The organism is Sporosarcina highlanderae, from assembly GCF_030433715.1.
GTDB lineage: Bacteria > Bacillota > Bacilli > Bacillales_A > Planococcaceae > Sporosarcina > Sporosarcina highlanderae.
In genome coordinates, this window is the sequence record NZ_JAROCC010000009.1 from 57,672 (window position 1) to 115,342 (window position 57,671).

54 protein-coding genes and 1 pseudogene (2 of these 55 cut by a window edge) are annotated in these 57,671 nt (G+C 38.1%); 42 read left to right on the forward strand and 13 right to left on the reverse strand.

Annotated elements, in window-relative coordinates; genetic code table 11:
• Positions 1 to 895: the 3' portion of a TIR domain-containing protein gene (locus P5G49_RS12005; protein WP_301244111.1), read on the forward strand. Its footprint begins 134 nt before the window's first position; only the last 895 of its 1,029 coding nucleotides appear in the window; its start codon lies beyond the left edge, outside the window; its stop codon occupies positions 893 to 895.
• Entirely contained in the window at positions 888 to 1,070 is a 183-nt protein-coding gene (locus tag P5G49_RS12010; RefSeq protein ID WP_301244113.1) for a hypothetical protein, read from the forward strand. Before P5G49_RS12005 ends, P5G49_RS12010 begins: the two co-directional genes overlap by 8 nt.
• A 210-nt stretch (positions 1,071 to 1,280) precedes the next feature.
• Here the strand turns inward: P5G49_RS12010 and P5G49_RS12015 are convergent, their stop codons facing one another.
• Positions 1,281 to 1,496: a hypothetical protein gene (locus P5G49_RS12015; RefSeq protein ID WP_301244115.1), complete on the reverse strand. Its 216-nt coding sequence runs from the start codon at positions 1,494 to 1,496 to the stop codon at positions 1,281 to 1,283.
• 138 nt (positions 1,497 to 1,634) lie between these two features.
• On the opposite strand from P5G49_RS12015, the pseudogene P5G49_RS12020 reads away from it, so the two are divergent.
• Positions 1,635 to 1,775, forward strand: a pseudogene (locus P5G49_RS12020) (DUF3267 domain-containing protein); the annotation flags it as partial.
• Positions 1,776 to 1,779: 4 nt separating this feature from the next.
• On the opposite strand, the gene P5G49_RS17510 reads toward P5G49_RS12020, so the two are convergent.
• Positions 1,780 to 2,025, reverse strand: a complete 246-nt coding sequence (locus P5G49_RS17510) for an HAD hydrolase-like protein (protein ID WP_363322182.1) — start codon at positions 2,023 to 2,025, stop codon at positions 1,780 to 1,782.
• 374 nt (positions 2,026 to 2,399) lie between these two features.
• On the opposite strand from P5G49_RS17510, the gene P5G49_RS12030 reads away from it, so the two are divergent.
• The 19 genes from P5G49_RS12030 (at position 2,400) to P5G49_RS12120 (ending at position 30,487) form a co-directional block, all read left to right on the forward strand.
• Positions 2,400 to 3,083: a DNA methyltransferase gene (locus tag P5G49_RS12030; protein WP_301244117.1), complete on the forward strand. Its 684-nt coding sequence runs from the start codon at positions 2,400 to 2,402 to the stop codon at positions 3,081 to 3,083.
• 12 nt (positions 3,084 to 3,095) lie between these two features.
• The gene (locus P5G49_RS12035) at positions 3,096 to 3,794 is read left to right on the forward strand and encodes a DNA methyltransferase (protein WP_301244119.1); all 699 of its coding nucleotides are present in this window, start codon (positions 3,096 to 3,098) and stop codon (positions 3,792 to 3,794) included.
• Between the two features lie 342 nt (positions 3,795 to 4,136).
• The gene (locus tag P5G49_RS12040; protein ID WP_301244121.1) at positions 4,137 to 9,008 is read left to right on the forward strand and encodes an AAA domain-containing protein; all 4,872 of its coding nucleotides are present in this window, start codon (positions 4,137 to 4,139) and stop codon (positions 9,006 to 9,008) included.
• Between the two features lie 13 nt (positions 9,009 to 9,021).
• Positions 9,022 to 9,258, forward strand: coding sequence for a hypothetical protein (locus tag P5G49_RS12045; protein ID WP_301244123.1), 237 nt, complete (start codon positions 9,022 to 9,024; stop codon positions 9,256 to 9,258).
• A gap of 466 nt (positions 9,259 to 9,724) precedes the next feature.
• Complete coding sequence (gene brxF / locus P5G49_RS12050; protein WP_301244124.1) at positions 9,725 to 10,177, forward strand: BREX-3 system P-loop-containing protein BrxF; 453 nt, start codon at positions 9,725 to 9,727, stop codon at positions 10,175 to 10,177.
• 15 nt (positions 10,178 to 10,192) lie between these two features.
• Positions 10,193 to 13,894, forward strand: a complete 3,702-nt coding sequence (locus P5G49_RS12055; protein WP_301244125.1) for a DUF6079 family protein — start codon at positions 10,193 to 10,195, stop codon at positions 13,892 to 13,894.
• Between the two features lie 10 nt (positions 13,895 to 13,904).
• A complete protein-coding gene (locus tag P5G49_RS12060) occupies positions 13,905 to 16,679 on the forward strand; it encodes a DNA methyltransferase (RefSeq protein ID WP_301244127.1) in 2,775 nt (924 codons plus the stop codon).
• A 9-nt stretch (positions 16,680 to 16,688) separates the two neighbouring features.
• Complete coding sequence (gene pglZ, locus P5G49_RS12065; protein WP_301244129.1) at positions 16,689 to 18,593, forward strand: BREX-3 system phosphatase PglZ; 1,905 nt, start codon at positions 16,689 to 16,691, stop codon at positions 18,591 to 18,593.
• 16 nt (positions 18,594 to 18,609) lie between these two features.
• Positions 18,610 to 19,341 carry a hypothetical protein gene (locus tag P5G49_RS12070; protein WP_301244131.1) on the forward strand — a complete coding sequence of 244 codons (732 nt, stop codon included), beginning with the start codon at positions 18,610 to 18,612 and terminating at the stop codon, positions 19,339 to 19,341.
• Positions 19,342 to 19,363: 22 nt separating this feature from the next.
• Entirely contained in the window at positions 19,364 to 22,549 is a 3,186-nt protein-coding gene (locus P5G49_RS12075; protein WP_301244133.1) for a DEAD/DEAH box helicase, read from the forward strand.
• Positions 22,550 to 22,603: 54 nt separating this feature from the next.
• Positions 22,604 to 23,182: a hypothetical protein gene (locus P5G49_RS12080; protein ID WP_301244135.1), complete on the forward strand. Its 579-nt coding sequence runs from the start codon at positions 22,604 to 22,606 to the stop codon at positions 23,180 to 23,182.
• A gap of 165 nt (positions 23,183 to 23,347) precedes the next feature.
• Entirely contained in the window at positions 23,348 to 24,463 is a 1,116-nt protein-coding gene (locus tag P5G49_RS12085; protein WP_301244137.1) for a DUF4145 domain-containing protein, read from the forward strand.
• A 42-nt stretch (positions 24,464 to 24,505) separates the two neighbouring features.
• Positions 24,506 to 26,023 (forward strand): hypothetical protein, encoded by a 1,518-nt coding sequence (locus tag P5G49_RS12090; protein ID WP_301244139.1) that lies wholly within the window; start codon positions 24,506 to 24,508, stop codon positions 26,021 to 26,023.
• Positions 26,024 to 26,205: 182 nt separating this feature from the next.
• Positions 26,206 to 26,586, forward strand: coding sequence for a hypothetical protein (locus P5G49_RS12095; RefSeq protein WP_301244140.1), 381 nt, complete (start codon positions 26,206 to 26,208; stop codon positions 26,584 to 26,586).
• Between the two features lie 454 nt (positions 26,587 to 27,040).
• A complete protein-coding gene (locus P5G49_RS12100; protein ID WP_301244141.1) occupies positions 27,041 to 27,745 on the forward strand; it encodes a hypothetical protein in 705 nt (234 codons plus the stop codon).
• Positions 27,746 to 27,915: 170 nt separating this feature from the next.
• Positions 27,916 to 28,107 (forward strand): hypothetical protein, encoded by a 192-nt coding sequence (locus P5G49_RS12105; RefSeq protein ID WP_301244142.1) that lies wholly within the window; start codon positions 27,916 to 27,918, stop codon positions 28,105 to 28,107.
• Between the two features lie 114 nt (positions 28,108 to 28,221).
• Positions 28,222 to 28,518, forward strand: coding sequence for a hypothetical protein (locus tag P5G49_RS12110; RefSeq protein ID WP_301244143.1), 297 nt, complete (start codon positions 28,222 to 28,224; stop codon positions 28,516 to 28,518).
• Positions 28,519 to 28,839: 321 nt separating this feature from the next.
• Positions 28,840 to 30,168 carry a group II intron reverse transcriptase/maturase gene (gene ltrA / locus P5G49_RS12115; RefSeq protein WP_301244144.1) on the forward strand — a complete coding sequence of 443 codons (1,329 nt, stop codon included), beginning with the start codon at positions 28,840 to 28,842 and terminating at the stop codon, positions 30,166 to 30,168.
• Positions 30,169 to 30,403: 235 nt separating this feature from the next.
• Complete coding sequence (locus tag P5G49_RS12120; RefSeq protein WP_301244213.1) at positions 30,404 to 30,487, forward strand: putative holin-like toxin; 84 nt, start codon at positions 30,404 to 30,406, stop codon at positions 30,485 to 30,487.
• A gap of 170 nt (positions 30,488 to 30,657) precedes the next feature.
• On the opposite strand, the gene P5G49_RS12125 is transcribed toward P5G49_RS12120, so the two are convergent.
• Both P5G49_RS12125 and P5G49_RS12130 read right to left on the reverse strand, forming a co-directional pair.
• Positions 30,658 to 31,758: a threonine aldolase family protein gene (locus P5G49_RS12125; RefSeq protein ID WP_301244145.1), complete on the reverse strand. Its 1,101-nt coding sequence runs from the start codon at positions 31,756 to 31,758 to the stop codon at positions 30,658 to 30,660.
• A complete protein-coding gene (locus P5G49_RS12130; RefSeq protein ID WP_301244146.1) occupies positions 31,755 to 32,960 on the reverse strand; it encodes a cation:dicarboxylate symporter family transporter in 1,206 nt (401 codons plus the stop codon). Before P5G49_RS12130 ends, P5G49_RS12125 begins: the two co-directional genes overlap by 4 nt.
• 154 nt (positions 32,961 to 33,114) lie before the next feature.
• Here P5G49_RS12130 and dinD point away from each other — a divergent pair, with 154 nt between their 5' ends.
• Complete coding sequence (dinD, locus tag P5G49_RS12135) at positions 33,115 to 33,942, forward strand: DNA damage-inducible protein D (RefSeq protein WP_301244147.1); 828 nt, start codon at positions 33,115 to 33,117, stop codon at positions 33,940 to 33,942.
• A gap of 328 nt (positions 33,943 to 34,270) precedes the next feature.
• The gene (locus tag P5G49_RS12140) at positions 34,271 to 35,038 is read left to right on the forward strand and encodes a DUF6710 family protein (RefSeq protein WP_301244148.1); all 768 of its coding nucleotides are present in this window, start codon (positions 34,271 to 34,273) and stop codon (positions 35,036 to 35,038) included.
• Between the two features lie 169 nt (positions 35,039 to 35,207).
• On the opposite strand, the gene P5G49_RS12145 is transcribed toward P5G49_RS12140, so the two are convergent.
• Both P5G49_RS12145 and P5G49_RS12150 read right to left on the reverse strand, forming a co-directional pair.
• On the reverse strand, positions 35,208 to 35,387 hold the full coding sequence (locus P5G49_RS12145; RefSeq protein WP_301244149.1) for a hypothetical protein: 180 nt from the start codon (positions 35,385 to 35,387) through the stop codon (positions 35,208 to 35,210).
• A 240-nt stretch (positions 35,388 to 35,627) separates the two neighbouring features.
• On the reverse strand, positions 35,628 to 35,807 hold the full coding sequence (locus tag P5G49_RS12150; protein ID WP_301244150.1) for a hypothetical protein: 180 nt from the start codon (positions 35,805 to 35,807) through the stop codon (positions 35,628 to 35,630).
• A gap of 452 nt (positions 35,808 to 36,259) precedes the next feature.
• On the opposite strand from P5G49_RS12150, the gene P5G49_RS12155 reads away from it, so the two are divergent.
• The 5 genes from P5G49_RS12155 to P5G49_RS12170 all read left to right on the forward strand — a co-directional run bounded on the left by P5G49_RS12155 (position 36,260) and on the right by P5G49_RS12170 (position 39,573).
• Complete coding sequence (locus P5G49_RS12155; protein WP_301244215.1) at positions 36,260 to 36,337, forward strand: putative holin-like toxin; 78 nt, start codon at positions 36,260 to 36,262, stop codon at positions 36,335 to 36,337.
• Between the two features lie 284 nt (positions 36,338 to 36,621).
• On the forward strand, positions 36,622 to 36,879 hold the full coding sequence (locus tag P5G49_RS12160; protein WP_301244151.1) for a hypothetical protein: 258 nt from the start codon (positions 36,622 to 36,624) through the stop codon (positions 36,877 to 36,879).
• Positions 36,880 to 37,156: 277 nt separating this feature from the next.
• Positions 37,157 to 37,618 carry a hypothetical protein gene (locus P5G49_RS12165; RefSeq protein WP_301244152.1) on the forward strand — a complete coding sequence of 154 codons (462 nt, stop codon included), beginning with the start codon at positions 37,157 to 37,159 and terminating at the stop codon, positions 37,616 to 37,618.
• A 582-nt stretch (positions 37,619 to 38,200) separates the two neighbouring features.
• Entirely contained in the window at positions 38,201 to 38,284 is an 84-nt protein-coding gene (locus tag P5G49_RS17515; protein ID WP_363322183.1) for a putative holin-like toxin, read from the forward strand.
• Positions 38,285 to 38,652: 368 nt separating this feature from the next.
• A complete protein-coding gene (locus P5G49_RS12170; protein ID WP_301244153.1) occupies positions 38,653 to 39,573 on the forward strand; it encodes a tetratricopeptide repeat protein in 921 nt (306 codons plus the stop codon).
• An 88-nt stretch (positions 39,574 to 39,661) separates the two neighbouring features.
• Here the strand turns inward: P5G49_RS12170 and P5G49_RS12175 are convergent, their stop codons facing one another.
• Entirely contained in the window at positions 39,662 to 40,507 is an 846-nt protein-coding gene (locus P5G49_RS12175) for an STAS domain-containing protein (RefSeq protein WP_301244154.1), read from the reverse strand.
• Between the two features lie 218 nt (positions 40,508 to 40,725).
• On the opposite strand from P5G49_RS12175, the gene P5G49_RS12180 reads away from it, so the two are divergent.
• The 3 genes from P5G49_RS12180 (at position 40,726) to P5G49_RS12190 (ending at position 42,981) form a co-directional block, all read left to right on the forward strand.
• Positions 40,726 to 41,556: an STAS domain-containing protein gene (locus P5G49_RS12180; RefSeq protein WP_301244155.1), complete on the forward strand. Its 831-nt coding sequence runs from the start codon at positions 40,726 to 40,728 to the stop codon at positions 41,554 to 41,556.
• 124 nt (positions 41,557 to 41,680) lie between these two features.
• Positions 41,681 to 42,337, forward strand: a complete 657-nt coding sequence (locus tag P5G49_RS12185; RefSeq protein WP_301244156.1) for a reverse transcriptase-like protein — start codon at positions 41,681 to 41,683, stop codon at positions 42,335 to 42,337.
• A gap of 182 nt (positions 42,338 to 42,519) precedes the next feature.
• Positions 42,520 to 42,981: a hypothetical protein gene (locus P5G49_RS12190; RefSeq protein ID WP_301244157.1), complete on the forward strand. Its 462-nt coding sequence runs from the start codon at positions 42,520 to 42,522 to the stop codon at positions 42,979 to 42,981.
• A gap of 84 nt (positions 42,982 to 43,065) precedes the next feature.
• On the opposite strand, the gene P5G49_RS12195 is transcribed toward P5G49_RS12190, so the two are convergent.
• On the reverse strand, positions 43,066 to 43,647 hold the full coding sequence (locus P5G49_RS12195; RefSeq protein ID WP_301244158.1) for a protein-L-isoaspartate(D-aspartate) O-methyltransferase: 582 nt from the start codon (positions 43,645 to 43,647) through the stop codon (positions 43,066 to 43,068).
• A gap of 160 nt (positions 43,648 to 43,807) precedes the next feature.
• Between P5G49_RS12195 and P5G49_RS12200 the strand changes: the two genes are divergently transcribed.
• The gene (locus P5G49_RS12200) at positions 43,808 to 44,614 is read left to right on the forward strand and encodes an aldo/keto reductase (RefSeq protein WP_301244159.1); all 807 of its coding nucleotides are present in this window, start codon (positions 43,808 to 43,810) and stop codon (positions 44,612 to 44,614) included.
• A gap of 194 nt (positions 44,615 to 44,808) precedes the next feature.
• Positions 44,809 to 45,084, forward strand: a complete 276-nt coding sequence (locus tag P5G49_RS12205) for a hypothetical protein (RefSeq protein ID WP_301244160.1) — start codon at positions 44,809 to 44,811, stop codon at positions 45,082 to 45,084.
• Positions 45,085 to 45,195: 111 nt separating this feature from the next.
• On the opposite strand, the gene P5G49_RS12210 is transcribed toward P5G49_RS12205, so the two are convergent.
• Both P5G49_RS12210 and uvsE read right to left on the reverse strand, forming a co-directional pair.
• Complete coding sequence (locus P5G49_RS12210; RefSeq protein ID WP_301244161.1) at positions 45,196 to 45,690, reverse strand: YehS family protein; 495 nt, start codon at positions 45,688 to 45,690, stop codon at positions 45,196 to 45,198.
• A 219-nt stretch (positions 45,691 to 45,909) separates the two neighbouring features.
• Complete coding sequence (gene uvsE, locus P5G49_RS12215) at positions 45,910 to 46,875, reverse strand: UV DNA damage repair endonuclease UvsE (protein ID WP_301244162.1); 966 nt, start codon at positions 46,873 to 46,875, stop codon at positions 45,910 to 45,912.
• A 296-nt stretch (positions 46,876 to 47,171) separates the two neighbouring features.
• Between uvsE and P5G49_RS12220 the strand changes: the two genes are divergently transcribed.
• The gene (locus tag P5G49_RS12220; protein WP_301244163.1) at positions 47,172 to 48,344 is read left to right on the forward strand and encodes a CAP and S-layer homology domain-containing protein; all 1,173 of its coding nucleotides are present in this window, start codon (positions 47,172 to 47,174) and stop codon (positions 48,342 to 48,344) included.
• 150 nt (positions 48,345 to 48,494) lie between these two features.
• Here the strand turns inward: P5G49_RS12220 and P5G49_RS12225 are convergent, their stop codons facing one another.
• The 3 genes from P5G49_RS12225 to P5G49_RS12235 form a co-directional block, all read right to left on the reverse strand.
• The gene (locus tag P5G49_RS12225; RefSeq protein WP_283732055.1) at positions 48,495 to 48,623 is read right to left on the reverse strand and encodes a YvrJ family protein; all 129 of its coding nucleotides are present in this window, start codon (positions 48,621 to 48,623) and stop codon (positions 48,495 to 48,497) included.
• Between the two features lie 72 nt (positions 48,624 to 48,695).
• Positions 48,696 to 48,914, reverse strand: coding sequence for a DUF2922 domain-containing protein (locus tag P5G49_RS12230; protein WP_301244164.1), 219 nt, complete (start codon positions 48,912 to 48,914; stop codon positions 48,696 to 48,698).
• A 38-nt stretch (positions 48,915 to 48,952) separates the two neighbouring features.
• Positions 48,953 to 49,171, reverse strand: a complete 219-nt coding sequence (locus tag P5G49_RS12235; protein ID WP_301244165.1) for a DUF1659 domain-containing protein — start codon at positions 49,169 to 49,171, stop codon at positions 48,953 to 48,955.
• A 177-nt stretch (positions 49,172 to 49,348) separates the two neighbouring features.
• Between P5G49_RS12235 and P5G49_RS12240 the strand changes: the two genes are divergently transcribed.
• The 7 genes from P5G49_RS12240 to P5G49_RS12270 all read left to right on the forward strand — a co-directional run.
• The gene (locus tag P5G49_RS12240; RefSeq protein ID WP_301244166.1) at positions 49,349 to 50,419 is read left to right on the forward strand and encodes a Fe(3+) ABC transporter substrate-binding protein; all 1,071 of its coding nucleotides are present in this window, start codon (positions 49,349 to 49,351) and stop codon (positions 50,417 to 50,419) included.
• A 67-nt stretch (positions 50,420 to 50,486) separates the two neighbouring features.
• On the forward strand, positions 50,487 to 52,118 hold the full coding sequence (locus P5G49_RS12245; RefSeq protein WP_301244167.1) for an ABC transporter permease: 1,632 nt from the start codon (positions 50,487 to 50,489) through the stop codon (positions 52,116 to 52,118).
• Position 52,119: 1 nt separating this feature from the next.
• A complete protein-coding gene (locus tag P5G49_RS12250) occupies positions 52,120 to 52,857 on the forward strand; it encodes an ABC transporter ATP-binding protein (protein WP_301244168.1) in 738 nt (245 codons plus the stop codon).
• Between the two features lie 197 nt (positions 52,858 to 53,054).
• Positions 53,055 to 54,131, forward strand: a complete 1,077-nt coding sequence (locus P5G49_RS12255; RefSeq protein ID WP_301244169.1) for a helix-turn-helix domain-containing protein — start codon at positions 53,055 to 53,057, stop codon at positions 54,129 to 54,131.
• Positions 54,132 to 54,164: 33 nt separating this feature from the next.
• Complete coding sequence (locus tag P5G49_RS12260) at positions 54,165 to 54,722, forward strand: histidine phosphatase family protein (RefSeq protein WP_301244170.1); 558 nt, start codon at positions 54,165 to 54,167, stop codon at positions 54,720 to 54,722.
• Positions 54,723 to 54,935: 213 nt separating this feature from the next.
• Complete coding sequence (gene ltaS, locus P5G49_RS12265) at positions 54,936 to 56,885, forward strand: lipoteichoic acid synthase (protein ID WP_301244171.1); 1,950 nt, start codon at positions 54,936 to 54,938, stop codon at positions 56,883 to 56,885.
• Between the two features lie 295 nt (positions 56,886 to 57,180).
• Positions 57,181 to 57,671, forward strand: the 5' portion of a protein-coding gene (locus P5G49_RS12270; RefSeq protein WP_301244216.1) for a sigma-70 family RNA polymerase sigma factor. It continues 70 nt past the right edge of the window; only the first 491 of its 561 coding nucleotides appear in the window; the start codon lies at positions 57,181 to 57,183; its stop codon lies beyond the right edge, outside the window.

Genomic DNA, 57,671 nt, shown 5'->3' on the forward strand with positions numbered 1-57,671 from the left:
ATACACCATGGAAGACCTTGAAACACAATTGGATTATAATGATTTCGCTGTCTTTATATGCTCCCCAGATGATATTATTAACATCCGTGGGGCTACTTTTCTAATTACACGAGATAATACTTTATTTGAGATGGGTTTGTTCTGGGGGAAATTAAGAAGAGGACGCGTATTTTATTTAATTCCGGATTTAACTCCAAAGGAAATAAGTGGGATGAAAATTGAAGATTATCACCTTCTTTCAGATTTAGTTGGAATTAATCCTTTGTTATACGAAATACGTAGTACACCTAATCCTGCCGCTTCGGTAAGTATTGCGTGTGGTCGAATAAAAAGCATTATACAGGAACTTGGCTTTTATTTAGATCCTAAAATTGAGCTGGAAAAGGCACAATTAAGACAAAAAGAACGGGATGCAGTTTCACTTTTCCTGCTTAAATTGGCTAAAGAACTTATACAATCCGATAAACATAGGCTTTACGAATTTTTAACTGATGCTCTCCGAAGTGTATATGCCATTCATCCTGGTTTTAACATTGATGGGGTTGGTGTATGGAAGAAAGTAGGTACCGAAGGTCTAAAACATGTTGCGGGGAAAGTCGGTAATGTCAACTTTTACTCTTTCGGTGCTAATGATGGATTGGAAGAAAATCATCCTGATCGGGTTTTAGTTATAGATTGTTATATTAAAGGTGAAGAAATTATTTTCTTAACAAAAGAACATTTGTTTAAAACTTATTTAATATGTTACCCTATAGGAAAAGAATTAGTTTTAACCGTAACGATAACGGGTAATGAAGTATTGACTGATGAAGAAACAGTAAATCATATTTTTGCCAATGAAGAACTCATAAAAACCATAAATTATCTTTTTTGGGAGGTGCTTTTGAATGACTAGATATATCGATTTAGTTGCAGCAAAAAAACAAGTTGCTGAAACAAAGGTTTTCAATAAAGGAAAGCTAGTTGTTGGTGTAAAAGCGATTGCTCCGGTAAAAGGACTAGAACGAAAAGGTACCGTTGTTTATAGACGTAAAGTTGAATACGGTAATCCTTTCATGAGTGAAAATTAATCGAAAAGATGCCCTTAACACTTCAATCATTGGTTGAAGTGTTTTTATGGTTGTGGAGGATTTTCAGTAGGAGATTGTGCGATGTTGTGTGACAAACAATCGGAAAAATTCATTGGATATTCATGAAAAGGACAGGTAAATCGGCACTTCACATCACCATCAGCTCCTTTGATAATTGGGCAAAGAAAAAGCACCCAAAGCGTTGAGTGCTCAATAAAAATTAGTCTTTGACTCTTTATAATAGTTTAGAATAACCGCGTACTTGTTTTCACCGCACCACAGAACCTGATGAATTTCGACTTCTTGAGTCCCGTTTTCTCTTTTGCAATCCCCTACCACTCGATTTACACCAGACTTCACACTCGGAATGCCGGACCCTAAAGTGAATTCCCCGATATACTGCTCCTTTGTTAATGAAGATATCACTCATCTCACCCCCCCTGAAACCATTCGCCAAGAAAGGTGAAAATCCTTCAAACAAAAAACATACCGCAGGATGCATTATTAGTACCATAAGGCGTGAAAGTGTGGAATTAATAGAATAGGATGTTGGTAAGCAATCATCATCTGTCTGTCATACACAGGAAAGGCGACATAAGATTGACGTTTAAAGGAATCTATTTTTGGCTCAATACAAATGCAATTCTATCTAAAATGGGATTTTGGATCTTCATGAGCTTGCCTTTTATCGGATTATCAGTACTGGTAATTATGCGAACAACCAATTTACCGCATCATTCACATCCTCCGCGATCAAATCAGGTGTAACATCTTTCCACCGACCAAAAAACTCTCCATTTTTGTATTTGTTATACACAACCATCCCGCTTCCTGTTTTCACCAATATCTTCATACACCCAACCGCATCCGTAGCCATCAAATCAGTCCACCTGCCTCCAATTACTACACACTGCTCTAAATTTAAGTTATTCTCTTTAGCGGCTTTAAGCCGCATTTCAGGCGAAGGCTTTCTACAAGTCACCCATCCGTATGCTTGTGCGGACAAAGGTAAATCTTATCGAAGCCAAGACCGATGAGCTCATCTTCAAAAAATTGATAGGATGCATCACCCTTGGAAATACCGGGTTGGTTGGTGAATGAACAGATTAAGATCCCCGACTGTTTTAATTGCTGTATTGAATCTGTAACACCTGGGACCAGCGTAAACTCCCTTGGATAAATAACACTGTCACTTCCTCCGATGGTTCCATCCCTGTCTCTATTGCTTGAATGTGCAAGATTAAGTTCCTTTCTTTAACACCGCAGTATTCGTTATGGTACAAGCCAACCTTGGCATATCTTGTACCACTAATAGAAAAGGTGGTACAAATGAATAATAAATTATTTTTTGGTGATAATCTATCAGTTATGAAAAGAGAAATCGGAAGCGAGACAGTTGATTTAATATATTTGGATCCTCCTTTTAATAGTAATAGGGATTATAATCAAATATTTACTAATATGGAGGGTGAAAAGTCATCTGCTCAAATTAAAGTTTTTGAAGATACATGGTATTGGAATAATGATGCGGAGAAAATTTATTTAGAGACAATAAAATACTATAATAATCATCTGGTATCAAACTTCTTAATCTCCATGAGACAATTTTTAGGAACTAATCAAATGATGGCTTATCTAACTATGATGGCACCAAGATTATTAGAAATGTATAGGATACTTAAACCTAATGGGGTTTTGTTTTTACACTGCGATCCGTCTGCTTCGCATTATTTAAAACTTCTCTTAGACGCAATTTTTGGATTCAGAAACTTTGAAAACGAAATAATCTGGTGTTATAGACAAGGCGGCAGAGGAAAAAGAAGCTTTGCCAAAAAGCACGATACTATATACTTTTATGCTAAAAACAAAGATTATACTTTTAATGCAGATGCTATTCGGATACCTTACGTTGGTACAGGCGGTTATATCAATAATAAAAATAATGGGGGTAATTTGGTTAACGGAAAATTATATAAACCTAACCCTAAGGGGAAAATACCGGAAGACTGGTGAGATATCCCTGCATTGACACCGACATCAAAAGAAAGAGTAGGATATCCCACCCAAAAACCCCTAAAATTATTGGAAAGAATATTATTGGCAGCTACAAACCCAGGTGATACAATATTGGACCCTTTTTGCGGTTGCGGCACTGCAGTTGTCGCAGCAGAGAGATTAGGTAGGAAGTGGATTGGTATTGATATAACTCACATAGCAATAACTACAATAAAGGATAGATTAAATGACGAGTTTGGTATGCTGGCAAATTTTAATATCCAGGGGGAACCTGTTGATTTGGAAGGGGCAGAAGAGTTAGCCAAAAACAATAGATTCCAATTTCAGATATGGGCACTGTCGCTATTAGGGATGAATTATAAAAAAGATTATAATTCTATTTCGAAGGGTGCTGATGGTGGCATTGATGGAATAAGATATTTTGAAAATGGCAAGATAGGAAATCTAGGTAAATGTATTATACAAGTTAAGAGCGGTAAAGTGTCCGTTAAAGATATACGGGAGTTAAATACTGTTGTAGATAATGAGTCAGCTGATTTAGGGGTATTTGTCACCCTTAAATCACCTACAAGAAATATGAAAGTTGAAGCCGCTAGGTGTGGGGTCTTTACTGATTACAAAGGAAATGATTTTCCGAAAATAGGAATTGTGGAAGTAAACGATTTATTGACTCATAAGATTATGCCTCATAATGTTTTTCCGGAATAATAGCGCATTAGTGAATACACTACTTTTAGTATTGACGCCCCTCACGACTTACGAAAGTGAGGGGCGTTTCATGGATTAAAATCAAGATATTTGGCAATTGAATTGGAATAGTAGACAAGCAGTGCGGCATATTAATGCTTTGGCGGTTGTGACAATAGTTGTATTTAAAAGGTTGGTTTGGTAAAGAATAAATTGGAAAGAGGAGAAAAGTTGCAGAAGAGTACGTGATCATGGTAATGAAATTCAAGGTCAATGCATTGTGGTGCCATATTTTCATTGCTATTATAAGAATATGAATTGTAATTCAAAAGACCTGGTTGACTAAATATTAGGGGTGATTTTATGAGTGGAATACCATTAAGTCAAAAAGTTTCAAGTCTTATTCAATACATAAGTGAATTAATGCAGCTCAAACAAAAACCTGTTTACTCCTATTCCAATTATGCACGGGTTCTTTGGGTCGGTGAATTTCCGAATGGTGCTGAATGCATTGATGCCTTTAGAACTGATATGGATGACTGGTTGTATGTTAAAAAACCTTTATTTCCTACAATCCCAAAAGTACCGGAAAGTTTAAAAGAATGGGTAGTTATAGAGCGGACAAAAATACATGTATATGAAAGTATATTTATTGAAAATGATTTAGTGGATGAAGATGAAACTGAAAAAAAAGAAATTTATCTTAAGGATTTACCTGACATTCAAAATGAAATCCAACTGTTAAAAGATGAAGTATGTACCCCCTATTTTAAAGAATATGAACGTGTCAATAAAATCCAATCTTTGTACGATCAACTGTATAAAACTTATCAAGACTTGCAGAATAATTCCGAGTTTCTTGAGTTTGTTGTTTCTGTAGGTTTATTGCGATGGAAGCAGGACAATAAGAACGCGATTGAACGACATCTACTTACCTCTGAAGTGGAACTACATTTTAATAAGGAAGCCGGTGAAATGATTATTGCACCGACTTCCAAAGGACATCTTTTTGATTTTGAAGAAGATATGCTTTTAGTGGAAGATCGACTTTCTGGAGATGAATTAAAGGAAGTTCGATCACTATTGGATGGGTTTTATGAAGAGGGAAGTATTAAAGAGAAGTTCTCCCTGATCCTTACAAATATAGTGAATACACTCGATTCTCGTGGGATTTATGATAATTCATTCCAAAATTCTAAACGAACGAACGATGGTCCCATTGTCTCCTTAGCACCTGCGTTCGTTTTAAGAAAGAAATCCCAAAAAAGCATTCAGCATGCCTGTGAAAAAGCGGTTGAGCAATTAAAGAAAATGGATGATTCGGCTGTTCCTGAAAATATGGCCAATATGTTTAATGTAGTAGATAACGAAGCAGAGGACAATGCATTCCATGAAGTTGAAGAATTTTACTTTCCATTACCTTCTAATGATGAACAAGATAGAATTATATCAAATCTGAATCACAAGAGCAGCGTGTTAGTTCAAGGACCGCCGGGAACAGGTAAAACCCATACAATAGCAAATGTAACGTCGCATTTGCTTGCAACAGGACAAAGAATACTGATAACAAGTCAAACGGCTAAGGCGCTAAGTGTGTTGAAATCTAAATTACCTAAAGACCTTCAAGACCTATCTGTAAGTCTTTTGGGTGGTGATGCTTCTTCCATGAAAGATCTTGAAAAAGTAGTATCAAGTATTAGTGTAAATAAAGAAAGATTCAATTTATCCGAAATGGCACTTTCGGTTGAAACAATGGAATCAGCTTTAAAGGAATTGAAAAAATCACTTAATATAACCAAGACGGAGCTAATGGAAGTCCGAGAAGCCGAAACTTATGTCCATAGTTTCCCTCCGTTTAACGGAACTGCACAACAGATTGCACAACAGTTGAATATGAATGCAAAACAATTTGATTGGTATACTACGCCTTCATCTACTGAAACTGAATTCCTGAAAAAAGAGAAAAATCTTGTCAATCGCTATATCGAGTTGATGGGTCTTGATATGGAGGTACCACTTGAGTATAAAGAGTACAAATACCCTTCTTTAGAAATGCTCGATATTAAATCTACTATTGATGTAATCAAAGAAGAATACGACTTAAATGAGAAATACGCTGCACTACATCAGGAAGAGGATGTTGAGTTGCAGAAAATGTTGGAAGGATTATCAGACGATGATTTATCCAATCTGAGTGTGGAATTAAATAGGTTCGGCGATTTATGTAGACCGCTACTATTTAACACATATCCTAAACTTAGAAAAGTTGTAACTGACATCTTTGAAAACAGAGGGCATTTGTGGCATAAAGTGCTTGAAGATTTGAAAGAGCATATCCATGTAATCCATGAAACGAAAAGTGAATTTGATCGATCCCTTATTTCCGTGGATGATGTTTCGATTGCATCTTTAAAGAAAATGAGCGAGGACTTGGTTGGCCATATCACAAATGGTGGTAAAATGGGTACATTTATTTTCCGACCAAAGATTGTTAAGCAATATAAAGAAACACTAAGAAAAGTCAAATACAATAATTTACCGGTTAAGTCAGAAAGCCAAGTAAAGACCATCTACGCTTATGCCAGAGCTGAACATGCATTTGAATGCATAGAGAAAATGATTATCCCTCATTTATTGGATGAAAAGCCGTTCGTTGAAGAATTAATTATCGAAGAATATGAAAGTACTTTGTCCCAGTTAGAGTTGGCAATTCACATTCAAGAATGGAGAAATGGAATTCTATCTCAATTTGAATTCCTTACTGCTGATAAGTTTAATGAAAGTTTGACTCATTCACTGTTATCCAATATAGAGCTACTAACTATAAAAAGAAGTTCTGAGAAAAAATCAGATGATCTTTTTACAGCAGTGAAATTGGTTGAAAGCCTAATGTCGGAAGGCATACATTCATTGTATCCCAAGTTGAATGAGGCAATTATTGAGCGGGACATCGATAAGATATCTTCTAATTGGGAGCAGTATGAGTTTTATCAAAAGGTAATGAAGAGAGACCGTGAAGTTTCCGTTATTACAAAAGAAATCAAAAAGCATTCTCCTACATTACTGAACGTTCTCCAATCATCCTTTTCAGATTCTGTTTGGGCAGAACGAAGTGCTATTTGGGAAAAGGCTCAAGACTGGAAAAAAACGAAAGATTGGCTTTGGGATTTTATGCAAAAGGATGAGGCAGCACTTTCTGTTAAATATCATGAAATAGAAATGGAAATTAGAAAGACAATTACGGATATAGGAACGCAAAAGGCTTGGATCAGTATGTTGAGAAAAATGACAGATATACAAGCTAAGCACCTAAAGGCATGGGCGCTATCAGTTAAAAACATAGGAAAAGGAACCGGTAAAAATGCTCCCCGCTATATTGCAGAGGCACAAATGCATATGGAAAAATGTAAAGACGCCATACCTGCTTGGATTATGCCACTGAATCGTGTCTTTGAAAATTTCGAAATACGACCAGGGCTTTTTGATATTGTAATTGTAGATGAAGCCAGTCAGTCATGGCATGATGCATTACTTCTAAAATACTTGGCTAAGAAAATGATCATAGTTGGGGACAAAGAGCAGATTAGTCCGAGTATTGTTGGTGTAAATGCCGATGATATTGTAAAGCTTAAGAACAAACATCTTAAATCAATTAATTTTGAATTTGCAGGTATGCTTGATGCAAATAATTCGTTTTTTGACGTTGCACACGTAATGTTTAAGGATACTATCACACTACGTGAGCATTTCCGATGCATGCCGGAAATTATTGGTTTTTCGAATATGATATCGTATTCAAACAAACCTTTAATACCATTGAGACAATACCCAGCTAATAGGTTGGAGCCAATCATATCAAGATACTTGCCGCATGGGGTACGTGTAGGAAGTTCTCAAAATGCTTACAATGAAGTAGAAGCAGATGAGATTGTAAAAGAAATTCGAAATTGTATTAGTGAGAAAAAATATGATGGTAAATCAATAGGCGTTATTTCTTTGCTTGGAAATAACCAAGCAAAGCTCATCCAGAATAAACTAATTGCTGAACTGGGTGCAGAAGTGATGGAGGAACGTCAAATTATCTGTGGAGATGCCTATGCATTCCAAGGAGATGAGCGGGATGTCATTTTTCTATCCATGATTGCAGCAAAAGGTGAAACACGTGTGACTGCATTGACCACTGATTCTGCCAGACAACGTTTTAACGTAGCTGTCAGTAGAGCGAAGGATCAGTTGTGGGTGATGCATTCCCTCTCTGTAAATGATATTAGCAATCAGGAATGCTTGAGGTATCAACTTCTTAACTATATTGCAAATCCTTTAAAAGAAGAAACAGAGGCAAATCGTAAAAAATGTGAAAGTAAATTCGAGGAAAGCGTTTTTGACGCATTAGTTGCCAAAGGGTATCGTGTTATCCCTCAGTACGAGGTTGCTGGCTTCAGAATAGATCTTGTAGTGCAGGGAGAACAATCACGGCTTGCAGTTGAATGTGATGGAGACCATTGGCATACATCCGTTGACGACCGCGAAAGGGATTTTCAAAGGGAACGGTTGCTTCAAAGGGCTGGTTGGACATTTTGGAGGGTATTAGGCAGCGTATATTACGATAATCCCGAAAAAGCACTTAACACTCTATGGGCAACATTGGATGAAATGAACATAAGACCGTATTCTGAATGGGCGTCACTATCAAATCCAATTATTGAAGGTGAAACTGACGAGGAGCATATGGAGATAGAAAGCAAAGTTGATATTCCTAAGGAAGAGGATTCTTTACTAAAAGTTAAACAGTCTAATCAATCAATTAATACGAGAGATATTTTACTTCAAAGACAGCCAACAATGACTAAAGTTGGAAAACTGGCGAATAAAGCCCCCTTGCTGAAAAAAACACATGAGCAATCATCTTTATTATTACTGGATGATGAGAAGAACGAAATAACTCACATACAGCAAGACCTTTTCGGTAATTCAGAAGTAATGGTGTATAAAGAAAAGCTGGAACGCTCGGGCTTCGAAACATTCATCCACCCAGAAAGACCAGATAGGATATATATCATTGGTAAAATTCAATTAGTAACAGAACTATCAAGGATTGCTCCAAAAAATAATAGTTTCACCTTCTTAAGTAAAGGCAATAAAGATACCCAAGGCGAATCAGCTTGGTATATAGATATTAATTTTGAAAACAATATTTCGCATCTATCCAGAGATAATAGTAAAGTGAAAAATTAAGCCTAAAAGCAACGTGAATAGTAAACAGCATAATGAAAACCAATTGTCGACAATTCTACTTGAGATGGAAGCATTAGGTTTTGAAATCATTGACTATCGTCACAAATCCTCAACTGTTTATGTAATTGGAGGAGAAGAGATTGGCAAATCGCTGTCCACTTATTTAAACCATGGTTTGCGGTTCATAAGGCTTGAAAAGGGAAATAAAACAACTGGATTTAGAGCGGCATGGTATGCAAAGACCAAATAAATGTATCGTTGGCGTCTCTCACTGCTTTTGGAGTTGGTGAGGGGCGTTTTATATTGAATTCTATTTCTGTCTTTAATAATTGGTATAATCGTACAATCTAATATAAGCTCATGCTTACCTATCCCGACAATTGGATCTTTTCCCTATTACGTTTTTTCCTTCCCTGATTAATTCACCCTAAATGGATATTGTGAAGTAACATCTTTTTAATAGAAGATAACGTGTCTGGAAATATCGTAGCATTACAAGTAGAATATAAAGTAGGTCAGATTTCATTACTTTTACATCATCGAGAGATAAAAAGTAATGAAGTATTTAGGGAATATGTCCTTGATAAAGTGAAAGAATTATATGACAATGGTATTAGTAGATTAAAATGCCTTTACTGGCGTTTCTTAGTTAAGATCTATGTTATTTCAACCAGAAAATCTTTGATAATTTTTTATGTTTGGGATTGGGGGATCCAATGAACTTAAAACAAATTCAAAAGTTACAGGAAATACTACCTGAAATAAATAAACAATATCATAGACAGGTGTATGTTCACGATTCTAAAGATGGTAAGACCGTACTTGGCTTTAGTGAACAACATGACATCCCATATATAAATCTGAACATCGAATTCTCCCGTTTATTAAAGGGAATACCACAAACTCGGCGTTTATACAAAGTTACAGATTTTTTTAATAAAACCATTAATTCCTATACGGAAAACACCATTTGCATTGATTATTACGAACTATTATTTGACCCTTCTTTATCAGTAAATCCATTTGATTTGTTTAAGAATGCTAGCCGAAATAAAACCCTAGTCATAGCTTTGCGTGGCAAATTAACAGAGCAGGAGTTCATACACGCAGAACCCGTACATCCCGAGTATACGAAATTTCCCATTCACGGCACTTTAGTAATTAAATAAAAGGAGGATAACCATATGCAATATAAACAGTTAGTTCAATTTGAACCAATTGAGTCAGTAATCCAATTAACAGATGCCAACGACAAAGACCGAGCGTTTCAATTACTAGATACTTATGTTATTTCAGAACGTATGGCAGAACAATTAAATGATTTAATCATCAATCAACTCCAATTTGATCGGGCTGTTGATAATAAAGGGCTGCTCATTGTCGGTAATTATGGAACAGGTAAATCACACTTAATGAGTGTCATTTCTACCATCGCTGAACGTGATGGTGCAAGTAGTCATATTAAAAATTCTAATGTTGCAGAAAAATCGAAGGAAATTGAAGGGAAGTTTAAAGTAATTCGCTTGGAGATTGGTAGTGTCGGTACATCATTACGCGACATTTTAGTATCCAATATTGAAGATGGACTCGCTGAGATGGGTGTCGATTTTACATTTCCTCCATTCGATCAAATTACAAATAACAAAGACGCTCTTGAAGAAATGATGGGGCTCTTCAATGAAAAATTCCCTAAACATGGGTTGCTCGTTGTGGTAGATGAGTTATTAGATTATTTACGTGGACGTAAGGAGCAAGAAATCACACTGGATTTAGGTTTCCTTCGCGAAATAGGAGAAATTTGTGGTAAAACTCGCCTCCGGTTTATCGCAGGTATTCAAGAAATGCTATTTGATAATCCGAGTTTCAACTTTGTGGCCGAGCCATTACAGCGTGTAAAGCAACGTTTTGAGCAAGTTCGTATCGTTCGCGAAGATATCGCACATGTTGTATCAGAACGTTTATTGAAAAAGACCGATGAACAAAAAGCTTTGATTCGGGAGCATTTATCCAAATTCACGACGCTATATGGTCGATTAAATGAAAATATGGAATCGTATGTGAATCTTTTCCCGATTCATCCTGCTTACTTAAGTGCATTTGAAAAGGTAAATGGTATCGAAAAACGTGTAGCACTAAAGACAATAAGCCTTGAGATGAATAGCGTTCTTGAAAAAGAATTACCTGAAGGGGAGCCAGGACTAATTTCGTATGATAGCTACTGGAAATTCATCGAGGAAGATCCTTCATATAAATCAAACCCTGACGTTAAAGAAGTAATGGATAAAGCAAAAATACTGAAAGATCGCGTGCAAAATGCTTTAGAGAAACGTGCTTACAAACCAATCTCTTTACGTATCATTAATGCATTGTCACTATACCGTCTTTCTACATCAGACATCTATGACAAAGTCGGCTTAACAGCCGAAGAATTAAGAGATGAGTTGTTTTTAACACCTCCAGGAGGAATGGACCTTTTAAGCGACTTAGATGATGCCTCTGATTTCTTGAAAACCAATGTTGATGCAGCGATTAGAGAAATCCAGAAAACTGTAAGTTACCAATACCTTTCTGCAAATGAAGCCAATGGGCAGTATTATTTGGACCTTAAAAAGGACATTGACATTGATAGCTTAATTCAGCAAAAAGCTGAAAAGATTGAAGATGATAAATTAGATCGCTTCTATTACGATATTTTAAAACAAGCCATTACACTCGATGACAATACGTATGTATCAGGATATAAAATTTGGCGTCACAACCTTCCTTGGGATGCTCGCCGTATTACACGCCAAGGGTACTTGTTTTTTGGCGCTCCAAACGAACGCTCAACTGCACAGCCTGAACGCGATTTTTATATCTACATGCTACGTCCTTATCTAAAAACACCTTTTAAAGACGAGCAAAAGCCTGATGAGCTCTTTTTTGAACTCAACCAAAAGGATGAACACTTTACACAGTTGTTACGCTTATATGCAGCTGCCAATGATTTGAAAACAGAATCTGCATCTGCGACAAGAAGTCTATACACAAGGAAAATAGAAAGTTACTTTAAAGAAATCAATAAATGGCTAAACGATAATTTTGTACACTCATTTGAAATCACTTATAAAGGAAAAAAGGGAAGTGTTCTTGATTTTGGAATGTTTTTACCCGCAAACGCGACCATTCAAGAAATAATTAATATCATTTCAGAAGGCATTTTAACCAATTGGTTTGAGCAAAAATATGAGGACTATCCTGCATTTAGAAAGATTCAAGGCTCTTACTTATCCAAAACGAATTTAGAATCGTACATCCGAGACGCACTCCACTATATAAATGGAAAAGAAACGAAGCAAGGGGAAGCTATTTTAGATGGCTTAGTCTTATTTGATACAAACGGTAAAGTAGCTACAAAACAATCTGGGTTTGCCAAATGGGTTTTAGACCTGTTAGAACAAAAAGGACATGGCCAAGTTATTAATCATAATGAATTAATCCATACGGTGTTTATTCGCGGGGTTGAAGACCTTCAATATACAAAACAGTTCCACCTAGAACCTGAGCTACTTACAGTACTACTCGGAGCTATGATCTATACAGGAGCAGTAGAAGTAACGATTGAGGGGACAACATACAATGCTTCTAATTTACAGGAGTACATTCAACTTCCTTTATCGAAACTCACTCAATTTAGCCATATAAAAAAACCTACAGGCCTTCCTGTTGCTGAGTTAAATGCTGTAGCCAATCTCTTTGACGAGCGCATTGCTAACTACGAGGATGATAGCTTAAAGCGTACGATTACGACGATTACAAGTAAGGCAAACAATGCAATACTTGACGTATTGAATATGATCCAAGTAGTAAAAAAAGGCTTCCCAACATGGGATGGTCCATTACTAAACAGTGCCGAAATTCAAGAAAACGTGAGCATACTGGAGGAATACAAGGATTTTTGTGAAGGTCTAAAACGATATGATACACCTGCAAAAATGCGTAACTTGAAATATGATCTAGCGACGATTGAAAATCAACAAGAAGCTATCAATAAACTTACTTCTTTTACTAAGTTAGAGCAACAAATCAAAGAAATTCAACAGCGTGTCAGTTACTTGCAAATTGCACAGCCAAACGTTGGCAGCCAGTCTGACTGGTCTTCACATGTAGACGATGCATTAGATGAATTACAGTACGCTTTAAAACAACACCAGGATACAACCAAGGAACTCACTGCACTCGATGCATTGAAAAAAGAGTATATCCAGTTATATATTGAAGCGCATGATCAATCCCGTTTAAACGCAACCGAAAACATACTGAAAAACGAATTATTAAGCGATGCACAGACGAAGGCATTAAAAGAATTGGCTGCCCATATTTCAATTTTACCCAAAGAAGAATTGTTTAATTGGGAACGAACATTGTCTCAATTAAAAACTTGCTATCACGTGTCCGAAGATAAATTAGAGCATGCACCGATGTGCTCGGAGTGTAAATTCCGTCCTATCGAAATTGCAACAAACGAAAAAGCAACGTTGAAGAAAATCCAGGAAGAACTACCAAAAATGTTGGCAAACTGGACAGAAACATTACTTACGAACTTCAATGATCCAACGGTAAAAGAAAATATTTCACTATTAAAAACAGAGCAACAACAGCTAGTGGAAGCACTCATTGCAAACCAAGCATTCACATTGCCATTGGACATTCGTCTAATCCAGGCAATCAACGACTTATTAAAAGGGATCCACAAAATAGAACTATCCATTTCTGATATCGAAGAAATGATGGCCAATGGACACCCATTAGCGGTTGATGAGCTACGAAAACGATTCGATGAACTTATTACAAAAACGGTCGGCACAACACCAACAAACCAAGTACGTATTATGTTAAAGAAATGAGGAGAAACACATGTCACACCATGACGAACAGCTTTCTTTCCTAAATGAACAATCTGCCGCAGACAACACACCCGTTGTCTGCCTAGGCATGACATTTGAAAACGACGAAGCCCGCAGAGATTATTTCAGAGAAGAATTACGAAAAAAACTACCTGAGTTAAAAAATATAGAAGGATTTCCTATTGGAGAAGACGAAAATATCATTGCTTTATCAGATCCACCATATTACACGGCATGTCCAAATCCTTGGATTAATGAATTAGTTGACTCTAATGAAAATCGTCAATTAAAAAAAGTTGGTCCTTATGCAAGTGATGTGAGTATTGGTAAAAGCGGGATGATTTACAATGCTCACAGCTATCATACAAAAGTACCTCACAAAGCAATCATGAAATATATTTTACACTATACTAATCCCGGGGACACTATCATAGATGTATTTTCTGGAACTGGAATGACCGGCGTTGCTGGTTATATGTGTGGTAATGAAAAAGAGATAGCCTCAATGGGCTTCATTATAGATAAAGATGACACCATTCATTCAGATGAAGGTTCTTACAAATTGGGGGAAAGGAAAGTTATCCTAAATGATTTATCTCCTACTGCAGCACTTATTTCGTCAAATTATAATAGTTCTATTGATAAAGAAAAGTTTACAATTGAAGCTGATCGCCTTATAAATGACATATCCTTACACGTAGACAAGTTATTTAAGACAAAGGATATTTTAAATGGAAAAGAAATTGAAGGTGAGGTTAATTATGCAGTTTGGAGTGATGATTTCATCTGCTCAGAATGTGGAATCTCGTTTAACTTTTTCGATATCGCTGTAGACAAAGATATAAAAAAAGTTAAAGATGAATTTAATTGCCCTTCCTGTAACGCACTATTGACTAAACGTAAAATCCAGCCTTTATTGCTTAAAGAATATGATCCAATTCTAGATGACATAATAGAAAAAGTTTCCCAAAAGTTAGTACTGATTAATTACACATATAATGGAAAAAGGTATGATAAAGTACCTGATGAATATGATTTGAATTTAATCAAAGAAATAGAAAATATTGACTGGCCATATGAAATCAAAACTGACAGAATGGTTGATGGAGATGAGTCCAGACGAAATGATAAAATTGGTCTAACTCATACTCATCACTTTTTCAGTAAAAGAAATTTATTAACTATTTCTTTAATCTTAGATAAAGTAAAGTCAAGCGAATTTAAATCATTATTTTTAGGGATCTTAAGAAGTAGCCTTTCATACTCAACAAAAATGGTAAAGGTTAATATCTCAAGACTCTTGACAGATGGCGGGCTATTTTCTTTCGGTTCTGTAACAGGAACATTATATGTACCCAGTGTTAACGGAGAACGTCCGATAACTGCTGCATTTAGAAGCAAATTAAAATCTGTTATGAAAACAATCCCGCAGTCGAATAATAGCATAATAACTAATCAGTCATCTATTGATTTGAGTAATATTAATTCTGAAAGTATCGATTATATTTTCATAGATCCTCCATTCGGTTCAAATTTAATGTATTCCGAGTTGAATTTTATCTGGGAATCTTTTATGGGAGTCTATACTGATAATAAAACAGAGGCAATTGTAAATAATACTCAAAAGAAAAGTCTGTTTGAATATGAAACTCTAATGAATGGTGCTTTAAATGAATTATATAGGTTATTAAAACCTGAGCGATGGATAACGATCGAGTTCAGTAACTCTCAAGCAAGTATTTGGAACTCTATTCAAAACGCTCTTCAAAAAGCTGGATTTATTATTGCTAACGTAGCTGCTTTAGATAAAAAACAAGGTAGTTTTAAAGCAGTAACGTCTATGACAGCAGTCAAACAAGACTTAGTTATCTCAGCATATAAGCCTTCAAAAGAATACATTACTGCAATACGAGAACAAACCAATACTCCCGAATCGGCCTGGTCTTTTGTTACTCAGTACTTAGAACAACTAGTAATATTTTCAGGAATAAAAGGAGAGGCATCAGTTATTCCTGAACGTACACCACGTATTCTGTTTGACCGAATGGTAGCTTATCACGTTCAAAATAACTTGCCCGTACCCATTTCTTCAGCAGAGTTCCAATCAGGTGTGGCACAACGTTTCCCAATGCGTGATGGCATGGCATTTTTAGAATCACAAGTAGCTGAATACGATAAGAAACGCATCCTTGTGAAAGAGTTTTCCCAAATGAACTTATTCGTATCAGATGAGAACAGTGCGATTGAATGGATTCGTCAACAATTGATGAAAAAACCACAGACACGCCAAGATTTACACCCACAGTTTATGAAGGAAATTCAACATATTGCCAAACATGAGCAATTACCTGAATTGGATTCTTTACTGCTCCAAAACTTCTTACGTTATGAAGGGGACGAAGTCGTTCCAGATCAAATTGGTAGCTACTTACGTCGAAATTATCATGATTTCCGTGGATTAGAAAATGACGACGAGAAGATGAAAGACAAAGCGCTGAATCGTTGGTATGTACCAGATCCAAATAAGCAAGCAGACCTTGAAAAGCTACGCGAGAAATCGCTATTACGCGAATTCGAGAGCTATATAGAAGAACTGGGCACACATAAAAAGAAATTAAGACAATTCCGTACAGAAGCTATTCGGGCAGGCTTCAAAAAGGCGTGGAGTGATAAAGACTACGCGAAAATTGTTACAGTCGGTGATCGTTTACCTGAAAGTGTCATCCAGGAAGACGATAAGCTATTAATGTATTACGACAATGCACAAATTCGTTTAGATATGTAAGAAAAGAAGGTGATAGGGTTGAACTGGTCTAAAAAAATCGCATCTTACTTCACGGGAAACGGGTTTATATATGTTGTATCCGATGAATATAATCTGCTTGGTCAATCTACGATACAAGACATTTTATCCCGACAAAATTGCACACTTCATTTTTATGAAGATCCCGTCATTTTCCGTGAATATTACGAAAGTGAATTTCGGCATCTGCATCGAACTGAACGTTCAAGCTTGCTTATCGTTATCTCAAATAGTCAGTTCACCCGAGTCCCTTACGATGTGTATGAACAAGCCGTTTGTGTAACGTTGTCCTTTAATAAGCTGTTTCCAAATTTAGAACCTTCCATTGTACGGCAGTGCCCTGGTTGGATGTATGAGCTAATTTATATAGCTCAGCATTCAATTGCACAAGGATTGAATAGTCTTGAAACCACAGACTTCTTACTAAATGACGTCTGTGGTATTCATGCATCAAGAATTTACACTGAAACAGATTTAGTGAAATCCGGCTTATTCTATTACGAAAGATTCGATGAGGGACTTCCTCGTTTTTTGTTTGAGCGTTTAGAAAGATTACTCACGCTGCCAACAAAACAGCTTTCACCGGCTAGTATCACGATTTTTCAATCTAAGAAAGAATTTCATCATTTTTTAAATACAAAGTGGCAACAATATATCCATCATTTTGTTCACCAAGCGAATAAGCAAGTCGCGGAAAGTTACGAGTCTTATACTTTTAATTTATTCCATGATCCTTATGTACAACGATATATTGACACAGCTGTTGAACCAGTTGAAGTACCAAACGATATTCGATTTGAACAGTGGATGCTACCGGGATTACTTATTCAAGAAGAGAAGATTTCTATTGAACATTCTCCATTCAAAGAGGAGTATACAAGCTTTGAACGGAATGATTGGTTGTGTTTCGCTAATGAACTTGGGTTACTTCAACAGCAACACTTAAAAGAAGGGAAGTACCACGAGAGTTTTCAAACCAACGTCGCAAAAGCAAATGAGGCATTTAAACGGTGGATGTTCGAAAATTTCCAGCAGCTTCGTTCGTTACCTGTCGTGCCCAAACCAAAAATGGTACATCAAATTCCCCATTATTTAGCACGACAAGCCGATCAAAAGATTGCGTTAGTCGTGTTGGATGGTATGAGCTTTACGCAATGGCATTTAATTAAAGATTATCTTCACTCACCAGCCTGGCATTTTGAAGAAGATGCGGTGTTTGCCTGGGTACCCAGTGTGACCTCTGTTTCTAGACAAGCCTTATTTTCTGGACACGAACCTCGGTTCTTTGCAAATACCATAACGAGTACGCATAAAGAAAAAGCTTTATGGACAGCATTTTGGGAGGAACAAGGATTTTCAAAACAAAATATTGCGTTTGAGAAATCGTTAGGCTTAAGCGCCTATAACCAACAACAACTAGCCTATCAATTTTCGCCTGCTATCCGTATATACGGTGCTGTCATTGATGTGATTGACCAATTCATGCATGGCGCTGCACAAGGTATTCAAACCGTTCAGTCAGAATTGAATACTTGGCTTCACTCACAGTATTTAACCTCTTTTATAGGGGATTTAATGACTGCTGGGTTTCAAGTATACCTCACTGCAGACCATGGAAACGTTGAATGTATCGGTAGGGGACGCATTAGCCAAGGCGTTACTGTTGAATCTAAAGGTGAACGAGCTCGCATATACAGTTCACTCAATATAAGAAACCATACAGCGAATGAGCAGCAAGATACGATGATTTGGGACGATACCAGTTTACCGAATGATTACCATGTTTTATTAGCAGAAAACAACGGGGCATTCGTTCCTAATCATCAAAAAATCGTTACGCATGGTGGCATTCATATTGAAGAAGTGATTGTACCATTCATCAAAGTTAGTAGATAGGAAGTAGGTAGATGTTATGAAAGCAGTAGGTTTTGATCAAAAAATACAACTCGCATATTTAGATACTACAGCGAATCTCCTACGACATTATTCAGATAGAAAAGACATGTACGCACAGTTGGATGCAGAATTACTTAGCTCTATAAAAGGCGAAAAATCTAGAAAAAACGCCATTACCATGTTAATGAAAACCTGGAGTTTAGTAGAGCCTTCTATTCAAGAAATTCGTGAAAGTTTGGTTGCAGAATACCCTTATTTCAATACAACAGAAAAGAAATTTGTTCATTATTGTCTAGTTAGCATTGCGTATCCCTATTTTAGAGAGCAAATGCTCTATGTAGGAAAGAATTTAAAGATGGCTGATGAAGTGTATAGCCGAACTGTCCTTTCTGAGATGAAAAACCTTTATGGAGATCGTCGGCGTGTAGAAGTAGCAACGGGTGCAGTTTTTTCATCTGTAAAAGAATGGGGAATTTTAAAGATGATTAAATCGGGTGTCTATGAAAAAAACTTGTTTGAACTATCATTAACTCATCCATTACTGCAATCTTTGCTATTGGCAGTACTCATGATCCACTATGATACGAACAGCATTTCACTGGAAGTAGTAAATAATAGTGCAATCTTCTTCCCGTTCGATTACCATGTACGTATAGGGGATATGGACCAGGAACGTTTTACAATCATCAAAACCATTCGCGATACAATAATAGAAAGAAACCCTACAGTCCCTTGCTCTTTTGAGTGAGGGACTTTTTTGGAGGTAGCCTATGAACATTGGAGATATTATCAATGGTCCTTTTTTCCCGGAGACCATTGAAATAAAAAAACTAGAAGCATTTGGGGAAGAATATCATTTGCTCGAAGGTATCGGACGTCAATCCAATCAATATTACGAGCAATTATTGACGCCACATGATATCGAAAAATTAACAATCGTTAGCACGTCTAGTGAACTAAGTATAGAGTTGCCAGGAGAATCCATCCAACAAAGATTATTATATTTAATACTAGAGTTAGAAGATCGGTTCTCTAGAACGCGCGCACTTGGAAATCAAGAAGTTATTCCATTGCCCCATCAAATTGAGGCTGTTTACAATCGTATGTTGACCTCTTCGAACATTCGATACTTATTAGCGGATGATCCCGGCGCCGGAAAAACGATTATGTCCGGCATGCTGATAAAAGAATTAAAGGCCCGTGAAAGTGTCCAACGTATTTTAATACTTGTGCCACCACTAGTGCTTCGTCAATGGCAAGAAGAGATGGACGAAAAGTTTCAAGAGTCTTTTAAAATCATCAACAGAGCCGTTTTAAACGAATATGGCAACCTGAATCCTTTTATTGAAAATGACCATTGTCTAGCTTCGATTTATTGGTCTACGCGCGACGAAATTAAAGAATTGATTTTAGAAGCTCAATTCGATTTAGTCATTGTAGATGAAGCACATAAGATGGCTGCATATTCATACGGGAAAATTAAGAAAAAAACATCCAAAACAAAACTTTATCAACTTGGAGAAAAACTATTAGCCAAAACAGAACATTGTTTATTATTAACAGCAACACCTCATAAGGGGGATGCCGAAAACTTTCGTTTACTAATGAAGCTGTTAGAGCCGGACTTATTTCAGCATATCCCAGCAGGCGAGACGCTTCAAGATAAGACCAATCCTTTTATTATTCGTCGATTAAAAGAGTCCATGGTCAATTTTGATGGCACACCTATTTTTCCGAAACGAACGACCAAAACGATTCAATATAATTTAACAGAACCGGAGCTAGAATTATATAACGCGGTAACAGAGTATGTACAAACTCATTTTAATCGAGCATTAAATGCTGGCCACAATAGTACTGCCTTTGCAATGATGCTCTTACAACGTCGATTGAGTTCATCAATTGAAGCGATACATAGGTCGCTCGGGCGTCGCTATAAAAAAATGTTAGCGATTTTAGAGAATACTGAACTAGAGCGAAAAAAGTACGCCCAAAAACTCGAAAAGCTCTATGAGAACAACTTAGAAGAAGATGTAGTGGAGTCACCCGATTTGCTTGAGAAAAAGTTAGAACTTGCTATAGATACAATTGATGTTGATTTGCTGAAAGAGGAAATTTCAGAGCTTAAAAAGTTATTAATCATGACAACCTCTTTGAAAAAACATGAGTTAGAGAAAAAGTACTTAGAATTAGAGACAATGCTATTTGGCGTAGATGGCTTAATCTTTACAGGAGAGAAAATATTAATTTTCACAGAATCTGTAGATACATTGAAGTATTTAGAAGCGAAGTTAAGCAATAGAGTCGATCAAATCGCAAAAATCATGGGTAGCTTCTCCATGGATGAACGACGTAAACAAGTCGAGTTATTTCGTCATCATGCCCAAATTATGTTGGCGACGGATGCTGGGGGCGAGTCCATTAACCTTCAATTCTGTAATCAAATGATCAACTATGATATCCCTTGGAATCCTAACCGTTTGGAGCAACGCATGGGGCGTATTCATCGGATTGGGCAGAAAAACGAGGTGTTTATTTTTAATCTAGTAGCTGCGAATACACGGGAAGGTTATGTCTTGTCCCGTCTATTAACAAAGCTAGATTCGATGAAAGAAGATTTAGGTAGTGATCTAGTCTATAACATTATGGGGGATTTATTAGATGGCGACATTAATTTAGCCGATTTAATGAAGGAAGCGATTTTAACGCGCGAGAACTTGGATGACGTCATAAAAAAAATGGACAAAGGGCTTAGCGATGAACATAAAGAATTGATTCAAACGATGAAGAAAATGCAGTTTGACTCCGATGCGATAGATGTTTCTGCAATGAAGCAATCGCAATTCGATATTGAAATCAATAAAATACCTAATCGAATGTATGTGGAATTGATGGACCATGCTTTTACCAGTTCGAATGTAAAAATATTCGATAGTCATGAAAATCATGTGAAGCGTATAGAACGATTCCCTAAACTTATTCGCGACCAATTTGCCAAAGAAACAAGCTTTACAGATTCTTATCGGTACACAGGCTATATTGAGCATAGTAGTGATGAAATACCTTATATAACAAAATTGCATCCTCTATACACACTCGCTAAGAAGCTTTTGTTGAAGGCTAGTGATCAGTTCGCCTTCAAGCGTTATTTATTGCCTTACAACGTACCTGAGCATTTAGAAGTGGATGCTTATCGTCTTGTATATAAAGATGGCACAGGAAAAGAATTAAAAAACCAGCTATTTTTTGTGGCAAAACGCATGGATGGCTCAGTCATTCAATTAACACCCTACTGGTTATCGTTGGACAAGTTCGCAACCGCTGTTACAGAACTTCCTTTTAACGAGCAACCCATTTTGCAACGGAAAGTATTGCAATTAGCAATTGAAGAAAGAAGCGCCATTGAGAAAAAACGTACAACACAATTAAATAAAATGTATGATTACTTAATTGAATCATTCCAACAGCAATATAATGATGCACTTGATCGCCTGATGCATTACCAGACCGACAATCACGACAATAAAAATTCTGCACTAATCAATCAAATGAACGCACAATTAATTGATATCGAGGAGCAAAAAATAAAAAGACTTGGAGTCATTGATAAGCAACGTACTATTACACTACAACCTCCAAAGAAAAATGCACAATTTGAATTGATTCCCAACGGTCTTTCGTATCGTTTGATTGCAACTGACTATCACGATTTGATAGAAACTCACGAACGAAATAACGGTCGAAAGTTATTGAAAGCATATGGCAATTTGGGATTGGTTGACTTTTATAGCGAACGATTTAATGGAGAAGAACGATTCATTATTTTAACGGATAAGCCTGATTTCATTATTAGTGACGAGCATCTTGAGGATTTGCATAGTTTATTAGATAAGGCATATGTGTATGTACTTCAGGATGATCAGATTGAGGAAATGAAATTGCAAAACTCTATTTAACTACTTAAATATACATTGTTGGAGACGTTTCACAATGAAAAGAGGTAATGCATCTTGATTAATGTAGAATTAGTAAATAGTTGCGAAGGTTTTTGGCGATGTATTACTCCAGATGGGATTTTAAATGCTTCAGTCGTATTACTTACAATTGTTGGAGCAGTTTTAGTTTCATATGTTACAACTAGAACGCAAATAAAAAGCCAAACAGAAGCCACAAAAGAAGAGGGTAAAAAAGTTTTTAAAGTTGTTCAAGACTCATTTATAAAAGCAACTGGTACAATAGGCTTGTTTTTAAACAGTCAAGCTAAGAGTCATAGAGATCTTGTTATATTTATTAAAGAATTGGAATATCACACTGAAGTTATAAAGGATTCAGATATAATCAATGTTTCTCCATCTGCAATTTATAATGACCTAAAGTCTTTTAACGACAAAGCAAGATTTTCTCAACTAATTTTAGAGAATATACTTCTGATGCTTGAAAATGGTTATCATATTAAAATTGAAGAATATTTACTAGATGATAGTCAGAAAATCAATCATCAGAAAGTGAAAGAACTATCAGAGATAGCTACGGAAAAAGTGAAAGAAATGAAGTGCTTGTATGAAAAAATTGAGAAATATTATAAATAAGTCATTAAGTCGGATTTCAACATTTGTTGAAGTCTGGCTTTTTTATATAGTCTGTAGGAAAATAATAGTGCATTAACATTGGTTTCCAATGTGGTAAAATTAATGTAAGTAGTACTATATATTCAAATAACGGCATTTAGAATTTAATTGAGAGGATGATAGTTTATGACTAATGAAACCTATTTTTATAAATTCTTAGAACCATTCACGAAAGAACTATCTGAAGTTGCACGTGAATTAGAGTCAACTATTTTTACTAGTCCAAGAATAATGTTGACACATTCCCGAAGTTTTGTAGAGAACATTATTCGGTTGGTAATCAAAGATGAAAAGATTGAAATTAATGAACGTGCGACATTCTTGGAGCAATTGGTTATTTTAAATGAGGAAGGTTATTTGCCAAATGATGTTCGGGATGCCCTTCACTCCATACGTCAAATAGGCAACCTGGCAGCACATGAAGTCAGGCCATTCCGTTTCTCGGAAGCATTACTTACATGGGAGAACTTATATGTCGTTGTAAAGTGGTTTGTCGAAGTTTATGTATCATTTGAATTAGACATTCCGGAGTATAAGGATCCAACACCGCAAAAAGATACGACTTATGATACATCTGAGATTGAGTTGCGTCTACAAGCAATGGAGAAGTTGCTTAAGAATGCGATGGAATCATCAGGGGGAGCAGATATCCAAACTGAACCGCGCAAGCAGTCTACCACAGTTACATTGCCGGGTTATACCCCAATACGAAGTATCACTTACAAGGGAGAATCGATTGAAATTCCTTACTTCCTAAGGGATGTATTTTTGCTTCCACAGCGCTTCGATAAGTCAGAAAAGTTTTTAATTCGATTGGGAGCCGAGCAACAGGCTCGAATTATGAGTGAGTTGCCAAGTGATTTAGAAGGTCTATATAAACAAGTAAAAAGTTTCAGCGAAAAGAATGATGGTATCTTATTCAATGAGTTAAAGGTATTTATTGAGGAGGAAAAAGCAAGAAGAGAGGTAAAATTGCAACGTCCCGGTGAGCTTTTCTTTTTCTACAAAGAACGTCATATTATCGTGACGGAAGAAATTGCACAAATTTCATTTGGTGAAGATGAAATCTCAGTTAGACCAAGCCTATTGCGCCAACTGAAGGCCGATCAAATTGAAAAAGTGGGCCAACTGCCGAGTGAATTGGCGATACTTGCAAAATATGAGCATGTAGGGATTAAAACGATTGAGAGTTTGTTTGAACAACTGGAACGAAAACAGCAAGGTGTGTTATTAAAGGCATAGCGACTTCTTTTCAACAGATAGAATCAATTGTGAGGGATCATTATGTTAAAGTCCAAGGAATTTGATCTTTATAGTTCTGCAAGGGAAGGTTTTATTCAGAGCGATTACGAATTTTTGACCGAGTTAGTAAGTCTGTCTCATTTGGGAATTAAAAAAGGGGAGAAAACAGCAAAGTTCCATGATTCATCTATTCGATTATTAAACTATATAATCGATACTGAAAATGCTTCACTTGCTTTATTACTTACAAAGACTTTATATGAAATTCAAGAGAATGCTAAATTTCATCTGACAGCTAATGCAACGAATGTTAGACAACTATGTGAGCTAATCTTAATCCAATTTAGTAATTCAAAAGCAGAGATTTACTATTATGTTATGTGTTTGCTAAATTACTATGAAAATTCGTCAATAGTTTACAGTAATATTGGTTCCATACTTCCTGAGAAAATAAAGGAAATGGATGGAAACCTTTATGAATGTTATGACCTATCCTTGGCTGTAGAATTATTACATAGCTATTTAATAATTGATTTCAAAAAGGTTCAGCCCTTGTTTTCAGATATACTCTCAGATTGGGATCGTTTTGAAAAAGGTATGTCGGAGGCGGACTTCTCAAAACTATTGTGGTATGCATTTATTTTGGAACAAGATGAACTGTTAGAGGTCATTATTAACGATTATTCCAATCTATTAAACACCGATTTGTGGTCAAATCGATACTATCGTTATATTAAACGAAATTTAACAAATGGTAAGGTAATGGACGATGAAAAGTTTCACCGTGCTATTGAAAGATTTAAAAAGGATAAGGCATTTTCAATAAAGGAAAAAGAAGTGATAGTAAAGTGTATACATTCTTTCGTAGAAGGCAGTCAAAATAAAGATTTTAAAAATAAGGTAAGTAAAACTATAATAACCAAAAGCGTAATTAAGTTGGCAGCATGCAATGTTCCACCTAATATAACATTAGCAGATATCAAACATACTATTGATATTGAACTGGCTGTCTATGAAAATGAGAGAATGCAAAAGATGATTAGAACGATTGCTGTTAAGGCATTAACCGATAGTAAAAAGACAGCTTACTTCGTAAATAAACGAACTATAGAAAAGATAAAGGCAAACGCTAAAGACGGGTTTGTTTTGATTGAAGACAAATCAGAAATGACATCTATAGATAAATTAAATGACAAGGTGTTAGAGGGAACACGGATTGAAGATGAGGGAATATTCAATTGGCCATCAACAGAAGTATCGGGATTCAGCTTGGCATCGGAAAACGAATTCAATGGCCTAAATGAGAAAAGTGCATTGCGCAAAATGGGCTATCACATTACTGATTCAACAAGGGAAAAGAGATGGGAAGCATTACAACGGGCCGTTCCCGCCTTAGGATTAAAAAGGGTAGCTTATACAATCGCCGGGTTCGTGAAGATGAGAAAAGGCCGGAAAAATGGCCATGAGATATTTAAAAATGGAATTGAAGAATGGGAATATGATCTTAAAAGGTTAAAGAAAACGTATTATAAAAAGGATTTTAAGTGGCCTAAGACTTGAATTTTATCTGGTGCCTGCATGAACCTTATTTAAGCCACTTGTATAATAGTATCCAATGTCAGATTCTCTTTGAATTGTCCCAGAAACTGGCACTCCTCAATTACTACTTTCACCTCCATTAGTTCTTGTGATAGATTTAACTGTTGATTTTTTTGAAAAAATAATTAGGTAGGAGAAATTTAATGCTTAAAGACTTAGAACCTGCATATATTTCATTGTATATATCATTTAACCAGGTAGAAAAATTAGCAAAACAATTAATTGCAAAAGAAATAGGAAGGGTAGTACCAGTAAAAGTTGAAGGTGATGACGATAAAGACGCGCTAAGAATACGCGTGGAAATTGATGATAGTTCATTATCGGATGACGAAGCAATATATCTATCGTCAAGAGGTTATTCTCTTGAACAACCATATAGAAATGCACATTTTGTGTTGGAAGCATTAACTGAGGGGGTTCCATATGAAATTCTTCCTATGCTGGGGCACGACGATGAGGAGTTTGGTACATACTTCTTGGTGGAGATTCCGTATCATTGGTACATTACTAGAGATTTAGAGTAATTGAAAATCCTATATCCTGTATGAAAGTTAGCCATTGTTCCATTTGGAAATATCTCCTCCATTATTACTTTTGGGTACTAAGTTCTCATTAAACTCTGAATTGTTTTAGATCCCGGTAGCATTTTCAATAAATTTGCCGGATTTCACTAATTGTTGAGGTCTGGCTTTTATTGTTAATTCTTGGGTCTGCAAATATATAATAGTATGTAACTCTTGATTTTTATATGGTAATGATACGTTTGAAGATCGAAAACTGGCTTATGTCGCAACAAGTCGTGCCTTACATGAATTAGTTGTAATTTATGATGGCGAAAAATCGATATGAAATCCAAAGATACTTAAAAAACTGCACCGGCTCTTTCTTACTATCTAAGGGGCGGTGTGAGTTTTCAAGCCCCATGTACTATAGATAGTAGTGTGCACAAATTATTACTATATTCAGGGGGCCAACAAAATGGCAAATAATTTTCAACCATTACATTGTGTCGTCGAAAGTGAAAATTTAGAGTTAGGGAAGGATTTCGTAGTAGTTTCAATGCATTGTATGAGTAACGATTCTCTTGATTGGGATGAAGATTTGGAAGAAGATTATTCAGACGGGCAAGATTTTGATGAATTGGAGTTAGTTGATAAAAAGTGCGGCATAGATAGCTTGGAATATTTTCGTTCCAAAAAGATTAAAAATGGACACAAGCAATTATTAAAAGTGGAACTTGAAAAACTTGGTTTTGAGTATTACATTCATGAAACGCCTTTTATTCCCAATTCCACTTTTTACTTGCCGAGGCAACCTATCGATTTAAATGCTGCGTATACGTTTGGCCTTGGGGTTGTTCAAATTCTTCGCGGTAAGTATAAAGGCGAATTCATGTTATATAACTATGAGAAATATGATGCAGCCGATTTAGTGGAAGAGGATAAGCATGATGAACAAATGAGACTACGTATTTACTTTCAATATAAGAACCCCTTTGCTTACTTCGATAAGTATGTTTATGAGCTGATTGATAACAATGTTTATCTTGCGGATATACTAATTGTGAAACGTAAACAATATATGTTGGATTTTTTCTTAACCGTTGCTGCTTATCATCGGGAGAAAGAAGAAGGTAGCATACATATTGATACGGCGCGGATGATTCGGGGGATGAAACTATAGTAATAAATTTGCCGGATTTCAATAATTATTGAGGTCCGGCATTTTTATTTAGATGCGAATCTGAAAATATATAATAGTAAGTCAGTGGCGGTGGTTATATGGTAAAATTAAACTACTATTAACTAATAGGTGTAATGGTACTTCCAAACTACAAAAAAGGGGGGGGAGCAATGACAGGTGAAAAAAGGGTCGTTACAGCCGTAATAAGGAAAAATACCAATTTGATGCATATCGATAGGTACAACCCAAATAGTAGTGTCATGTTTCAGGCACAAAAGGAAATTGAAAGAATTGGGAATAGGGTTGATAAGGTTATTATTGAGACTTCAAATAGTACCTATATTATTAAGTGGGATGAGTGAAGTTTGGCTATGTTCCTGGATTTGATGGCGGAGGAGATGTGGATGTGATGTGCCAGGCATTTTTTGAACGTGTTGCACTGCACTATGGAGAAATTTTGTTTAGGAGGGTTTAATATGAAAATAAATTGGCTTGAAATAAAGGATTTTAGATCAATTAAGGATTCGGGTAGAATCTATGTCGATTCCAACATAACAGTATTAGCAGGGAAAAATAGATTTTGGTACCAGGTTGAGCGACCGAGCAAGGTTGCAGCATATAGCGGGTGGGATTCCCGTCGGGTAAGAATTAGCCATTCGCCCGTAGCGAGTCTTGGAGGATGTGGGGTAACCTTCATCTTTAAGCGTAGACAGTTAGACGGCGGGCCGAAAGCCAAATGGTTGAAGGGATTGAGCTCCGAAATACCCAGTTAAGAAGGCTGATGTGTTAACCTGCGCAGAAAGCTACATCCTCACGGACGTAAATGGCAAGACCGTGAGGGCTTCTTCGGAGTCGGTGACCTTGGCACGTCGGACATTGATATGTTGTAGCAACTCGGGAGGTCCTATCGGTCTTTCCTCTTTGGAGAGTATGATGAGCCAAGCGATACAAAGCAAGGGAGTCAAATGCCGCATAGGAAGTCGGATAACTGCGTAGTACCGAGGAAGCCGGGTAATTCTGGTGGAGGAAAGGCAGTTACCTTGTCGTAGCCCTTTGAAGGGAAACATTTACTACACACAGAGGTAGGGATATAAATGGAAACAAAACTAATAAGGATAGCAGAATTAGCGAAGGAGAAACCTGACCTAAAGTTCACATCTCTTGCACATCTTCTCAATGAAGAGAATCTAACACGATGTCATCATGCCCTCCCGTCAGGGAAGGCAACGGGAGTCCTCCGGACTACCAAGGAGGAATACGGGGAAAACCTCGCCGGAAATATCTCCGACTTAGTAGAAAGGATGAAGAAGAGGAGTTACAGACCAGTCCCCGTGAGAAGAGCATATATTGCAAAGCCAGGGACTGATAAGAAAAGACCCCTCGGTATTCCTGAGCACGAGGATAAAATAGTTCAACGTGGTATGGCAAAGATTCTAAATGCCATATATGAACCGTTATTCCTTGATTGCTCTTTTGGTTTCAGACCTAATCGGAACTGTCATGATGCGATTAAGATTCTTAATGTGTATATCGAGAAAAGATATACGAACTTTATAGTTGATGTAGATATAAAGGGGTTCTTCGACAACGTGGATCATGAATGGATGATGAAATTCCTTCAACACCGAATTGCTGATCCAGCATTCCTTCGAATCGTAGCCAGATTCCTGAAGGGTGGATACATGGAAGAAGGAAAATTCTACAAAACGGATGTCGGTACTCCTCAGGGTGGTATCATTTCTCCGATTCTGGCAAATGTCTATCTCCATTATGTGCTTGATTTATGGTTCGAAAAGGTTGTCCGCAAGTCCTGCAAAGGACATGCCTACATGGTAAGATACGCAGACGACTTCGTGTGCTGTTTCCAAAGTGAAACTGAAGCGAATAACTTCTATAAAGCGCTTATTGAACGCCTTAGAAAGTTCAATCTTGAAATTGCAGAAGACAAGTCCAAAATCATCCCGTTTGGCAAATATGCAGAACGAAATTGCAAACGAAAAGGATGTAACAAACCTGATACATTCGATTTTCTTGGGTTTACCCATTACTGTAGCAAGAGTATAGACGGATTCTTCAGAGTGAAAAGGAAAACAAGTGCAAAGAAGGTTCGAGCCAAATTAAAAGAATGCAAGGAATGGCTAAAGGCAAACAGGACGACGGACATCCACTCGGTAATTACAAGACTTCAAAGGTCTCTTAGGGGTTACTATAATTATTATTGTATAACCGACAATACACCACATGTTAGAAATTTCAAGCACAAAGTCAGAACCCTGTTCTTTAAATGGATGAATAGAAGGAGTCAGAAGAAGTCGTTCAACTTCGAGAAATTCGACTTGTTTCTTAGAAGATACCCACTCCCTTTACCAAAGGTAAAGGTAAATATCTACGAACTAAGGGAAGAAATTAGCTATATTCTGTGAATTATAACAAGGAAGAGCCGTGTGCGTGAATAGCGCACGCACGGTTCTGTGAGGGGAAGGTGTCCAATTCCACATGGAAAAGGACCCGACCTACTCGACCTCATTGAATTTAGAATTGTTTTATAACCTGGTACTTTTTTAAAATCTTGATAACTTTCAGGGGATTATTAGTTTTAGGAACGTATGTATGGTAAAGTGAAAGAGTAATAGAATAGGTGACTCAAGGGTGGTCGGTATGACAGTATTTGAAGCGCTGATGCTTGCAATTTCATTCGCAGCATTAATCGTAGCAGTATCGTCGTCTAACCATAGAAAATAATCCATCCTTGAGTGGTGGCTCATAATGGATGGATTATTTTATCCAGCTTAGCTGATCCCTCTTGAAGGGAACCTGCTATTACAGACCGCCTAATGTTGGAGCATTAGGTGGTCCTTTTTAGTTTATTCATTTTCAACAACTATATGCTGTTACCAGTATTATAGTGCAGTTTATTGGTTAATACAACCAATTGGTGAAGAGGGATGGTGCTCATAGTATCTTTCCTTATCCCTTTCCCTCAATAGTTCCCTGAACGTACTAACGACATAATCCAATTGATCATTTGTAATCAAATAATGAACAATCATCCGTATCTTTCTTGGCCCTATCTTTTTCACTTTTATTCTTTTTTCTTTTAGATCGTTGATTAGTTTATCGGCATCCATTCCACTTTGATTTATAGTCACCGAGATAATATTCGTTTGTACATCCTTCAAATTAATGAAGAGCCCCTCTATGGAGGCTAATTTCTCCGCCAGTTGCTTAGCCTTGTCATTGTCCTCTTTTAATCGATCAATCATATTTTCCAAAGCGTATATCCCGGGAGCTGCGATTATTCCGGCTTGTCTCATTCCACCGCCAAGTCTCTGGCGGTTTATTTTTGCCTCTTTGATAAATTCTTTTGACCCCACAAGAATGGAGCCTAATGGACAACCTAATCCTTTAGTGAGGCAAAATTGAGCGGCATCTACATACTTGCAGAACTCTGATGGTTCGACACCTAACTCTACTGAAGCATTAAAAATCCTGGCCCCATCAAGATATACGGGTAACCTATATTGCTTCGCGACTTCTTGAATCTCTTTCATGTTTTCAAGGGTAACTATTTGTCCTAAGTTTAAATTGTACGTATTTTCCAAGGAGATTAATGCTGTTTTAGCCCTTTGGATATCGCCCAAAGAAATTGAGGACTCTACAATCTCAGGGTCGAAATATCCATTCTCTACCTGAATAGGCCTTGCTTGCACTTGTGATAAGGCTGAAATTGCAGCTCCTTCTAAATTGTAGATATGAGATTCGCTTCCAAGGATAATTTCCTGCCCCCTTGTTGAAAATCCCATTATCGCAATTTGATTTGCCATTGTGCCGGATAGGACGAGCATCGCGTCCTCCATCCCTAATAGGTTAGCGGCTTTTCGTTCAAGTTCATTTACAGTACTATCTTCCCCCATAATATCGTCGCCAAGTGTAGCGTTTGCGATTGCCTCTATCATTTGGGGTTTCGGTAGGGTAACCGTATCACTTCGAAGATCAATTTCTTCAACTATCATATGGTTCCACTCTCGATGTCAGTTGAACTTGTAGATTCCTGACTTTCGTTTTTTTCCTTGCCGAAAAATCGATTGACGATCATAAGTATTGAGCCGTCACCCGTTATATTTGTAGCTGTCCCGAAACTATCTTGAATCATGAACAGCGCTAACATAAGACCAATCGCTTCATCTCCGAATCCAAGGGTCGACTGTAATATTCCGATTGCGGCCAAAGCGGATCCACCTGGCACACCTACAGCCCCAACCTCAATTACACCAAGAATTAGAATGAAAGAGATGATCAGGCCAACTGGGGGTAGCTCCCCATTTGTAATGAGTGATACTGTGATTGCACTTATTGTTAGTGTCATTGCAGCGCCTGAAAGGTGAACGTTTGCTGTCAGTGGCATAACAAAATCTGCAATCTTTTTATTGATGAACGGAATTGTTCTTGCTTGTCTAAGGGAAACTGGCATTGTGACTGCACTTGACATTGTTCCAAATGCTGTGAAATAGGCAGGTAGCATTGCTTTAAAAACAACTAAAGGATTCTGTTTGGAAATTATTCCTGCCAATACATACTCAATGATCAGCCAAATAAATTGCATGATTACAATTAAGACAAGCATTTTACCGAAGATCGAAATCGTTCCAAACAATGCACCCTTAGCAGCTATACCTGCAAATATGCACGAAATAAAAATAGGGAGAACTGGAATGATGAATTTTTGAATTACACGCTCAACTACGTTTCTGAATTCAATTACAGCACCAGAAAGGATTGGTGCTTTCCCCCAGGTAGATGCCATTCCGATAATAATCGCCAATACCAAAGCCGAGATAATGTTCATCAGTGGCGGGATATCAAGGGTGACAAAAGGTGCACCGATTTTAATACTTTCAACGACTTGGCCAGCCTGTAGAGCAAAATTTGGGATGATTAAATAGGCTGCCACGGCAGCAAGTCCACAAGCTATTATCGTATCCAAATATGAAATCCCGATCGTGAAACTTAATAGTTTTCCAGCTTTTGATTCGAATTCTGCAATACTGGCCGCAACAAACGCAAAAATGATTAAAGGAATAAAGAATTTGATGAGATTGCCTAATAGCATACTTCCGGTTTCCGTAAATCGGATCATCCAATCAGGGCCGAAGATTCCTACCAAAATACCGATACCAAGACCAAGCAACAATTTTGGAATAAGACCAAACTTCATATGCTTTCCTCCTGTCTAATGTATGGTGCTGCGAACATTAGACTATATGCTTGGACAATCGCGGACATGCATGCTTAGTTGAACGTATGTTCTAATTGTGTTATAATTTACTTAATATATTAACGACTGCTATAAATAAAAAGGGGGATTTTGTATGGCGGACATTGAAAAGTATAGTGAGCATACCTTTGAGCAATACAAGCATGTAAATGAGTATGGTGAGGATTTTTGGTTTGCAAGGGATTTGCAAGTTGTTCTTCAGTACAAAGAATGGAGAAACTTCATTAAAGTTATTGAAAAAGCAAAGTCTGCTTGTAAAACTAGCGGTAATAGTGTTTCAGACCATTTTGTTGACGTCAACAAAATGGTACATCTCGGTTCAGGATCACAGAGGGAAGTAGAGGATATCATGCTTTCGCGCTACGCATGTTACCTAATTGTCCAAAATGGCGATCCAAAGAAGGAAGTAGTTGCATTAGGGCAAACTTACTTCGCCGTACAAACACGAAAGCAAGAGTTGCAAGAGGAGTTTGAATCGCTTGATGAAGATAAAAAGCGATTAGCCATTCGAAATGAGTTAAAGGAACATAATAAGTCTTTACAGGAAGCGGCAATGCTTGCAGGTGTTGAAACGAATTTGGACTATGCAACCTTTCAGAATCATGGGTATAGAGGTTTGTATGGCGGATTAGATGCAAAAGCAATTCATGCCCGAAAAGGTTTGAAAAAAAGTCACAAAATTTTAGATTACATGGGAAGTACCGAACTGGCAGCAAATTTATTCCGTGCAACGCAAACAGATGAAAAACTTCGTCGAGACAATGTGCAAGGAAAACAAGAAGCGAACAAAGTGCATTATGAGGTGGGTTCTAAGGTTCGTAAAACCATTGAAGAACTTGGCGGGACAATGCCAGAGGACTTGCCAACTCCTGAGAAAAGTATTAAGCATATTGAGAAGCAGGAGCGAAAGAAGATTGAATAAGTACAGGTTCACATTGAATTTTGAATCGTTTTAGAACCTTGTGACTTTTTAACCATAAAAAATAGTCCATCTTTGAGTAGTAGCTCATAACGGATGGATTATTTATCCCACTAGCTGATCCTCTTGCAGGGAATCTACTGCTACAGACCAACTACTATAGGTAGCAATTTGTGGTCTTTTTTAGTTTATTCTTTAATAACAAGTATATTTTATTAGAATGGGTCTTCTTTATCGTATTTTTTTCAAATACACCTACTACTAAAAGAAACTTAAGAATTTAAATTCAAATGACTTCATATGTTTATGGTACATATGGAGGAGGGGTATTTTGATTAAATTTAGGAAGAGGCTTCCTAAAGCAATCAAACAACAACCAGAGATAATGTACAATCCACCAACCAGCATGGAAGTTAAAAACAGATTCGAAAATATTATGAGGTTTTCAAAATCAGTTTTAGACGTTGCAAATGAATTTGAGAAAAGTGAAAATGATTTCAAGGAAAAAGCCGATCATTCATTGGTTGATGTTGTTAGATTGCTCGGAAGGCAACTTCAATCACAGTATTTAACTAATCTTATATACGGTATGGATGAAACACTAATTCCCAAATTGCATCCTTCAGAAGTACTTTTTGAGTCATCAGCGAGGATTAATTTGGAGGGTACCATTTTTTCAGACATAATAAAGAAGGTAGATAATGAAAAGATAATTTCATTGAATAGGGATTTGATATTACCTTGGCCATGGAAAGAATCAAGATTAATTAGTTGTATTGCCAATATTGGTCAAGGAAGAAGATGGGGGCAGTGGCGTCAAGACGACAATAATCATTACGTGGATTTATGGTTGCCAATGGGAATAGCATGGGTGTTTGGAGGAAATCACTCAATATCAACGGGAATAATCCAAGGCAAAGGAGAAATTGTTCCGAGGGATATTTATGATATTAGTGATGTGTATGATTATGTGTATTGTGACGGTGTTAATTATTATAGAAAAGATGATGGCAGTATAATTTCTCCAGTCAAGAATGCTGAGTTTGCGGCTATTTTTGAAATTGGGCGTATGATGGTTGAGAACTCAATTAGTTATTAATCCTATATCCTTTTATTCATAAAATATATAAATTGAGGTCTGCTCATAAGATAAGTGAGAGACCTCATTTATTTTATACAATTTCTTTAATTGGATAAAATTAATTTGCGATACCAGGTTCTCATTGAATTTCGAATTGTTTCAAAACTTAGTACCTCTTTCATACATACTACAACCCAAAATTATCAACAAACCCCTCTATATCCTCTTTCGACATTCCCTCAGCTGCCAAATCCGCTACAAATGCAACTCGCATCTGTGCGGCTTTATCAAATTCTCCCGCCTTCTCATACGCCTCCATCCAAACCATTTCACGCCCCCTACTAATGCAAAAAATAACCTTCTTCATCTACATTCCCTCCTATAAGATTAGTAATTTATAAAGCTACTCATTTTGTCAAACTCAATATACATAGGTTATTTTAAAATTGCTACGTTACGACTTAAAGGGGAGGAGTAAAGAACTTGGTACCCATACAAGAATGCACGAACGATTACCATAGCAATCCCTTGTGCAAAACAGATTCCTAATAAATCACTAAGTAAATGCATAAAAAGAAAAACGCCAGAAAATGGCGTTTAACATACATTATTGATTATCTTGATTGTTTTTTATGTTACCTGTTAATTTCTTTGCGGCGTTTTTAGCAGCGTCTACAGTATACATTGCAATTATTCCTGTTGTTTCGAGTGCAGATCCAGCTGTATTCTTAATGTTTTCCGCGACACTTTTAGTTTGTTGATTTTCCCCATTTTGCTGGTTGGCCATTACATTTCACCTCCTCAACAAAAGTAGGATATGTGTAATGTCATTATTTATCCGTAAATACAAAGTTCGAGATACCTTTTCCTGAGTTCCCGGTACCGGATTCTCATTGAATTTCGAATTGTTTCAGAACCTGACTTTGGTACCTTTTCACTTGACGAGTTGCGGCAGATTCATGGATTGGGTGAAAAGAAGATTAATGAGGAATTGGTGAGGATAGTTAAGGAGGATGCTATTCCACCTACAAGGAAATAGTGGATGATATAAAGGTAATACTTCTTGCATTTTCAATCAAACCAAATATCCACACAAAGTAACAAATGTTTGATGAATCAGAAAATACCGTAATTTATTAATGAAACCAAGAACATTCGTGTGATACAATAAAAGTGTAATAGAATAGGTGACTCAAGGGTGGTCGGCCATTCCCTAAGAAGGGAGGTGGTCGTATGTCAATGTCTGAAGCGCTAATGCTTATGGTGTCATTCGGGGCATTAATCGTAACGATATTGTCCTTTCATAATAAAAAATAATCCACCCTTGAGTTGCTGCTCATAACGGATGGATTATTTTTAACTCTCGAGCTGATCCCCCTTGAAGGGAACCTGCTATTACAGACCGTCTAATGTTAGGGCATTGGGCGGTCCTTTTTAGTTTATTCGTGGTAGACAAAAGTATACCCTTTAGTTAAATTATAGAGCAGATTATTGGTCAATACAACCAAATCACCTTTCAATTGGTTGCCGCTACTACAAGACGAGGTTATGAAGCAAGTCTTGAATATAGAACATATTGCAGGGGCGAGTTTGAAGTAGAGATGCCGGACAATTGGACTAATGAAGCCTCAAACTGGTTAGAAAAAACGAAAGAGAAGACGTTAAATGATAATCAGCGGATTTCCGTAAATGGAGGGATTGCAGAAGGGCGGTTAATTGGCGGTAACGTTAATGCGATGTATGGCTTTATTGGTACGCCCGTAGTCCACCGTTTTATAGCATTCCTCCTAAGAAAGCTTTGTGGTTACGTTACGTCATCCAATATAGTTGCATTATTTCAAGTATCAGGTTCTCCTTGAATTTCGAATTGTTTTAGAACCTGGTACCCTTTCACCAGGAATTTCAAACCATTAAAAAATTTTATTCCCAGTTTAAAGGAATCAACCTTTTTTGTTGAACTAACACACACCTTTAGTTCAATATGAAAGACCTCAATGACATCTCACTCTACAACTCTAACACATGAAGATAACATACTTAAATTTGTACTGCATTTGATTTGTTTGTCCAATCAATTTTATAAATAAGTCGTATGCTATTATATAAGAAATTTAAATAGAAAGTAGGTAAATTCAAATGGGTGTAATTAAAAATTGTTGTCCTGATTATTTTTTTAATAAGATTTCACCAACAACAAATTTCCCCATTCCACCTGGTGGAGTACCAGTGGATCTTATTCAGGTGACAGTGACAACTGAAGAAACGAATGACCGGGTGAGAATAGATTCTATGCTTTCTGTTATTATTGTTACCGGAACTGACGGAGTTTCTGGTTTTAACGTACCATTTCGTCTTTTCCGTGATAATACTCAGATAGCAACAATAAGTCTGACACAAACAGGTCAACTTAAACAAACAGGTGTACAAAGCCAAATTCTTGATGCTCCTAACATTACCTGGACAGACGTTCCAGGTCTACCTGGCACTTACACTTATCGTATTACGGGTGAGCGGCGTGGTGGTGAAGAAAACATTCTATCTGTGAGTGTGAATAATAGGCAAATTGATGCTATTGTTTTCCCTCCAGAAAACTGTTAATCATAAAAAAGCTGTGGATTAGGTTCCACAGCTTTTTGCATTTAAAAATGATATCAGAATACTTTGATGTCTTATTGGATTATAGGGTATTTAATAAGAAGACAACGATAGATCTTTCATCAAAAGATGCATTTAACAGTTCGGAAATCCTCGTGGACGGTGTGGCGCTTAACGATGAGGAACAGGTAGAACTGCTGGTATATCTGAAGACGCGGAGAACTGTGAAATCGAGGTTGTGATGAGCGATTGTATTTCATATAGTAGCTTCCTTTGTAGTTATAAATGAATCGGGGGATGGGGTTGAAAATGGTAAAGAGGATGATGTTAGGGGGATTTGCTGCAATTGCAATTGTTCTGCATGAAAAAAACCCAGTATCTACTACGCAAACAATGGACTTTTTTTAGAATATATTTAATCAAGGCCTGCCATGCAAACCATCATTAAATATAATAATTAGTGAATCTCGACAACCTTCAGTATATTAATAGTTTTAAGAACATGCGTATGCTACGATAAAAGAGTAATAGAATAGGTGACTCAAGGGTGGTCGGCCATTTCCCGTAAGAAGGGAGGTGGTCGGTATGACAGTATTTGAAGCGCTAATGCTTGCAATTTCATTCGCAGCATTAATCGTAGCAGTATCGTCGTCTAACCATAAAAAATAACCCATCCTTGAGTGGTAGCTCATAATGGATGGATTACTTTTTCCAACTTAGCTGATCCCCCTTGAAGGGAACCTACTATTACAGACTGCCTAACGTTGACAGCGTTAGGTGGTCCTTTTTAGTTTATTCATTTTCAACAACTATATGCTAATATCATCATTATAGAGTAGTTTTTTGATTATTACAACCAAATTAGGCGGTCATGTTTTTATCTACTCCTTTGTTTTCTCATCCATTACGTGGCGACCCACTTTTCACCAGTGATTACTGGTGCTCCGCCATGTTTCATACCAAAAAAGGTGACATGACGTACGAAATATATATGACAAAGATCAAGGCGAATTTATCTAAATCGGGAGTTGCAGGAAATGATGGTAAATCTTAATGAAAAGGCGCTTCAGTTGTTTGAGGAGAATGCATATGACGAAGCGCTTGACTTGTTAGAGCAGGCGGTCGAGAAAGGGAGGACGGTCCAATCACTGAATAATTTAGCGTGGATGTACATGTATGAAGAAGAGGATGTGCAACGGGCAAAGCCGCTCCTTGAAGAAGTCGTTGCGCTGCGCCCGCAATGTCACTTTCCGTATAACATGCTCGGTGAAGTTGCATTGCAGGAGAAAAACTGGGACGGTGCGAGGGAACTGTTGAGGAAATCGATAGCCATTCGATCGTCAGGTGAAGCAATTCATAATTTAGCAGTCGCCGACTTTTATACTGATCGTTTTCAGCAGGCGGCGGATGGGTTTCATTCAATTGCTGAAGACTCGGATATCGTCAGCTGGTATGAAGTGATTGCGCGTATTCGAAATAGGGAGTGGGCTGTTGCCAAATCGATACTTGATCAGTGGAACAGTGAGTCCTCTCATTACTTGGGGGCAATCGAAGCGGCAGATGCTTATGTGGAGATGGACTGCTGGCAAGAAGCGCGGGATAAGTTTGAAAAAGAGTGGTCGGATTATTTCATTTCGCCAAATGTGATTAGCCGGTATGCGTATGTTTTATTCCGCTTACATGATCTGCACGCTTGCCGCCAAGTAATCGATCGGGCGGTTGCGGACAAACGAGTTGAAATCGAAGAAGAGAAGCAGGAAATTTGCGATGAAAATTGGACGGAAGCCGATAAAGCCGACAGAATTCTGGAGCTACAAGAGGAATTAAGTGGCTTACAGCAGCTGTTTGCGAAATTGCAGGCAGGCTACCTACCGGTTTTTAGGTTTGAATTGCATCACGAAGGCGGTTGTTATTTGTTCGGTTGTAAACAGCACGGCCATTCGGAGTGGGTGGGGTGATTGGTCGGGGTTGCTGGATTTTCAAGTACCAGGTTCTCATTGAATTTTGAATTTATTTTAGAACCTGGTACCCTTTTTATCTCTTACATCAAGAAAGAATCTTAAGTTCTGATAGTGCCTGCTGCAAGGTTCCTTTTGTGATTTGATCACTAAAGTCCAATCCAAGACTTACAGCAGTCTGAGCCACTTCAGGCCTAACACCTGTTAGTATCGTTTGAACTCCTAACAATTTTAAGGTAGAGCTCAAATTAAAGATATGTTGTGCCACCATTGTATCGACAATAGCTACCCCAGATAAATCGAGTATTAAGTAAGATATTTTTAATCTCCCTGCTTCTTTCGTCGTATTCTCCATCAACAATAACGCCCGTTCAGTATCAATGTTTCCGATTAATGGCAGTATGGCGATGTCATTAGAAATAGAAACAATAGGAACAGATAATTCAATAAATGCTTTTCTTGCATTATCGAGATTGACTGTGTAGAAGTTAACAAAGGTTAAGCTAAAACAGTAAACAGCATGATCAAGCAACGGGTCTATGATTTTAGATGTTTCTAACAATGATTTCACCGACATATCTTGTGAGATGACCTTGTTTTCAATTACTTCATTGATATAGGTTCGATAAAGCGTCGTATCTTTCAAGGCTTCATCCAATGGTACTCCAAGTTTATAGACATACTCGGAAGTTTCATGCGCCCATTCTTCTATCAGCTCATAGGCCATTTCTCTTTTTTCTGGTTTGGCCAAAAATTCTCCAAAGAGATTTATAAAGTTTGCTCTCAGCCTTACTATTTCCTCTTCAATATGTGAAGGGATTAATTGTCTTTGATCATCCGGAATCTCTGATAATCTTACCTCATGAATTTTACGTGCTATATTAATCTTTTCTTCTATTAGCGTTTTTCCGAGTAGCCCCATTTCATTTATCATGAGCTCATCCCCCCAAAAGAAATATATATTTGATTTACCTTTTATTGTATGGCATTCAAAAGATTTCCGCAAACCAACAAATAGTAGCCTAACACATGTTCTCGAAAAGAATATTTGAAAAGTAATAAAATGTGTTAAAATAAATAAAAGTAGCTAATGATGATGCTCTTCGGTGGATTGTGTTTTTTTAACTTTGAGGAGTAGTGGAGGTAAAGAAGATGTCGGAAAAAAGGAAACTTCATAGTTTTTTAATGAGTAAGGCAGAGCAAATGACGGAAGAATGGTACGAGAAATTAGATAAAAGTGACCCGTCAGGCGTGTATTCTTCTACCGATCCTGTGGAGATTAAGAAATTGAAAGGGCAGAATTTTGCGTTCCACGAAAATGCTTTTAGAATATTGATTGAAGAAGAATCTGAAGTGATGAAGCGGATGGAAAGTTGGATTTTGGAGACGACAAGTGACCCTGAACTCATAGATACACCTATTGAATTTATCATAAGAGAGTTTATGAGAACCCGGGATGTGTATTTTGGTTTCATTAAAGAGTTTGTCGATGCGAATAAAGAGTCGATGACCATTGAATCCATTTTATACTATTACGAACTGATTATTAGTATAACGGATCAGGCGATTGTTTGGTATACACATGAAAGAAACAGACATTTAAACGAACAATTGGGATTCCAAAAAGAAGTGATCAATACATTAAGTTCTCCAGTCATTGTTTTAAGTGATGACACAGCCTTACTTCCGATTATTGGAGAGCTCGATAGTGACCGGGCAAAATTACTCTTAGAGAACACATTGGAACAATGTGTGGCCAAAGGGATAAACAAACTATATATCGATTTGTCTGGTATGGTAATGGTGGATTCGATTGTTGCACAACAGCTACTTGGGCTCCTACAGTCTTTAGAGTTAATAGGTGTCGAGCCAACGTTATCCGGCATCAGACCGGAAATTGCTCTAACGGCGATTAAGTTAGGGATTTCTTTTGAAAATGTACGAATCACATCAAAACTTTCACAAGCGATACAACCATGTTGACGTCTTTTATTCTTTTTTAATTTTATTGATTTTGACTTGCTGAATCCTATTTGGAATAAAATCTGTGATGGGTGCAAATTAATTCGCCCCCAATAGCCAAACTATGTGTATTGGAGGTGATGAAATGATTGTTTCACTCACATGGACGTATAGATCACCGAAGGGAGCGGAGACAATCTTTCGGTCCGAAGAAATGTCAGCGGAGCAAGCTGTATTAATCGCGGAGGATTTGGCGAAGACGGGCCGTGCAAAACAGGTAAACTTCGTAGATCGATTTGAAAGTTCATGGACACTTAAAGAGTTGAAGGGTTATTTGAAGGGAATTGAAACAGAGCCGCATAACATCATCGTCTATTTCGATGGAGGGTTCGATTGGGAAACGAAGGCGGCCGGCGTAGGCTGCGTCATTTATTACGACCAAAATGGGAAGTCCTATAGACTTAGGAAAAATGCGTCTATCTCTGGGTTAACTTCAAATAACGAGGCTGAATACGCTGCACTTCACCTTTGCCTGTCAGAGCTTGAATTGTTAGGAGTCCATCATCTACCCGTCCGTATTATCGGTGATTCAAGGGTTGTCATCAACCATTTAACTGAGGAATGGCCGGTGATTGAGCAGGACTTGTACAGTTGGGCAGAAAAGATTGAAGAGAAAATGGGCGCACTTGGACTTCAGCCTGAGTATGAGCTTGTTTCAAGGAAGAAGAATTCCGAAGCCGATCGTTTGGCTGTCCAAGCATTGGCTGGAACGGAGATTACGGCTACCATTGAAAAGAGCTAAATCGGTACCTGTGCGATAAACAATTTAGTTTATTCACTACAATTGCATAAATATCAATGCGGAAACTAATTGATTCGGTCATCCGGTCATGATGATTGGATATTTATTCAAATTGGTTGAATTAACATGAATGTTTCTTGCACAGGTACCGACAAAATAACTAAAGTGAGGTAGGAAATAGAATGAACGAAACTGAAGCAGCAGTTAGTTCCCACAAACAAATAGCTGCAACTTGTTTTAACCAAGTGTGGGATCTTCTTGAGAAGGAAGTTAGGACTCCAGAGGAACAAGAAAATATGATTCACCTTTGTCATAGTTCTTTCTGGCATTGGACGCAAGCAGAGGAATGTACTGAACAGAATCTCTCAATCGGATATTGGCAGCTTTCACGTGTCTATGCAGTGGTAGGGCAAGGAGAAAATTCTTTGAATTATGCGAAACGCTGTATAGCTGTAAGTGAAGAGGCGGGTCTTGCTCCTTTTTATATAGGCTACGGCTATGAGGCTGCGGCAAGAGCTTGCAACGTATTAGGACAATCTACTGAAAGCCGGAGATTTAAAGAGGTAGCGTATGAGTATTTAGAGAAAATGACAGATGAAGGAAGTAAAAAGCTGTTAGTGAGTGATTTGGAAGGATTGCAGTGATTGTGCAAAACATTAAATATAGAGCCATCTATCCGATGCGAATAAAATCGGCATAGATGGCTTTTTATCAATCAACTTCCGACATCACTCATACTTTCCCTTCAAAGGCACAAACCGCACTTCATTCAACACTGTCTCATTAATTTCTCCATTATCGTCTTTTTCCAACAGCAAGAGTTCCTGCAAAAGTGGTGTTCCAACAGGGATGATCATTTTTCCTCCGATTGCTAATTGGTCGACGAGCTCGTTTGGCACTTGGGCAGCGGCGGCCGTCACCATAATACGGTCGTACGGAGCGTGTTCCTCCCAGCCGGTGCTCCCGTCATCTAACTTGTAGTGGATGTTGGAAAAACCGGCTTCGTTTAGTCGTTCCTTTGCCCGTTCATGTAGGTCAGCAATTCGTTCAATTGTATAGACTGCGTTCGAAAAGGCAGCTAAGAGGGCGGTTTGGAAGCCGGATCCCGTTCCGATTTCGAGTACTTTCACATCCGGTTGCAAGTCGATTGCCAATGTCATTTCGAGGACGAGGGAAGGCTGGGAAATGGTTTGTTCATATCCGATTGGAATGGCCTCGTCCATATAGGCGAATTCCTTGAGTTCATCCATGAAGAAACTGCGATCTAATTTTTGAAAATACAGTATGATGTCTTCGCTTTGATTGGCCATTGGTTATGCACCTTCTTTTTGTAGCAGCTTTACAGTAATCATTACCTATATAGGGGATTCATAAACTGAATTTGCGAACTTGACCGTATAATTGAACAGATTAATTGATTCCTTTATCTATGAAAGGTAATGTTAGAAATATAGCCAAGGAGGGATTGAGATGAAGTATATTAAATTAACGAATGGCGTTGAAATTCCAATCGTCGGTAGTGGTACAAATACTTATGGCAAAGAGGGAAACCAATACTCAGGTGCCCTAAGAGGAGACACTCAAGAAATTGACTGGGCAATTGAAAACGGTTACCGTCATTTTGACTCTGCTCAATTGTATTTAAATGAAGAAGTCGTTGGAAATGGGTTAAAGAAATCCTCTCTACCACGTGAAGATTTCTTTATCACTTCGAAGCTGAAAACATTTGAAGGTTTCGGTGGTGCAGACTGGGCTCATGCTGAAATTGAAAAAAGCTTAGAGAAATTACAAACTGACTATATCGATTTATTCCTTATCCATAAACCATGGGATAATCATGCTGAAATCTTGGAGGCTTGGAGTATTTTAGAAGACTACTATAACCGCGGTGTGTTTAAGTCAATTGGTGTTTCCAATTTTGAAAAAGAGCATCTTGACTTACTTCTTGAAAATGGCAACATTAAAGTAGCTGTTAACCAAATTAAATCTCAAGTCGGAACGTGGAATGAAGAGTTGATTGCTTATAATAAAAAGAATGATATTGCAACTGTCGCATGGTCTCCATTACGCGGTATCGATGAAAATGCAAAGCAGGTTCTTGAAGAAGTCGGTAACCAATACGGAAAAACATACGCACAAGTTGTTTTACGATATCAAATTGAACGTGATGTTATCGTCATTCCTAAGTCACATAATAAAGATCGCCAAGCACAATGCCTAACTATTTTTGACTTTGAACTAACGGAAAGCGATCGTGACCGTATTGCTGCCCTATAACTGAATTCCGGGTGTTAGGTTCTCGAAGAATTTCGAATTGTTTTAGAACCTAACACCCTTCACTTATTTTACAATCCAATAGCCTTCCGCTTTGATTTCATCGTTAAATACATATAAAATATATCTCTGCACTAAAATGAATTGCAGAAAATGAATGAACTGATTTAGAGTAAATGAGTTGGTGGAGGCTAATTATGGATTATAGAATCAGTAACAAGAAAGTATTTGAACAAGCACAGATCCGTTCGGTTTCAGATGTACCGTTTACAGATGAAGAACGCCAAAACGGCATGAAATTAGCGAGTTCGAAGGTGGATACTACCCTTGGGTTGTATTTGGTGGAGATAGATGGCCATAAGAAATTTGAGGTTCGTTGGGATGATTCACACGAGTTTTTCACCGGTTGGTATTCCGCTTGGGAAAATTTCACTTGGTGTCTAAATGTCACAGGCAACACAATGTCTGAATAAAATTGTTTGCATTGGTAGGTTCTCAGCAAATTAAACAATAGTGTTTGGTGCCAGGTTCTTATTGAGTTTCAGAACCTGGCCTTTTTACTCACACTAAATAGGCACCTTACATTAGGCCCTATATTTTATAGCTAATCCTTTTAAGAAGTTCCTAGCGTATCGATCCAAGCACGGTTTATAATTCTTGTGTCCTTCTTTTCTCAATACAGCACTTAACTCGCTTTTAGATATGATGACTCCTGCATCTTCTAAAATATCAAGCATATCCTCACTTGTTAACTCAAGAGCTATTTTCACTTTCTTTAGAAGGGTATTATTAACATTTTCATTCGTCATGACAGATACTGGACCTTGAGGTTTTCCTGATTTCGGTTCTTGTTTTCCTCTTTTATAAATAATTAGGCCATTTAAGAATGAATCCAACAGTTGATTCGTACACTTCATTTGCATTTCATTTTCAGTTTCATCCTCATTTGATTTTGACAGTAGCAGTAAAACCTCCTCTTTTGTAACCTCAATGCCACCAAGTTTAAAAATGTCTACCATCTCATTATTAGAAAAATCTAAAGCGTATCGTAAACGAATTAATAGATCATTATTATTCATTTGTAGACCTCCTCTATTTAGTTCAAAAATACAAAACGGCATCATCCTAATTATTGCCATTTTCTGTGTTGCTACTATGTAGTTAATCGATTTAACCCTAATAATAACACATAGAGTAATCTCAGATAATAGGTTCTCATTGAATTTCGAATTGATCTAAAACCTTGTACCCCTTGAGAACTTCCGGGGAATAATCGATATTCCCCGCAACCTCACTATTCACGACAATTTAAACGTCGAGCCATCGATGATTTCAATGTTACCCCTTTTTCTGATCTCCTTCATCAACGTAAAAAGCGCTTTATCCTTCTGTTTTGCTTCAATCATGCAGTCAATTTGTGGAACAGTGCCTTTCACTTCATCCAAAAACCTGAAAAACATGTCCACATCGACAAAATCTGAATGGTGGCGGAATTTGTCTTCACTTTTTGGACTGGAAATATGCATCTTTATTGGAAAAGGTGAAGCAGTCCACGTCGCTACGACGCGGTCCCAATTCTCTTGCCAGTTTTCATTGCGGTGGTGTGCCAAATGATGATGATAATCAAAAATCAGCGGAAGTCCTAATTTCTCACAGAGATAAAGCGTGTCATCCAATGTGAAAGATGTATCATCATTTTCCAGCATGATCATTTCTTGAATGGCCACCGGCACATCACTCCAATTCGTGAGAAAACGCTCCAATGATTTTTTGGTGTCTTTGTAGTTGCCGCCAATATGGAGAACACAGCGATGCATCGGGTCTAATTGCATGCCTTTCAAAAGTACGTAATGCATCTTCAAGTTTTCCACTGAATTCATCAGGACATCCGCTTTCGGGGAATTCAAAACGACGAAATGATCCGGATGAAAATCAACCCGCATCTTATGCTCTTGTACAAAACTACCGATTTCAGCTAACTTTTCTTTCAATGGCTTCATAAAATCCCAACCGGAAAGGGCTTCATGGTTCGCTAACGGGATTAGTTTGGAGCTGAAGCGATAGAAGTGGACTTCATTAAAGTAATTGTTTTTCAATAACCGATGTGTATTTTCCAAGTTCTCCAGTGCAATCCGTTCCAATTTACGGATAGCGGCTTCACGGTCATCGTATTTTTGGAACTGCGTGAACGTCATTGTTTTAGACGGAGAAGCATTTTTCAGTTCCATGCTCATCGCCACATATCCAAGTCGCACAATGGTCATAATTCACCTCATCCATGCAAGATATGATTAGTCTCGTCTTGCACTGGACAAATATACAGTGTCACCCAACATTTCAGGTGTAGGTAACTTTTTCAATGCAAGAAAATGAAAGCTGTTGACTTTGGGATTACGGGGTTGGATATTTTTGTAAAAAACTCGTTGCGCCCCTTTTCTAAGTAAAGTATACTATGATGTAGTTCTATTTTCCTGTTATTTCGACAGGAATTGTTACAAGAGGGATAGTCAAATTGAAGTGTTAGATTGATAGGCAACTACATAATTGGGGGAGTTTGTTTATGAGATTCATTAAAATGTTCAGCATTCCGTTCGTCGCACTACTGTTGGTGTTCTCCGCATTCGCTTCTGCTGCGGAAGCAACAAGCAAGTTCAAGGATGTTAAGGAGACGCATTGGGCGTATCTTGCCATCAAGGAGTTGACGGACAAGAAGATCATCAACGGGTATCCGGACGGAACCTTCCAGCCGCAGGTCACAGTCAATCGAGCTCAGAGTGCGATGTTGATTGGCAGAGCAATGGATCTTTCCACGGCGAACGTGAAGAACCCGGGCTTCTTGGATGTGTCAACGAAGACTAACGGGTATCCGCACATTGCTGCATTGGTGGAGAAAGGCGTATTCTCAAAAGCCGCCAACTTCCAGCCGCAAGCACCGTTGTCCCGTGCTCAGATGGCGAAAGTGCTTGTAGAAGCCTTCGAACTTGAAAGTGCTGTGGGCAAAACGTTCGCGGATGTCCCGGAGAACCATTGGGCATCCGGTTATGTTTCGACGTTAGCCGGAACAGGCATCACGACAGGCACTTCGGATACGACATTTGCACCGAACGACCCGGTGACCCGTGTGCAACTCGCTGCCTTCATCAAACGCACGTTGGATTACAAGGCAAACGGACAACCTGTCGTGAACCCGGCGCCGAAACCGGAGCCACAGTTAGAGCCAAAACCTGAACCAAAACCTGAACCGAAACCAGAACCACAGACTGAGCCGAAGCCTGAACCAAAACCAGAACCACAGCCTGAATCGAACATGCCGCTTCTTCCGGGTAACACAGAATTCTCTGCGGCTGTGATCAAGTATATTAACGAAGAACGTGTAAAAGCAGGAGTCAGCCCGTTGACATTCCACCAAGATCTTCAATATGCCGGGAATTTCAGAAGCCAAGACATGGTGGACAATGACTACTTCGATCACGCATCGCCTGTACACGGTTACTACACTGAAACGTTGGAGGCCTACAACATCAAGCACACAAGTTCCGGGGAAGCGCTGGTCAACTCCTACCGCCATCAATCGGTGGACTTAGATGCCTTGTCAGCCGTTTCAAGACTTATGGACAGTCCAGGACATAAGAGGATTCTGCTGCACGCCGGTAGCAATCGGATCGGTGTCGGCTACGCAATCGATGCGGAATACGGGGAAGCTATTATAACCGTATTGATCATCACAGAATAAAGAGTAAAGAGAACCCTGCCTGTCGGGGTTTTTTCTCTGCAGCTAATGAGGACACAATTGTAAAATAATAAAGCTGTACTCAATGTCAGGTTCTTCTCCAATTTTGTATTGGTTCAGAACCTGACAAATTTCACTACCTGAAAGTGAAGTCTACTTCACTTTCAATGAAACAAGCGCGTTGTGTATGGCCTCGAGTTTCGTTTCAAGCCGGTGCAAGAGATAAAAGGATACAAAAATCGGAAATCCGATTTGCTGTATGAAAGTTAGCCATTGTTCCATTTTGAATTCGCCTCCTCCAATTTTAATGTAAAGAAAAAGCTCCCCAGCCGGGCTGGAGAGCCGTTTTTTTAATTATGCTTTTACAACATCTTCAACGGTACGTTCGATAATGCGAGCACTTTTCACGGTTGCAAGAAAAGAACCATCGACTTCAAACACTTGAGAATCGATAATTTCCTGCATGGCTGCCTCCACTTCGGCCGGTGTCAAATTAGCGCGTGGCTCGTCCACTGTGAGTGAAGTTTGTTTTCCGGCGGCCGTATAAAAGTTCAATTGTAACGATTTTGCCATTCCTCATCTCTCCTTTCTACTTAATTACTAATTTCTACTTAGTTCATAATGTCTGCTGTTTCCAGCCTTTCTGCTCCGATAAATGGATATTCGGAGAGCTGTGCCAATTGCTCAAGGGCTTTGTATAGGTTGTCAGCCGTCGCCCCTTCTGCAATGCCACGATAGGATTTCGATTTGCGGATCAATTTCCCGCCCTCTGTCATCCCACCATTGAAATACACCTTACCAACTGCATTTCTGAATTCGAGTGTCGCCATCTGCTTTCCCCTCCTTTCACATACTATATAGACTTGAAATGGGGGAAAGGATACTTTCTTGGCGAAATTTTTTAAAAGAAATTGTATTGGTTTTTCTTGACGCCCAAAGCAATTCATTATATTATCAATGATATTGAGAATCATTTTCAGTTAAATGAAGTTAGGGGATGAACATGTATGAAGAGAAGTATGATTTTTCTTGTTGTAGCTATGATGCTTGTATTATCGGCATGCAGCAGTGCAAATAACACTAATACAAAAAATGAGGCTGCAAAAACAGGGTCAGAGGTAAAAACAGGTGAAGTGAACTTATATACAAGCAGGCATTATGATGTTGATAATGAATTGTATAAGAAATTCGAAGAAGAAACGGGCATTAAAGTAAATGTGATTAAAGGTGAAGCAGACGAATTGATTGAGCGGATTAAGCGTGAAGGAACTGCGACGAAAGCAGACATTCTATTGACAGCAGATGTTGGTAGGCTTTTCCGGGCAAAAGAAGATGGATTGCTTCAAGAGGTGTCAAGTGACATATTATCAAAACAAGTGCCATCCAATTATCGGGATACTGATGATATGTGGGTAGGTTTGACGAAACGGGCTCGTGTTTTAGTGTATAATAAAGATAAAGTAAAGCCTGAGGATTTATCTACATATGAGGCTCTTACTGAAGATCAGTGGAAAGGGCGAGTTCTTGTTCGCTCTTCGGAAAGCGTTTATAATCAATCACTTTTAGCTTCTTTCATTGAAATAAATGGAGAAGAGAAAGCGAAAGAATGGGCACAAGGTATTGTTAACAACTTTGCTCGAAATCCTGAAGGCGGCGACCGGGATCAAGCGAAAGCAATTGCCGCAGGAATTGGCGATATTGCGATTATGAACACGTACTATTTCGGTCAAATGCTTAACTCGCAAGAACCGGAAGAAGTGAAAGTAGCTGAGAATCTTGGCGTATTCTTCCCGAACCAGGAAACAACTGGCGCACATGTGAATATAAGCGGTGCGGGTGTAGTAAAAGGATCAAAAAATGCTGAGAATGCATTAAAATTACTTGAATTCCTTACCGCGGAAGAAGCGCAAGCTAAGTTTGCTTCAGCGAATTATGAATACCCGGTGAATAACAATGTTGAACCTTCTGAGCTCCTGAAATCTTGGGGTGAATTCAAAGAACAAGATATTCCGTTATCGACTCTTGGAGAGAACAACGCGAAAGCGATTATGATTTTTAACGAAGTCGGCTGGAAATAAAGTGTAGGCCCCCTGCCGCAATTGCGGTAAGGGGCTTATTGCGGAAAAGATAAAGGATGGATTTGTCATGAACAGGTATTTGGCGAACGTGAATGGGTGGACAATCGGAGCAATACTTATAATTATCTTGCTGTTTATACCAAATGTCTCGATTGTGACAGGTATCTTTTCATCAGCAAGTGAAAACTGGGCGCATATTAAGGAATACATGCTCGTAAATTATATAAAATCGTCATTGACACTCGTTTTTTTTACAGCAATGTTTACAGTTGTAATTGGTCTGAGCCTTGCTTGGCTTATTGCCCAATATGATTTTCCGCTAAGGAGTTTCATGAAATGGGCACTCATCCTTCCTTTGTCGATCCCGCCATTTATCGGTGCTTACACGTATCATGGCATCGTTAATTACACGGGTGTCATCCAAAAAACACTCCGTAACCAGTTTGAAATTGTGCCTAATCCCTCTTTTTTTGACATTATGAATGTACCGGGCGCTATTTTTATTTATACATTATTTCTCTATCCTTATGTTTACATGATTACAAGAATTTTCTTATCTCATCAATCAGCGTCGTTAATTGAAAGTGCCCGTACCCTTGGGAAAGGGCCTTGGGAAATTTTCTTGAAAGTGGTTATCCCGATATCTCGCGTCTCGATTATTGGTGGAGTAAGTCTTGTCGTATTGGAAGTTCTAAATGATTATGGCGTAGTCAAGTATTTTGGGATTCAAACGTTCAGTACAGCTATTTTTCAAACATGGTTTGGGCTTGGCGATCTTGATTCATCCATTAAGCTTGCAGCGTCACTCATGGGTATTGTGATTTTTATTCTTATCATTGAACGTATACTGCGCGGCGGTAAACAATACAGTTATTCAACGACGAAAGTTAGGCCACTCCCTCTTGTGAAATTGAAAGGAAAGTCGGCCGTCTTTGCTACAATGTATACATTGGTTATTTTTAGCATTGCATTCCTTGTACCCGTCATTCAACTGATGGATTGGGTTATTCTGACGTTTGGGAAGGTTCCAATGGGGGAGGTCCTCGTTTATACGAGAAACTCAGTTACTGTTGCTGCACTTAGCGCAACACTGATTATCGTATTCTCGCTGATCGTCGGCAATTTTAGCCGTATCGTCCATCATAAGTTTGCGAAACTATTACCTAAATTGACAATCCTTGGTTATTCAATTCCGGGAGCGGTGATCGCGGTAGCGGTCGTCACGACATTCATAGCACTTGACCGTTTTCTTGCTCCTGTTTATGAGTTCATTGGTATCGATTCAGGTCTTGTCTTAAGCGTTAGTCTGTTCATGCTCATCAGTGCGTATATCATCCGTTTCTTTGCGATAGGGTACAATTCGATTGAATCTGGATTCGATAAAATTGGAACAGATTTCCGCGATGCTTCTCGCATGTTAGGGGTTAGTCGATTGCGAACATTTTTCAAAATCGACGTTCCGATGATGAAGGGCGCGATTATTAGTGGGTTTGTCCTTGTTTTTGTTGATATTCTAAAAGAAATCCCATTAACGCTTATCTTAAGACCATTCAACTACGACACACTCGCAACAAAAGCATTTCAGTATGCCAGTGATGAAAAGATCATGGAGGCTTCTCAAGCTTCATTACTAATTGTTGGGGTAAGCGCGATTGCAATTATTATTTTCCATAAGTTACTAAGAGAGGAGCCGAAATGATATGTTCATCGATATTCAAGATTTGAGTTTTACATATTCAAATTCATTAACGAAAGCAGTCAACTGCATTTCATTTACAATTGAAAAAGGGGAAGTCATCTCCATCCTTGGCCGAAGCGGAAGTGGGAAAAGTACAATCTTACGCCTGATTGCGGGACTTGAAATGCCGGATGAAGGTTCGTTCACATTGAATGGTAAAAAAATCATGGATGATCGTACATTCATCCAACCAGAAAAGCGGGGAATTGGAATGGTTTTTCAAGACTATGCACTCTTCCCTCATATGAATGTAGAAGAGAACATATTATTCGGGCTTTCGAAGATGAGTCGTAAAGATAAGAAGAGGCGTGTAAATGAAGTGCTTGAACTCGTTGAACTTGAAGGGTTTGAAAAGCGATATCCACATCAATTGAGCGGCGGCCAACAACAAAGGGTGGCACTTGCACGAGCAATTGCTCCAGAACCCGAACTTATCCTGCTTGACGAGCCGTTTAGTAATCTCGATGCAGATTTGCAAGTTAAAATAAGGGAAGATCTCCGCAGGATTCTCAAAAAAGCGAATACGACTGCTGTTTTTGTCACTCACAATATAAATGACGCACATGCACTTGCGGACCGTATTTTGAAAATAAAAGACGGGAAGATTGACAAAATTGGGCGTCCTTGTGATTTGTTGGGTTCAACTTCAGAACTTCCAAATACGGGCGAAGTTATTTTTGAGGAACTTCTGCCGGTTTGAAAAGGCTGGTCCTCACAACAAATAACTATATTTCACAACCGTCACCTGACGGTAGAGGTTGAAGAGAGAAGTGGCTAACACTTCTCTCTTTTTTGATATTCTATTATGTATTAGAAAGTGAATGCCGTCTGTAATCACAACAAATATCAAGCGACGGTAGGTTTAACGAGGTATAGTCTATGACAGGAGGGGTGCGGGTGGATGATTATATTCAAGAGATGATTGATTGGATTGAAGGGCGATTGAGGCAACGGTTTTCGTTGGACGAGCTGGCGGCGCATATGGGGTATTCGCCTTATTACTGTTCGTTCAAGTTTCATCAGTCGACCGGGATGAGCCTGAGGCGGTACGTTTTGCTGAGGAGATTGTATGAGTCGATAGAGGATTTGATGGTCCGGCGGAAAATCATTGAGGTGGCTTTAGACTTTCAGTACTCATCCCAAGAGGCGTACAGTCGTGCGTTTAAAGCCGAATTCGGCATTAGCCCACGCGAATTTCAGCTTACTGGTATGCCCGTCCAGTCATTTCCGAAACTCCTTGTGGACATAACAGAAAGGGTGAATGTGATGAACCAAAGTAGAGAGCAGGAAGTAGCAAGGTTGCAGGCCGAATCCGGCGAGTTATTTGAAAAAGATGTGTTGAACCTATTGAACGGGCAGATGATGTATGAGGAGTTTTCGAGCAAGAAGATGATGGGGGATTCTGCCTATGCTCCGTTCAATGAAGCGATGTGTGTTCATGAAACCGCGGAAAAGGTGTTCAGTAAGGATTTCATCGACATCCGATCAGCAGGGCATGGGGGAACGCCGGAGGCTTATGAAGCGCATGTGATTGCACCGTTGGAACCTTTAATAAGGGGAACTTACAAACATATTGTTCTATGGTTTGGTGAGGACATGTTTTGCCAGATGAATTTATTGACAGTGCTTGCTTTTCTTGAACAATCGGGCTATCAGGGCCGCGTGTTCCTGAATAGTTTCCGGGAAGATGAGTTCAAAGTGCTCCAGACTGAGCTTACATTAGGAAGGTACGATGATGTGTACCGACGCGTGCTGATTGAACATCGGAAGCCGGAGGACGGTTTGCTGCCCGTTCTGCATCAGGCAATTGACTGGTACTTGGCCATGCAGAAGGAAGACAATCCGGTTACGCGCTTTATCAAGCAAAACCGGCAACTGCCCGACGGAGAATTGCTGCGGAAGTTAATGGACACGTTTCCGATGATCGGCTATGGAGATTTGCAGTATATGGAATGGATGGGAAAGATGCAGTAGGGTTTTTAACGTAAATTAGGAGTTGAACATAAATTGACTATTTTATACTTTGTTAGGCACGCCCACTCTACATATACACCCGATGAATTAAATAGACCTTTATCGGAAAGAGGATTTAGTGACGCAACTACCGTTACTAACTTATTAAAAACAGAGAAAGTAGATAGTGTTGTATCAAGTCCGTATAAACGAGCTGTTCAAACTGTCGAAGGAATAGCTCAACAAATTAAGTCCGAAGTTGAAATTATTGATGGTTTCAAAGAGCGTACTTTATCCTCAGTCCCTGCTGAAGATTTTAATCATGCTATTACAAAAGTATGGGAGGATTTCAACTTTTCATGGGAGGGTGGGGAGTCCAATAGTGTTGCTCAAGTAAGGGGCGTAGAAGCCACTTATAATTTATTGGAGAAGTACAAGGGTAAAAATGTCGTTATCGGAACCCATGGAAATATAATGGTGTTAATCATGAACTATTTTGACAAGAAGTATGATTTTTCTTTTTGGCAAAACCTCGCCATGCCAGATATATATAAATTAACTTTTGAAGGTAAAGAGCTAAAAAGTGTAGAAAGGCTATGGAGAAAAATATAAGATCTGCTATTAAAAGACCGTCTAATGTCAGCAGCATTAGGTGGTCTTTTTATTTTTATCAGTAGATTTAATAGGACTTAATAACTTGACAAAAATATAAAACAGGAGTAATATAATTTACCTAAGAAAGTAAAGGTATTTCAAAATAGCATTTCCGGGAATGGCCACTGACTATGGATTAGAATGAAAAATTTTAAAAAGGTTGGTGTGAAAATGAGAAATCTGAGTAGAAAAAAAGCTTATCAACTAAATAACTTTTTTGGGATTTATTTAGTGGCTGTTCTGATGTTATGGTTAAAGACATATATCACTCAAGCCACACAATTTGAAATAGGGGTAGAAGGATCTCTTCAACAATTCCTTTTACTGTTAAATCCACTAGGTTCAGCATTGCTGTTTTTAGGGATTTCATTTTTATTTAAAGGGAAGAAGAAATATACATCATTGGTCGTTGTTTACTCGCTTATGTCTTTTCTTTTATATGCGAATGTCGTTTATTATCGATTTTTTAGTGATTTCATCACATTACCGACGCTTTTCCAAACGCAGAACTTCGGCGATTTAGGTGGAAGTGTCCTTTCTTTGATAAAATCTTATGACATCTTGTTCTTTGTGGATGTTTTTGTACTGTTTTACGTGCGTTTCTCAAGTAAGATCAAAAAAGAAACAAGTCGTCTTGGACATAAAAAAGCAGTTGCAGTGATTGCTTTTGCACTAGTATTATCGATCCTGAATTTAGGACTAGCTGAAATCAGCCGCCCGCAACTATTATCCCGGGGGTTTGATAGAAACTATATCGTGAAATATTTAGGAATGTACAACTACACAATTTATGACTCGGTGGAAACGATGGTAGCTTCATCACAAAGAGTTTTTGCGGATAGCAATGATATTACCGAAGTGATTAACTTCACACAATCGAACTATGCCAAACCGAATGCAAACTATTTCGGTGCAGCTAAAGGAATGAACGTAATCTATTTACATTTGGAGTCATTCCAAAATTTCCTTATCGACTACAAATTGAACGGTGAAGAAGTTACACCTTTCTTGAATTCATTAACAAAAGACGAGAATACACTGTATTTTGATAATTTCTTTCACCAAACAGGCCAAGGCAAAACTTCAGACGCGGAATTTATGTTGGAGAACTCCTTATTTGGGCTGCCACAGGGCTCGGCCTTTATTACAAAAGCACTAAATACGTTCCAAGCAGCGCCTAGTATCCTAAAGGATTATGGGTATACATCGGCTGTTTTCCACGGGAATAACGGCAGCTTCTGGAATCGAAATGTCATCTACAAATCATTTGGTTTCGATAATTTCTTTGATGCGAGTTATTATGATACGAGCTCACCAACTGATATGGCCGAGTATGGATTGTTGGATAAGCCTTTTTATGAACAATCCGAGAGCCTTTTAACTACGTTGCTACAACCTTTTTATACAAAATTCATTACAGTAGGAAACCATTATCCGTATAAAATGGATCAAGACTTAGTCACAATTGAGAAGGCAACGACTGGAGATAAAAGTGTCGATGATTATTTCCAAACAGCGCGTTATACAGATGAAGCGATCGAAAAAGTTTTTGATCGATTAAAGGAATTGGGCTTATATGATAACTCCATGATCGTTCTTTATGGCGACCATTATGGTATTTCAGAAAATCATAAAAAAGCGATGGCACAAGTTATAGGGAAAGAAATTACACCGTATGAAAGTGCTAATTTACAACGTGTACCTTTATTCATCCACGTCCCTAACATGAAAGGCGGTACAAACCACACGTATGGTGGGCAAACAGACCTTTTGCCGACGCTATTGCATTTACTTGGAATTGATACGAAAAACTTTATTCAATTTGGTTCAGATTTACTCTCAGAAGAGCATGATGAAATTGTTCCATTTAGAAATGGAGATTTCATCAGTCCTACGATTGATTCAATTAATGAAAAGTTCTATGATAATCAGACAGGTATGCCATTAAGTGAGGATCAAGTAGAAGCTGCAAAAGCCCTGAAAAAAGACGTGGATTATAAATTGGAGCTTTCCGATAAAGTTGTGAATGGTGACTTATTGAGATTCTATACGCCAAAAGGGTATACAACGGTTGACCCTTCCCAATTTAATTACAGTAAAGATGCAAAAACGAATGAATAAAAACAAAAAGCATGAACTTTCCGGTTGGGGAGTTCATGCTATTTTGTTTTTTAGCACCATTTTTTCGGTACCTGTGTAAAAAACTATTCGGCAAATTCACTACAATTGTATAAATATTCGACAAGAAGATTGATATAATGCTAAATGTAGAATATTATTGAATGTTTATACAAATTGGTTGAATTATCATGAATGTTTGTTGCACAGGTACCAACACAATTTTTGAAACCTTTTGTATCTATGTACTCGTCTTAGAAGTGAGAATGTTTTTTAGTGGGAGTAGGTGAGAGTGAAAATGTTAGACAAAAGTGCTGGAAATCCTTTGGAAGAAGAGATCTGGCTATCGAGCTTGATGGATGAACTTGGCGACCGCTTGACGAAGCTGTCTTTCAGCTATTTGAAAGATTGGGGGAAAGCGCAGGAAGTCGTACAAGATGTCTTTTTCATCTGTTATAAGAAACGTCATCAAGTGCTGGAATTGGATTCTATTGAAGCGTGGCTATACAGAGTTACTGTGAATCGATGTAAAGATGTTTTAAGGACTTCGTGGTTCAAGAAAGTGATCGTAAACAATGATCTATTTCATTATCAAAAATCTGATCAGCCCTCGCCCGAATCTGCATCTATTACAAAAAGCGAAAATGAAAAGTTGGCGCAACATGTCTTAGGATTGCCGATTAAATACAAAGAAGTCATTTTGCTCTTTTATTATGATGATCTGTCCATCGAGGAAATCAGTTATGTGTTGAAATCCAATCCAAATACGGTCAAAACTCGTTTAAGAAG

Excerpts from the sequence above, each read along its gene's own strand:
- P5G49_RS12010 (WP_301244113.1), top strand. The coding sequence starts at position 888 with ATGACTAGATATATCGATTTAGTTGCAGCAAAAAAACAAGTTGCTGAA.
- P5G49_RS17510 (WP_363322182.1), bottom strand. The coding sequence starts at position 2,025 with ATGCGGCTTAAAGCCGCTAAAGAGAATAACTTAAATTTAGAGCAGTGT.
- P5G49_RS12030 (WP_301244117.1), top strand. The coding sequence starts at position 2,400 with ATGAATAATAAATTATTTTTTGGTGATAATCTATCAGTTATGAAAAGA.
- P5G49_RS12040 (WP_301244121.1), top strand. The coding sequence starts at position 4,137 with ATGAGTGGAATACCATTAAGTCAAAAAGTTTCAAGTCTTATTCAATAC.
- brxF (WP_301244124.1), top strand. The coding sequence starts at position 9,725 with ATGAACTTAAAACAAATTCAAAAGTTACAGGAAATACTACCTGAAATA.
- P5G49_RS12055 (WP_301244125.1), top strand. The coding sequence starts at position 10,193 with ATGCAATATAAACAGTTAGTTCAATTTGAACCAATTGAGTCAGTAATC.
- P5G49_RS12060 (WP_301244127.1), top strand. The coding sequence starts at position 13,905 with ATGTCACACCATGACGAACAGCTTTCTTTCCTAAATGAACAATCTGCC.
- P5G49_RS12070 (WP_301244131.1), top strand. The coding sequence starts at position 18,610 with ATGAAAGCAGTAGGTTTTGATCAAAAAATACAACTCGCATATTTAGAT.
- P5G49_RS12075 (WP_301244133.1), top strand. The coding sequence starts at position 19,364 with ATGAACATTGGAGATATTATCAATGGTCCTTTTTTCCCGGAGACCATT.
- P5G49_RS12085 (WP_301244137.1), top strand. The coding sequence starts at position 23,348 with ATGACTAATGAAACCTATTTTTATAAATTCTTAGAACCATTCACGAAA.
- P5G49_RS12090 (WP_301244139.1), top strand. The coding sequence starts at position 24,506 with ATGTTAAAGTCCAAGGAATTTGATCTTTATAGTTCTGCAAGGGAAGGT.
- P5G49_RS12095 (WP_301244140.1), top strand. The coding sequence starts at position 26,206 with ATGCTTAAAGACTTAGAACCTGCATATATTTCATTGTATATATCATTT.
- P5G49_RS12100 (WP_301244141.1), top strand. The coding sequence starts at position 27,041 with ATGGCAAATAATTTTCAACCATTACATTGTGTCGTCGAAAGTGAAAAT.
- P5G49_RS12105 (WP_301244142.1), top strand. The coding sequence starts at position 27,916 with ATGACAGGTGAAAAAAGGGTCGTTACAGCCGTAATAAGGAAAAATACC.
- P5G49_RS12110 (WP_301244143.1), top strand. The coding sequence starts at position 28,222 with ATGAAAATAAATTGGCTTGAAATAAAGGATTTTAGATCAATTAAGGAT.
- ltrA (WP_301244144.1), top strand. The coding sequence starts at position 28,840 with ATGGAAACAAAACTAATAAGGATAGCAGAATTAGCGAAGGAGAAACCT.
- P5G49_RS12120 (WP_301244213.1), top strand. The coding sequence starts at position 30,404 with ATGACAGTATTTGAAGCGCTGATGCTTGCAATTTCATTCGCAGCATTA.
- P5G49_RS12125 (WP_301244145.1), bottom strand. The coding sequence starts at position 31,758 with ATGATAGTTGAAGAAATTGATCTTCGAAGTGATACGGTTACCCTACCG.
- P5G49_RS12130 (WP_301244146.1), bottom strand. The coding sequence starts at position 32,960 with ATGAAGTTTGGTCTTATTCCAAAATTGTTGCTTGGTCTTGGTATCGGT.
- dinD (WP_301244147.1), top strand. The coding sequence starts at position 33,115 with ATGGCGGACATTGAAAAGTATAGTGAGCATACCTTTGAGCAATACAAG.
- P5G49_RS12145 (WP_301244149.1), bottom strand. The coding sequence starts at position 35,387 with ATGAAGAAGGTTATTTTTTGCATTAGTAGGGGGCGTGAAATGGTTTGG.
- P5G49_RS12150 (WP_301244150.1), bottom strand. The coding sequence starts at position 35,807 with ATGGCCAACCAGCAAAATGGGGAAAATCAACAAACTAAAAGTGTCGCG.
- P5G49_RS12155 (WP_301244215.1), top strand. The coding sequence starts at position 36,260 with ATGTCTGAAGCGCTAATGCTTATGGTGTCATTCGGGGCATTAATCGTA.
- P5G49_RS12160 (WP_301244151.1), top strand. The coding sequence starts at position 36,622 with ATGCCGGACAATTGGACTAATGAAGCCTCAAACTGGTTAGAAAAAACG.
- P5G49_RS12165 (WP_301244152.1), top strand. The coding sequence starts at position 37,157 with ATGGGTGTAATTAAAAATTGTTGTCCTGATTATTTTTTTAATAAGATT.
- P5G49_RS17515 (WP_363322183.1), top strand. The coding sequence starts at position 38,201 with ATGACAGTATTTGAAGCGCTAATGCTTGCAATTTCATTCGCAGCATTA.
- P5G49_RS12170 (WP_301244153.1), top strand. The coding sequence starts at position 38,653 with ATGATGGTAAATCTTAATGAAAAGGCGCTTCAGTTGTTTGAGGAGAAT.
- P5G49_RS12175 (WP_301244154.1), bottom strand. The coding sequence starts at position 40,507 with ATGATAAATGAAATGGGGCTACTCGGAAAAACGCTAATAGAAGAAAAG.
- P5G49_RS12180 (WP_301244155.1), top strand. The coding sequence starts at position 40,726 with ATGTCGGAAAAAAGGAAACTTCATAGTTTTTTAATGAGTAAGGCAGAG.
- P5G49_RS12185 (WP_301244156.1), top strand. The coding sequence starts at position 41,681 with ATGATTGTTTCACTCACATGGACGTATAGATCACCGAAGGGAGCGGAG.
- P5G49_RS12190 (WP_301244157.1), top strand. The coding sequence starts at position 42,520 with ATGAACGAAACTGAAGCAGCAGTTAGTTCCCACAAACAAATAGCTGCA.
- P5G49_RS12195 (WP_301244158.1), bottom strand. The coding sequence starts at position 43,647 with ATGGCCAATCAAAGCGAAGACATCATACTGTATTTTCAAAAATTAGAT.
- P5G49_RS12200 (WP_301244159.1), top strand. The coding sequence starts at position 43,808 with ATGAAGTATATTAAATTAACGAATGGCGTTGAAATTCCAATCGTCGGT.
- P5G49_RS12205 (WP_301244160.1), top strand. The coding sequence starts at position 44,809 with ATGGATTATAGAATCAGTAACAAGAAAGTATTTGAACAAGCACAGATC.
- P5G49_RS12210 (WP_301244161.1), bottom strand. The coding sequence starts at position 45,690 with ATGAATAATAATGATCTATTAATTCGTTTACGATACGCTTTAGATTTT.
- uvsE (WP_301244162.1), bottom strand. The coding sequence starts at position 46,875 with ATGACCATTGTGCGACTTGGATATGTGGCGATGAGCATGGAACTGAAA.
- P5G49_RS12220 (WP_301244163.1), top strand. The coding sequence starts at position 47,172 with ATGAGATTCATTAAAATGTTCAGCATTCCGTTCGTCGCACTACTGTTG.
- P5G49_RS12225 (WP_283732055.1), bottom strand. The coding sequence starts at position 48,623 with ATGGAACAATGGCTAACTTTCATACAGCAAATCGGATTTCCGATTTTT.
- P5G49_RS12230 (WP_301244164.1), bottom strand. The coding sequence starts at position 48,914 with ATGGCAAAATCGTTACAATTGAACTTTTATACGGCCGCCGGAAAACAA.
- P5G49_RS12235 (WP_301244165.1), bottom strand. The coding sequence starts at position 49,171 with ATGGCGACACTCGAATTCAGAAATGCAGTTGGTAAGGTGTATTTCAAT.
- P5G49_RS12240 (WP_301244166.1), top strand. The coding sequence starts at position 49,349 with ATGAAGAGAAGTATGATTTTTCTTGTTGTAGCTATGATGCTTGTATTA.
- P5G49_RS12245 (WP_301244167.1), top strand. The coding sequence starts at position 50,487 with ATGAACAGGTATTTGGCGAACGTGAATGGGTGGACAATCGGAGCAATA.
- P5G49_RS12250 (WP_301244168.1), top strand. The coding sequence starts at position 52,120 with ATGTTCATCGATATTCAAGATTTGAGTTTTACATATTCAAATTCATTA.
- ltaS (WP_301244171.1), top strand. The coding sequence starts at position 54,936 with ATGAGAAATCTGAGTAGAAAAAAAGCTTATCAACTAAATAACTTTTTT.